The 57328-nt window shown below is 64.4% G+C and carries 49 protein-coding genes, 1 other RNA gene and 1 pseudogene (2 of these 51 cut by a window edge); 31 read left to right on the forward strand and 20 right to left on the reverse strand.

Annotated elements, in window-relative coordinates; all coding sequences use genetic code 11:
* Nucleotides 1–447: the final stretch of an alpha-hydroxy acid oxidase gene (locus tag J2D77_RS04975; protein ID WP_207845203.1), read on the forward strand. 696 nt of this gene lie to the left of the window's left edge; 447 of the gene's 1143 nt are visible here — the last part of the coding sequence; the start codon falls outside the window, past its left edge; it ends in the stop codon at nt 445–447.
* Between the two features lie 150 nt (nt 448–597).
* On the opposite strand, the gene J2D77_RS04980 is transcribed toward J2D77_RS04975, so the two are convergent.
* The 4 genes from J2D77_RS04980 to J2D77_RS04995 are packed head-to-tail and all read right to left on the reverse strand — an operon-like array spanning nt 598 to nt 4847.
* Nucleotides 598–1554, reverse strand: a complete 957-nt coding sequence (locus J2D77_RS04980; protein WP_207845204.1) for an isopenicillin N synthase family dioxygenase — start codon at nt 1552–1554, stop codon at nt 598–600.
* Between the two features lie 27 nt (nt 1555–1581).
* Nucleotides 1582–2160, reverse strand: coding sequence for a HutD/Ves family protein (locus J2D77_RS04985; RefSeq protein ID WP_207845205.1), 579 nt, complete (start codon nt 2158–2160; stop codon nt 1582–1584).
* A complete protein-coding gene (locus tag J2D77_RS04990) occupies nt 2157–3590 on the reverse strand; it encodes an FAD-binding oxidoreductase (protein WP_207845646.1) in 1434 nt (477 codons plus the stop codon). The genes J2D77_RS04985 and J2D77_RS04990 overlap by 4 nt, the downstream gene beginning before the upstream one ends.
* A gap of 54 nt (nt 3591–3644) precedes the next feature.
* Entirely contained in the window at nt 3645–4847 is a 1203-nt protein-coding gene (locus J2D77_RS04995) for an aminotransferase class I/II-fold pyridoxal phosphate-dependent enzyme (RefSeq protein WP_207845206.1), read from the reverse strand.
* Nucleotides 4848–5070: 223 nt separating this feature from the next.
* On the opposite strand from J2D77_RS04995, the gene J2D77_RS05000 reads away from it, so the two are divergent.
* The 7 genes from J2D77_RS05000 (at nt 5071) to argE (ending at nt 13625) form a co-directional block, all read left to right on the forward strand.
* On the forward strand, nt 5071–5886 hold the full coding sequence (locus J2D77_RS05000; RefSeq protein ID WP_207845207.1) for a phytanoyl-CoA dioxygenase family protein: 816 nt from the start codon (nt 5071–5073) through the stop codon (nt 5884–5886).
* Nucleotides 5887–5918: 32 nt separating this feature from the next.
* On the forward strand, nt 5919–6752 hold the full coding sequence (locus tag J2D77_RS05005; RefSeq protein ID WP_207845208.1) for a substrate-binding periplasmic protein: 834 nt from the start codon (nt 5919–5921) through the stop codon (nt 6750–6752).
* Nucleotides 6753–6761: 9 nt separating this feature from the next.
* Nucleotides 6762–7472 carry an amino acid ABC transporter permease gene (locus J2D77_RS05010; RefSeq protein ID WP_207845209.1) on the forward strand — a complete coding sequence of 237 codons (711 nt, stop codon included), beginning with the start codon at nt 6762–6764 and terminating at the stop codon, nt 7470–7472.
* Nucleotides 7469–8263, forward strand: a complete 795-nt coding sequence (locus tag J2D77_RS05015) for an amino acid ABC transporter ATP-binding protein (RefSeq protein ID WP_207845210.1) — start codon at nt 7469–7471, stop codon at nt 8261–8263. The genes J2D77_RS05010 and J2D77_RS05015 overlap by 4 nt, the downstream gene beginning before the upstream one ends.
* 33 nt (nt 8264–8296) lie before the next feature.
* Nucleotides 8297–9691 (forward strand): purine-cytosine permease family protein, encoded by a 1395-nt coding sequence (locus J2D77_RS05020; RefSeq protein ID WP_207845211.1) that lies wholly within the window; start codon nt 8297–8299, stop codon nt 9689–9691.
* Nucleotides 9692–9861: 170 nt separating this feature from the next.
* The gene (locus J2D77_RS05025) at nt 9862–12369 is read left to right on the forward strand and encodes a TonB-dependent receptor (RefSeq protein ID WP_207845212.1); all 2508 of its coding nucleotides are present in this window, start codon (nt 9862–9864) and stop codon (nt 12367–12369) included.
* Nucleotides 12370–12464: 95 nt separating this feature from the next.
* Nucleotides 12465–13625, forward strand: a complete 1161-nt coding sequence (gene argE, locus J2D77_RS05030; protein ID WP_207845213.1) for an acetylornithine deacetylase — start codon at nt 12465–12467, stop codon at nt 13623–13625.
* 232 nt (nt 13626–13857) lie between these two features.
* Here argE and J2D77_RS05035 read toward each other — a convergent pair whose 3' ends face one another.
* The 4 genes from J2D77_RS05035 to J2D77_RS05050 all read right to left on the reverse strand — a co-directional run bounded on the left by J2D77_RS05035 (nt 13858) and on the right by J2D77_RS05050 (nt 18683).
* Nucleotides 13858–15249 (reverse strand): NAD-dependent succinate-semialdehyde dehydrogenase, encoded by a 1392-nt coding sequence (locus tag J2D77_RS05035; protein ID WP_207845214.1) that lies wholly within the window; start codon nt 15247–15249, stop codon nt 13858–13860.
* A gap of 512 nt (nt 15250–15761) precedes the next feature.
* On the reverse strand, nt 15762–17177 hold the full coding sequence (locus J2D77_RS05040; RefSeq protein WP_207845215.1) for an NAD(P)(+) transhydrogenase (Re/Si-specific) subunit beta: 1416 nt from the start codon (nt 17175–17177) through the stop codon (nt 15762–15764).
* A 1-nt stretch (nt 17178) separates the two neighbouring features.
* Nucleotides 17179–17535 carry an NAD(P) transhydrogenase subunit alpha gene (locus J2D77_RS05045; protein WP_207845647.1) on the reverse strand — a complete coding sequence of 119 codons (357 nt, stop codon included), beginning with the start codon at nt 17533–17535 and terminating at the stop codon, nt 17179–17181.
* Nucleotides 17535–18683 carry an NAD(P) transhydrogenase subunit alpha gene (locus J2D77_RS05050; RefSeq protein ID WP_207845216.1) on the reverse strand — a complete coding sequence of 383 codons (1149 nt, stop codon included), beginning with the start codon at nt 18681–18683 and terminating at the stop codon, nt 17535–17537. Before J2D77_RS05050 ends, J2D77_RS05045 begins: the two co-directional genes overlap by 1 nt.
* Before the next feature lie 500 nt (nt 18684–19183).
* Here J2D77_RS05050 and J2D77_RS05055 point away from each other — a divergent pair, with 500 nt between their 5' ends.
* From J2D77_RS05055 to J2D77_RS05085, 7 genes are all read left to right on the forward strand, one after another.
* Complete coding sequence (locus J2D77_RS05055; RefSeq protein ID WP_207845217.1) at nt 19184–20206, forward strand: aspartate-semialdehyde dehydrogenase; 1023 nt, start codon at nt 19184–19186, stop codon at nt 20204–20206.
* Between the two features lie 138 nt (nt 20207–20344).
* On the forward strand, nt 20345–20818 hold the full coding sequence (sdhC, locus tag J2D77_RS05060; protein ID WP_207845218.1) for a succinate dehydrogenase, cytochrome b556 subunit: 474 nt from the start codon (nt 20345–20347) through the stop codon (nt 20816–20818).
* A 1-nt stretch (nt 20819) separates the two neighbouring features.
* The gene (gene sdhD / locus J2D77_RS05065) at nt 20820–21233 is read left to right on the forward strand and encodes a succinate dehydrogenase, hydrophobic membrane anchor protein (protein ID WP_207845219.1); all 414 of its coding nucleotides are present in this window, start codon (nt 20820–20822) and stop codon (nt 21231–21233) included.
* Nucleotides 21234–21346: 113 nt separating this feature from the next.
* On the forward strand, nt 21347–23158 hold the full coding sequence (sdhA, locus tag J2D77_RS05070; protein WP_207845220.1) for a succinate dehydrogenase flavoprotein subunit: 1812 nt from the start codon (nt 21347–21349) through the stop codon (nt 23156–23158).
* A gap of 24 nt (nt 23159–23182) precedes the next feature.
* Entirely contained in the window at nt 23183–23965 is a 783-nt protein-coding gene (locus J2D77_RS05075) for a succinate dehydrogenase iron-sulfur subunit (protein WP_207845221.1), read from the forward strand.
* A gap of 192 nt (nt 23966–24157) precedes the next feature.
* Nucleotides 24158–24820 (forward strand): protein-tyrosine phosphatase family protein, encoded by a 663-nt coding sequence (locus J2D77_RS05080; RefSeq protein ID WP_207845222.1) that lies wholly within the window; start codon nt 24158–24160, stop codon nt 24818–24820.
* Between the two features lie 35 nt (nt 24821–24855).
* Nucleotides 24856–25782, forward strand: a complete 927-nt coding sequence (locus J2D77_RS05085) for a DMT family transporter (RefSeq protein ID WP_207845223.1) — start codon at nt 24856–24858, stop codon at nt 25780–25782.
* A 310-nt stretch (nt 25783–26092) separates the two neighbouring features.
* Here J2D77_RS05085 and J2D77_RS05090 read toward each other — a convergent pair whose 3' ends face one another.
* The 3 genes from J2D77_RS05090 to J2D77_RS05100 are packed head-to-tail and all read right to left on the reverse strand — an operon-like array spanning nt 26093 to nt 30419.
* A complete protein-coding gene (locus J2D77_RS05090) occupies nt 26093–27319 on the reverse strand; it encodes a phosphoglycerate kinase (protein WP_207845224.1) in 1227 nt (408 codons plus the stop codon).
* Entirely contained in the window at nt 27319–28341 is a 1023-nt protein-coding gene (gap, locus tag J2D77_RS05095) for a type I glyceraldehyde-3-phosphate dehydrogenase (RefSeq protein ID WP_207845225.1), read from the reverse strand. The genes J2D77_RS05090 and gap overlap by 1 nt, the downstream gene beginning before the upstream one ends.
* Before the next feature lie 26 nt (nt 28342–28367).
* Nucleotides 28368–30419, reverse strand: a complete 2052-nt coding sequence (locus J2D77_RS05100; RefSeq protein ID WP_230975526.1) for a transketolase-like TK C-terminal-containing protein — start codon at nt 30417–30419, stop codon at nt 28368–28370.
* A gap of 276 nt (nt 30420–30695) precedes the next feature.
* Here J2D77_RS05100 and J2D77_RS05105 point away from each other — a divergent pair, with 276 nt between their 5' ends.
* Entirely contained in the window at nt 30696–31184 is a 489-nt protein-coding gene (locus tag J2D77_RS05105; RefSeq protein WP_230975527.1) for a hypothetical protein, read from the forward strand.
* 119 nt (nt 31185–31303) lie between these two features.
* On the forward strand, nt 31304–32566 hold the full coding sequence (hemA, locus tag J2D77_RS05110) for a 5-aminolevulinate synthase (protein WP_207845226.1): 1263 nt from the start codon (nt 31304–31306) through the stop codon (nt 32564–32566).
* 113 nt (nt 32567–32679) lie between these two features.
* On the opposite strand, the pseudogene J2D77_RS05115 reads toward hemA, so the two are convergent.
* Nucleotides 32680–33532, reverse strand: a pseudogene (locus J2D77_RS05115) (DsbA family protein).
* A gap of 146 nt (nt 33533–33678) precedes the next feature.
* On the opposite strand from J2D77_RS05115, the gene J2D77_RS05120 reads away from it, so the two are divergent.
* Nucleotides 33679–35163, forward strand: a complete 1485-nt coding sequence (locus J2D77_RS05120) for a gamma-glutamyltransferase (protein WP_407927081.1) — start codon at nt 33679–33681, stop codon at nt 35161–35163.
* Nucleotides 35164–35482: 319 nt separating this feature from the next.
* Entirely contained in the window at nt 35483–36517 is a 1035-nt protein-coding gene (recA, locus tag J2D77_RS05125) for a recombinase RecA (protein WP_207845228.1), read from the forward strand.
* Here recA and J2D77_RS05130 read toward each other — a convergent pair.
* On the reverse strand, nt 36490–36993 hold the full coding sequence (locus tag J2D77_RS05130) for a GNAT family N-acetyltransferase (protein WP_230975528.1): 504 nt from the start codon (nt 36991–36993) through the stop codon (nt 36490–36492). The two genes, recA and J2D77_RS05130, sit on opposite strands and share 28 nt — an antisense overlap.
* 95 nt (nt 36994–37088) lie before the next feature.
* Between J2D77_RS05130 and J2D77_RS05135 the strand changes: the two genes are divergently transcribed.
* Genes J2D77_RS05135 through mdoH form a run of 3 tightly spaced genes read left to right on the forward strand, consistent with a single transcriptional unit; the run spans nt 37089 to nt 41285 of the window.
* On the forward strand, nt 37089–37541 hold the full coding sequence (locus J2D77_RS05135) for a winged helix-turn-helix domain-containing protein (protein WP_207845230.1): 453 nt from the start codon (nt 37089–37091) through the stop codon (nt 37539–37541).
* A 58-nt stretch (nt 37542–37599) separates the two neighbouring features.
* Nucleotides 37600–39144 (forward strand): glucan biosynthesis protein, encoded by a 1545-nt coding sequence (locus J2D77_RS05140; protein WP_207845231.1) that lies wholly within the window; start codon nt 37600–37602, stop codon nt 39142–39144.
* The gene (mdoH, locus tag J2D77_RS05145; protein WP_207845232.1) at nt 39120–41285 is read left to right on the forward strand and encodes a glucans biosynthesis glucosyltransferase MdoH; all 2166 of its coding nucleotides are present in this window, start codon (nt 39120–39122) and stop codon (nt 41283–41285) included. The genes J2D77_RS05140 and mdoH overlap by 25 nt, the downstream gene beginning before the upstream one ends.
* Before the next feature lie 21 nt (nt 41286–41306).
* Here the strand turns inward: mdoH and nagA are convergent, their stop codons facing one another.
* The 3 genes from nagA to J2D77_RS05160 all read right to left on the reverse strand — a co-directional run bounded on the left by nagA (nt 41307) and on the right by J2D77_RS05160 (nt 44393).
* Entirely contained in the window at nt 41307–42410 is a 1104-nt protein-coding gene (gene nagA, locus J2D77_RS05150; protein ID WP_207845233.1) for an N-acetylglucosamine-6-phosphate deacetylase, read from the reverse strand.
* A gap of 15 nt (nt 42411–42425) precedes the next feature.
* Complete coding sequence (locus tag J2D77_RS05155; protein ID WP_207845234.1) at nt 42426–43832, reverse strand: MFS transporter; 1407 nt, start codon at nt 43830–43832, stop codon at nt 42426–42428.
* Between the two features lie 108 nt (nt 43833–43940).
* The gene (locus tag J2D77_RS05160; protein WP_207845235.1) at nt 43941–44393 is read right to left on the reverse strand and encodes a hypothetical protein; all 453 of its coding nucleotides are present in this window, start codon (nt 44391–44393) and stop codon (nt 43941–43943) included.
* Nucleotides 44394–44527: 134 nt separating this feature from the next.
* On the opposite strand from J2D77_RS05160, the gene ffs reads away from it, so the two are divergent.
* From ffs to folB, 6 genes are all read left to right on the forward strand, one after another.
* Nucleotides 44528–44626, forward strand: an RNA gene (gene ffs, locus J2D77_RS05165) — signal recognition particle sRNA small type.
* 83 nt (nt 44627–44709) lie between these two features.
* The gene (locus tag J2D77_RS05170; protein ID WP_207845236.1) at nt 44710–47145 is read left to right on the forward strand and encodes a DNA polymerase III subunit gamma/tau; all 2436 of its coding nucleotides are present in this window, start codon (nt 44710–44712) and stop codon (nt 47143–47145) included.
* Between the two features lie 92 nt (nt 47146–47237).
* Nucleotides 47238–47561: a YbaB/EbfC family nucleoid-associated protein gene (locus J2D77_RS05175; RefSeq protein ID WP_207845237.1), complete on the forward strand. Its 324-nt coding sequence runs from the start codon at nt 47238–47240 to the stop codon at nt 47559–47561.
* Nucleotides 47562–47598: 37 nt separating this feature from the next.
* A complete protein-coding gene (recR, locus tag J2D77_RS05180; RefSeq protein WP_207845238.1) occupies nt 47599–48204 on the forward strand; it encodes a recombination mediator RecR in 606 nt (201 codons plus the stop codon).
* A 145-nt stretch (nt 48205–48349) separates the two neighbouring features.
* Complete coding sequence (locus tag J2D77_RS05185) at nt 48350–49150, forward strand: SDR family oxidoreductase (RefSeq protein ID WP_207845239.1); 801 nt, start codon at nt 48350–48352, stop codon at nt 49148–49150.
* A gap of 4 nt (nt 49151–49154) precedes the next feature.
* Nucleotides 49155–49556, forward strand: coding sequence for a dihydroneopterin aldolase (gene folB / locus J2D77_RS05190; RefSeq protein WP_207845240.1), 402 nt, complete (start codon nt 49155–49157; stop codon nt 49554–49556).
* Between the two features lie 274 nt (nt 49557–49830).
* Here the strand turns inward: folB and J2D77_RS05195 are convergent, their stop codons facing one another.
* Entirely contained in the window at nt 49831–51048 is a 1218-nt protein-coding gene (locus J2D77_RS05195) for a lipase family protein (RefSeq protein ID WP_207845241.1), read from the reverse strand.
* Between the two features lie 223 nt (nt 51049–51271).
* A complete protein-coding gene (locus tag J2D77_RS05200) occupies nt 51272–51601 on the reverse strand; it encodes a TIGR02300 family protein (protein WP_207845242.1) in 330 nt (109 codons plus the stop codon).
* 189 nt (nt 51602–51790) lie between these two features.
* Between J2D77_RS05200 and aroA the strand changes: the two genes are divergently transcribed.
* From aroA to rpsA, 3 genes are all read left to right on the forward strand, one after another.
* Nucleotides 51791–53191 (forward strand): 3-phosphoshikimate 1-carboxyvinyltransferase, encoded by a 1401-nt coding sequence (gene aroA / locus J2D77_RS05205; protein WP_207845243.1) that lies wholly within the window; start codon nt 51791–51793, stop codon nt 53189–53191.
* Entirely contained in the window at nt 53188–53865 is a 678-nt protein-coding gene (locus J2D77_RS05210) for a (d)CMP kinase (protein ID WP_207845244.1), read from the forward strand. Before aroA ends, J2D77_RS05210 begins: the two co-directional genes overlap by 4 nt.
* Before the next feature lie 396 nt (nt 53866–54261).
* Entirely contained in the window at nt 54262–55980 is a 1719-nt protein-coding gene (gene rpsA / locus J2D77_RS05215) for a 30S ribosomal protein S1 (RefSeq protein ID WP_207845245.1), read from the forward strand.
* 207 nt (nt 55981–56187) lie between these two features.
* Here the strand turns inward: rpsA and rdgB are convergent, their stop codons facing one another.
* Both rdgB and rph read right to left on the reverse strand, forming a co-directional pair.
* Nucleotides 56188–56790 carry an RdgB/HAM1 family non-canonical purine NTP pyrophosphatase gene (rdgB, locus tag J2D77_RS05220; RefSeq protein WP_207845246.1) on the reverse strand — a complete coding sequence of 201 codons (603 nt, stop codon included), beginning with the start codon at nt 56788–56790 and terminating at the stop codon, nt 56188–56190.
* Between the two features lies 1 nt (nt 56791).
* Nucleotides 56792–57328, reverse strand: partial view of a ribonuclease PH gene (gene rph, locus J2D77_RS05225; protein ID WP_207845247.1) — the 3' portion only. The gene runs 306 nt beyond the window's last position; the window shows 537 of its 843 coding nt (coding positions 307–843); the start codon falls outside the window, past its right edge — the gene reads right to left on this strand; the stop codon is at nt 56792–56794.

Here is a 57328-nt window from a genome sequence, read left to right on the forward strand (position 1 = left end):
TGGGATGACCTGGCCTGGCTGCGCGCGACCTGGGGCGGCACGCTTGTCGTCAAGGGGATCATGCACCCCGATGATGCCATCCGTGCCGCCGAAATCGGGGCCGATGGGCTGATTATCTCCAACCATGGCGGCCGGCAGATGGACCCCGCCCCGGCCACGCTGGATGTCCTGCCCGCAATCGCCCAGGCCGTGGGCGGGCGCGTCGATATCATGCTCGACAGTGGCATCCGCCGCGGGGGGGATGTGGTTGCAGCCCTTGCTTTGGGGGCCCGTGCGGTCTCCATCGGGCGGCCCTGGGCCTGGGGGCTTGCCGCCGGCGGGGCACGCGGCGTGGGTCTTGTGCTCGATACGCTGGCGCGTGAAATAAGCGATGTCATGGCGCTGGCGGGCCTGCCCGATATTGCGGCCGTGCGGGCCGCGGGCCGCAACGCCCTGTGGCGATTCTGATCCGGGCGGTTCTGACCCGCCCGGGACCGGCAGACAAAAGTTTTTGGTGAAGCTTTTTTCAAAAAGCTTCAGGGGATGTCACCTTTTTGAAAAAAGGCGACACCCAAAAACTTTTATTCCTCTCTATCAAAGCCCTGTTTTGAAGCGGCCTCAGCTTGCCTCGGCCTTGGGTTTTTGCGATTCCCGTATGCGGCCGATGATATAGTCACCGGCCGAGACGGGTTCGAAAAATGCCTTTGTCCCTTCGGGAAGGTTCAGGTCGCGCGGGTCGACGATCGCGTCGTAGTCCGGGTCGTAGAATGTCGCGATCGACAGGCGTTCCTTGCCCGAACGGTTCGTGACCCGATGCATGTTGGAATGATAGCGGTTGTTCGACCACCGGCACAGAAGATCGCCGATATTGATGACAAGCGTGCCCGGTATGGGCGGTGCGGGAATCCAGTTGCCATCCGCGCCCTGTACGTCCAGCCCGCCAACGCCATCCTGCCAGAGCAGCGTAATGCACCCGTAATCGGTATGGGGGGCAACACCGAACTGGTCGTGCTCGCGTTCGGGCGGGTGGGGCGGGTACCAGATGGCCTGCGTGCGCTGGAGCGGGCGGTCGTATTTCCCCACGAAAAAATCAGGCGCAATGCCCAGCGAACACGCGACCGAGCGCAGCAGCGCCTGCCCGCAAACCCCCACGGCGTTGAAATAATCCATCATCGCCGTCCGGAAGGCGGGACGGCCCGCGGGCCACTGGTTGGGGCCACGCAGCGGCTGCCCGGCAAGAACGGCCGGATCGTCGGGCGGAAGTTCCAGCCCGATCTGGAAAAATTCCTTATAATCGGGGTTATCGGCCCCATACATGATCGTGCGGTTGAGCGCGTTGAATCCGCGCACGGCCTCCTTTGGCTTGCAGGCCAGTTTTTCTTCCATGGGGGCGTGGAAGAAATCCATCGCTTCGTGGCGGACGCGTTCGATCAGTTCGTCGGGAATGCCGTGGTTGCGGACATAGCAAAAGCCGGATGTGGTGAAGGCGTGGCCGATCTGCGCACCCGCCGTGGCATAGTCGCCCTGCAATGCAAGGCCGAGATCGATGATGGGGAGATAGGCGGTCTCGCTCATGATATACCTTGTCTCTGAATAGGGTTCTCAGGATAGGGAGGGAAGAAGAACGGCCACGAGGCGGCCTGCATGACCCGCCCGCCGCATGGCGCGCAGTGGCTGTCTGCCTGTCGGCCCCATGGCGATCATGCCCGGTGTCAGCGCCTGCTCGTATCCTTCAAGCCGCCATGTGCCGTGCACGGGCAGGAGAAAAGCCATGTGCCCGCCAGGCATGTCGGCCGACTGGGCATGGCAGTGCATTTCAGCCCCAAAGGTGGGGGCGGCCATGAGATTGAAGGCCTGCACGGGCGTGCCATGGCAACCGGCGAAAACGGCATCCTCCCCCGAAAAATGCACGATATCGCCAGAATTCTGCAAAACCTGCGGGCCCGTGGCCAGCCCGGTCAGCGTCAGCCTGCCATCGCACGCCAGGGCCAGGCTGCGTGCAAAGCCCGGAAAGAACGAGAAAGCGCAGTCCTGCGTGATGGAGGCCAGGCTGATGCGCCATACGGCCCCCGCGACCCCGTACCGATCCGCCGGGCTGATGGCGATTTCACGCGTCTTGCCCGCCCCGTTGCGCCAGGCCGAAACGGGAAAACTGTCCAGTGCGGCAAAGGTCATGCTCATGCGGGCTGGCAGGCCTTGGGGTGGGCGGCAACGGCGGGCAGCAGCTTACCGGGGTTGAGAATGCCATTGGGGTCCAGCGCATGCTTGATGGCGCGCATGACATCCAGGGCTACAGCATCGTGTTCGTCGGGCATGAACTCCATCTTGGCCAGCCCCACCCCGTGTTCACCGCTGGCCGAGCCGCCGAGCGAGAGCGCGCGGGCGATAATCCTGCGGTCCAGCGCGTGGGCTTTGGCAAGCCAGTCCTCCCCTTCGGGGACAAGCATGACCGTATGGAAGTTGCCATCGCCGATATGCCCGACAATGGGGGCGGTAATGCCCGAATCCTCGATGTCCTTCTTGGCCCCCAGGATCATGTCCGTCAGGGCGGAAATGGGAACGATGGCATCGGTGGAAATGCCTGTATAACCGGGCCGGTACGCAAGGCACGCCCAGTAGACGGCATGCCGCGCCTTCCACAGTTCGGCACGTTCCTGTTCACGCGTGCTCCAGGTGAAGGCGGAGCCGTGGTTTTCGGCCACGATATCCTCGACAAGGGCCACCTGCTCGCGCACGGCTTCCGGCCCGCCTGCGAATTCGAAGAACATGGTGGGGACGGGGCGGAACCCCTCAAGCTTGGAAAAGCGGATGCACGCATCCATCTGCACGTCATCGAGCAGTTCCATGCGTCCGATGGGCACGCCCATCTGCATGACCTGCACGGCGGTGTTGACGCAATCGGCCAGCGTGTCGAACTGGCAGACGGCGGCGGCCAGGGTCTCGGGCACGCCATGCAGGCGGACCTGCACTTCCGTGATGATGCCCAGCGTGCCTTCCGATCCGATCATCAGGTGCGTGAGGTCATACCCCATGGCCGACTTGCGCACCCGCCGACCCACCTGCATGACACGCCCATCGGCCAGAACCACCGTCAGCCCCAGCACGTTTTCACGAATGGTGCCGTAGCGTACCGCCCCCGTGCCCGATGCGCGCGTGGCGCACATGCCGCCGATCGTGGCCTCACCCCCCGGATCGACGGGGAAGAACAGCCCTTCGTCGCGCAGGTAGGCGTTCAGGGCCTGGCGGGTCACGCCTGCCTGCACGCGGCAGTCCATGTCCCCGGCATTGACCTCCAGCACCTTGTCCATGCGCGACAGGTCTATCGAAATGCCGCCTTCAATGGCGTTGACCTGCCCTTCAAGCGAGGTACCGGCACCAAACGGCACAACGGGGGCGCGCCAAGCGTTGCACACGCGCAGGATCTGCGAAACCTCCTGCGTGCTTTGCGCGAAAATGACCGCGTGGGGAAAATGCCGGGCGTGATAGCCCTCCCCATGCGCGTGCTGTTCGCACACGGACGGGTTGCGCGACAGGCGCTCGGCAAAATGCGGGGCCAGTTCGGCAATGGCGGCGTCGATGCGTTGCGGTACGGTCAGGGTCTGGCTTGTCATGTCGGATGTTCGCGTATCTGCTGTTGTCATGTCCGGGATGGACCCGGTTCTGGTTTATGCCTCGACGGGAGCCCGTGTGCCAGTCGGCCCTGCGCCCGTCAGCCCGGTGCCAGTCGGCTGCGCGGATGCGGGGTGTGCGGCCAGGATCGCGCTCAGGGCTGCGACAAAGCGCGCATTGTCCTCGGGCAGGCCGATGCTGACCCGCGTCCAGTGCGTGTAGCCCCGTTCCTTCCAGGGTTTGACGATAATGCCCTGGTGCAGAAGGGCTTCGGCCAGATCGCCCGACGATATTTCAGTCTCGAAGAACAGGAAGTTGCCGTAGGAGGGAGCGACTTTCAGCCCCAGCCGGACAAGTTCGGCGCGCAGGCTCTCACGCGCCTGGTTGGTTTTTTCAATGCTCCGGCGCATTTCTTCCAGGCCGTCGAGCGCACCCAGGGCTGCAAGCTGGGCGGCAATATTGGTGTTGAACGGATCGCGCACCCGGCCCAGCGTCTGGGCAATGGCGTCGTCGGAGGTAATGGCGTAACCGATCCTGAGCCCGGCCAGACCATACGCCTTGGAGAAGGTGCGCAGCACGATCCACGGGCGCGCCTGTTCCCGCAGGATGGCCTGTGCATTGGGGTAGGCGGGGTCCGTTTCGGCGTATTCGCGGTAGGCTTCATCCACCACGATCAGGCAGTCGGCAGGGCAGGCGGCAACAAGGGCGCGCAAATCGTCCGCCCCCATCATGCAGCCCACCGGATTGGACGGGTTGGCGAAGACCAGCAGCTTGACGGGCTGGGCCACGGCCGCGCGCAGGGCTTGCAGATCGAATTCGCATTCCGCCGTGACCGGCACCGCGTCCACCACGCCACCCATCATCTCGGCGGTCAGGATATGCAGCCCGAAGGAGGGCAGGACGGTCACGACCCGATCGCCCGCGCTGACATAGGCTTCCGGTATCATGCGAATGATCTGTTCCGAACCGTTGCCCAGCACGATGCGGGAGGGGGATTCGCCCACATGCCGGGCCAATGCATCCTTGAGCGCCTGGTCGGCCTCGGGGTAGAGTGCCACCTTGTGGCCAAGCCCGGCCAGCGCCGCATGAACGGGCGAGGGCGCGCCGTAGGGGTTTTCGTTGCTGCCCAGCTTGCTGATGGCGGATACGCCGTAACGGGCCTGAACGGCCTGGGTGCTGAGCCCCGCATTATAGGGCGGCAGATGCGCCACTTCCGGCCGGCAGGCGGGTGCGCAAGAACTGGCGGGTTTGGCGGACATGACCGGTTTCTCCTGTTCAATCTTGTACATACAAGCACATTGGAATTTGTTGGTCGAGCGGAATTATTCCCATCTTTCCGTCTGGGGAAAAGAGCGCAATGTTTGTATGGGGCCTCGGGATTATCAGGAAAAATATCCCCGATCATTTCGAAATGAGATTGACCGATCTTGTACAGACAACATAGAGTTCCCTCAGTTTCAGCCGCATAGGAATCACTGGGCTATGACGCAGATGGTATCGGCCATTCCCGGGTTCGAACAAGTCGAGTCTTTCCAGCGTGACGGCGCTGTCGTGCTGCGTGGCGCGTTCGCCCCCTGGGTTGAAATCCTGCGCGCGGGCATCGACCGCCTGATGGCTGACCCCAGCCCGCTCGAACGGTCCTACCAGCCCGAAGGCTCGGCCCCGTTTTTCCAGGATCTGTGCAACTGGCAGCGTATTCCCGAATTCCGCGACTTCGTGGAACGCTCCGGCGTGGGGGGGATTGCAGCAGCCCTCATGCGCGCGCGGGAGGTCAGGTTTTTCCATGACCACGTGCTGGTCAAGGAACCGGGCTCCTCCGTTGTCACACCCTGGCACCAGGACCGGCCCTATTATTGCGCGCGCGGGCCGCAGACCGTCAGCTTCTGGATCCCGCTCGACCCCGTGCCCGCGTCCTGCGCGCTGGAATGCGTGGCGGGTTCGCATAAATGGGGCATGGATCACAAGCCAATGCGCTTCGATGGCACCCCCCTTTACGCCGATGACGACAGCACCCCCATGCCCGATATCGACGCCAACCGCGATGCGTACCGTATCCTGGGCTGGGACATGGCCCCGGGCGATGCGGTGGCCTTTGATTTCGGAACCGTTCATGGGGCCGCGGCCACCGTGGGGGCGATCAACCGGCGGCGGGTGTTCTCCGCCCGGCTGGTGGGGGAAGGTGCAACCTTTGCCGACCGTAACGGCAAGGGGTCGCCGCCGCTGGCACATCTGACCCTGCACGACGGAGACCCGCTGGTGGGTGAGGATTTTCCCGTTCTGTATTCCGTTTCGGCGTGAGGGCGCGCCACCTTTTCTGGGGGCTTGCGGCCATGGCGCTGGCATGCGCGCCTGCGGCCCATGCCGGCTGCCTGGACGATATCCGGGCCGCCGGGGTCATGCGGGTGGGCAACGGGCTGCTGGGCGCGCATCCCTCCCTGTGGCAGGACAGGGACGGGGTCTATCACGGGATCGACGCGGATGTGCTGAGCGAGCTGACCCGGCGCATGGGCCTGCCCCGTTCGGAGTTCATCATTACCGAATGGGCCACCATGGTGCCGGGGCTCAAGGCCGGGCGGTGGGATATCATCCTGTCCGACACCAACATCACGCAGGAACGGCACGTGCTGGGGCATGTGCTGTTCTCCACACCGTATTTCATGCTCTACGACTATATCATCGTCCCGCAGGATTCCCCCATCCACACCCTGGCCGACATGAAGGGCAAGGTGATCGGCTCCGTTTCGGGCACGAACGATTCCGCCACCGCCCACAGGCTTGTCGAACAGGGAATTGGCGCGTCCGTGGCTGATTACGATACGTTCGGCGACCCTTTCATTGCCCTGCGCAACGGGCAGATCGACGCCATTGTGGTGGACCAGGGCACGCTTCAGGCACAGCGGCCGCATTTTCAGGGATTGCGCACGATCGGCGATCCGGTGTTCTACACGCCCAAGCCGCAATGGGCCAAGGCGGAAGCCGCCGCGTCCTACCGGCTGGGGAGCGAAGGGGTTGTCGTGCGCGAAGCCTGTCCGGACCTGCTGGCGGCGATCAATACCGCACTGGCGGGCATGCGGGCGGACGGGACGCTGCGCGCCATTCTCAAACGCTACGATGTGTGGGAACCCCAGCAGGACCACCTGATCAAGGGCCCGGGACAGGATTGAGCGCGGCGCATGTATAATTTCTTTTTCCATGAAGTGCCCGAGCATCTTCCCTTTCTGCTCCAGGGCGCGCTGGTCACGATCGAGCTGTCCCTTATCTCCATGGCGCTGGGCATGGTGCTGGGGTTCTGCGTGGCCGTGGGGCGCATGGCCGCCAGCCGCCTGGTGCGCTGGCCGCTCGATGCGGTGGTCGAGGTCGTGCGTGACACGCCGCTGATCGTGCAGTTGCTGCTGATCTATTTCGCCCTGCCCGAAATCGGGATCGTGCTCAATGCGTTCTGGGCGGGTATCGCGGGGCTTACGCTCAACCTTGCCGCCTATCTGTCCGAAGTGTTTCGCGCAGCCATACTGGCGGTGGATAGCGGGCAGCGGCAGGCGGCGGTTTCGCTTGGCATGTCGCGTATTGCGGTCTATCGCCGGGTGATCATCCCGCAGGCGGCCCTTGCGTCCCTGCCCACGCTGGGCGGGTATTTCATCGCCCTGCTCAAGGACTGTTCCCTCGTATCGTTCATTTCGGTCAACGAACTGCTGCGCCACGCGACCATCGTCATTTCGGATACGTTCGACAGCATGAACACCTATATCATGGTGGCCATCATCTATTTCATCATGAGCTTTGCCAGCGCGCGCGTCATTCGCTACATCGAACTGCGGCTGACCCCGTCGGATCGTCGCCAGACCATCAGCGTGCCGCTGACCATGGACAAGGAAGGTGCGCGATGACCGGCCAGAGCGGTGAACACAGGGCCGAATCCGCGCCTATCCTGACAATTCGCGGGTTGCACAAGGTTTTTCGGGGGAACCCTATCCTTAAAGGCGTGGACCTTTCCCTGCGTGAAGGTGAGATCGCCTGCCTGATCGGCTCAAGTGGTGCGGGCAAGTCCACCATCCTGCGCTGCATCAACTTTCTCGAACGCCCCGATGCGGGGGAAATCACGGTGTTCGGCACGCCGCTGTGCTGGCAGGCGGGCGAATGCGTGCAGATCGCGCCCGAGCGCACCGTGCAGGCGGCCCGGGCCCGCATGCCCATGGTGTTCCAGCATTTCAACCTGTTCTCGCACCGCACGGTGATGGAAAACGTGATGGAAGGGCAGGTCGTGGTTCTGCGCCGCAGCAAGGCCGAGGCCCGTGCGCGTGCCCGCGACTGCCTGGCCCGCGTGGGCCTGCTGGACCGTTCGGATTTCTACCCCCGCCAGCTTTCGGGCGGGCAGCAGCAGCGTGTGGCCATTGCCCGCGCCCTTGCCATGTCGCCCAGCCTGATCCTGTTCGACGAACCGACCAGCGCGCTGGACCCCGAACTGGTGCAGGGCGTGCAGAGCGTGATCCGCGATCTGTCGGCCGAAGGCATGTCGATGCTGATCGTCACCCACGAAATGCGCTTCGTGCGCTCCATTGCGCAAACGGTCCATTTCTGCGAAGGCGGCCGGATTGCGGAGAGCGCTCCGGTCAGTGAAATTTTTGGTTCGGACGCGCATGAGCGAATCCGCGCGTTCATGGAGGTCACTCATGGTTGAGCCCCGTCTTTTCCCGTGTGGAACATTTGGGTCATGACAGTGCAGGCAGGTACGACGGAGCACGGCCCCGACTTTCTTCCCGATTCTGCGGTCGAATTCCAGACGATCTATCCCGTGGCGGAATCCGAACGGCACGGCCGGGCGCGGGACCTGTTCGCCCTGTGGTTCGGCGCGAATATGACCATGCTGACCGTGACCACGGGTGGCGTCATGCGCGGCACGTTCCATCTTTCCCCCATGGCCGCCCTGCTGGCCGCCGTGGTGGGGAACCTGGTCGGCGGGCTTTTCATGGCGTTGCATGCGGCCCAGGGGCCCCATCTTGGCATTCCGCAGATGGTGCAGTCCCGCGCGCAGTTCGGCATGCTGGGGGCGGCCCCCATGACAGCGCTGATCGTGATCATGTTCCTGGGGTTTTCCGCGTCCAATCTCGTCTTGGGGGCCCAGGGACTGGCCAGCATGGACAGCCATCTCGGCGGGGTGCCGGGTATGGTTGTCGTGGCCCTTCTCTCGCTTGTGCCGGCTGTTCTGGGCTACCGGGCCATACATGCCGCAACCCGCGTGGCCTCGCTGTTCTGCGGGTCGGCGGTGCTGATCTGCCTTGTCGTGGCCCTGCGCCATGTCCCGCTGGATACCGGCTGGTGGCTGGGCGACGGGCATGACACGCTGCCGGGTTTTCTGGGGGCGATGTCGCTGGCCGCCTTGTGGCAGATCGCCTACGCGCCCTATGTGTCGGATTATTCGCGCTATCTGCCCAGCAGTCGCGCGGGCGAACGCCTGGCGTTCCATGCCACCTACTGGGGCTGCGCGCTGGGGTCGTTCGTGGCCATGCTGGTAGGCATTGTCACCGGTGCTAATGTCACCTCCGTGCTGCACCACGAACTGGGGGGCTTTGCCGCACCGATCCTGGCTGTCCTGGCCCTTGGTATCATCATCGCCAATGCCATGAACCTGTATTGCGGTGCGTTGTCGTCCATTACCGTGTTCCAGACCGTGGCCCCGGGCCGGCATTTCGGCCCTTCATGGCGGATCGGGCTGACCATAGGGTTGCTGGTCCTGGCCCTGGTCGAAGCCATTGCCATGGCGGGGCAGTTCGATGCGGCCTATACGGGTTTTCTCGAACTGCTCATGGCCATCATGGTGCCGTGGTCGGCAATCAACCTGGTGGACTATTACGTCTTGCGCCACGGCGCGTATGACCTGCCGTCTTTCTTCGCGCGCGATGGCGGGGTTTACGGGCGGTTCAACATACGTGCCCTGTTGTCCTACGCATTCGGCCTGCTCGCACAGATTCCCTTTCTCGCCAATGAGCTTTATGAAGGCCCCGTGGCAAAGGCGTTTGGCGGGGCCGATCTGTCCTGGGTTTTCGGGCTGGCCCTGACGGCTGTTGTCTACTGGCTGGCGATGCGTCGGGGCAACACGGTCATTTAATTGCATATCCGACATGAATTGTTGTTGACTATACTCGTATAGACAACATAGGCTTTTCCATAAGCAACAAGGGCCAGCGCGGCGTCTGCCGGATATGTGTCGGGCAAGCAGGATCCGGCGCGCCCCGGTTCGTCCTTGATATTGAAACGTGGTGTGTACAGGTGAATAAAATGCGAAGCATCTCGTTATCGAAACTCTGTCTGTTTTCGACCACGCTCGTCTCCCTCGGGGCTGGTGCGGCTTTTGCGCAGGACGCATCTGCCGGGGGTAAAAAAGCCGCCCTCAAGGCGCATCAGGCCGCGCACTCCACAGCGCAGGCCAGTGCCCATGCCGCAGCGCCCGCGGCCACCGCACCGTCGGCCAAGGTTGCGGCCACGGGCAAGCCCGCCACTGGCAAAGCGGCCGCGTCCAAGGAACCGGCCTATTACCTCAGCTCCACGTCTGAAACCTATGACGTCAAGGCCCATCATATCACGCGCGGAGCATTGGTAACGGTCAGCCAGAAGCTGCTGTCCCAGGCACCCCCGGGCACAAACCCGCTGAAGACGCTGGGCCAGTTGCCCGGCGTGATGTTCCAGGCCGCGGACGGGCAGGGTATTGATATCTGGTCCCAGCAGTTCTTCATGCATGGTTTCCAGCAGTCGGAAGTCGGCTTTACGCTCGACGGCATGCCCATGGGCGAACAGTCCTTGCGAAATTACAATGGCCTGAACGCCATTTTGGCAATTTCGTCCGAAAACGTGGCGCGGATCGATGTTTCGCAGTCCGCTGGGGCTGAATCGGTGGCGGCCACCAACAATCTGGGTGGCTCGCTGGCCTATGTCTCGCGCGATCCATCGCACAAGCTGGGCGGCACGGTCAGCCAGGGTTTTGGCAGCTACGGCAATTATCACACCTTTATCCGTTTCGAGAGCGGCGACCTGAACAGGACCGGCACGCGCTTTTATACCTCTTATATGCGCCAGGACGGCCAGATCTGGAAAGGTACGGGCGATCAGTTCATCCAGCAGGTCAACGCCAAGCTGGTGCAGCCCCTGGGTGAGGAAAGCACCCTTTCGGCCTTTTTCGACTGGGCGGACGAACACCAGTTCTCCACACCCGATGCTTCGCCCGAGGTTATTAAAAAAGCGGGTTATAACGTCACCAACTATTACAACGGCAAGCAGAGCGGCCTTCAGGCGGCGATCAATGCGGCCAACAACATCTTCCCGTCGTCCTTCGCGGGCCTGGCCGACCCGGAAGATTCCGCCTATTACGATGCGACGCTCAACAGCTCGGATTATTTCGGTGGGGTCAAGGCGCATCTCAAGCTCAATGACCACGTGACGTGGGACACCACGGCCTATGGGCACGGTGAAACCAACCAGTCCACCTGGACCACGCCGTATTTTCCCTCCCCCAACGGTTCGCCGTTGTCGGAACTGCGCAAGGCGCCGGGGATCCGCCGGTTCGGCATTATCTCGCAGGCGCAATATGCCACCCGCACCAACGAACTCAGCGGGGGTGTTTGGTACGAAAACAACAGCTACCAGTCCCCCGAATATGATTTCGAGATGCCCAATATCGTGAACGGGCAATTGACCTCGGCCCTGCCCAATCCGCTGAACTACTGGAAAAACCCGTTCGCCAAGATCTTCAACCAGGATTACAACACCAACACCTTTACTGCCTTCGTGCAGGATACGTACCATCCGGTCAAAAACCTTGCCCTGCATTTCGGCTTCAAGTCCGTGCTCAGCACCACGCGTGTGGGCAATGGCTATGCCAATCCGGACTATTACGGCGCGGGCACGGAGCTTGCCAGCGGCGTGGGCCTGACAACCGCAAAGCCGTTCCTGCCGCATATCAGCGCGGATTGGAATTTCCTGAAACATCATGAACTGTTCTTTGATATTTCAGAGAACGTGCACACCTATGCCGAATGCGGGTTCAAGACCTGTGCATCTCCGTTCGCGGTCACGCAGGCGGCGTTCGACGCCGGGCGTTCGTCCTTCCGCCCCGAAACGGACTGGACCTACGCCGTCGGGTATCGGTATTCCTCGCAGCGGGTAGGGCTGTCGCTTTACGGCTACCGCACCAACTTCAACAACCGGTTGCAGCAGATCACCTCCGGCTCCTCCGTCAATCCCATTTCCACCGTGGCCAATGTGGGCGGTGTCACCATGAACGGCGTGGATGCCGGGCTGACCGTCATGCTGCTGCCGCGCCTGACCTTTACCAACAGCTTCAGCTACAACCACGCGACCTATGACAACAACCTGGTCGAAGCGGGCGTTTCCTACCACACCAAGGGCGTGCAGATCATCAACTACCCGCGCTTCATGTACAAGACGCGCCTGTCCTATGTGTATCAGGGGCTGACAGCCTATGCCGATGCCAGCTTCACCAGCCACCGTAATTTCAGCTATGTGGGCGACGTGAAGGTTCCGGCCTACTGGATGTCCGATCTGGGCCTGCAGTACAATTTCAGCCGGATCCCGGCGGTGGAACGCGGGCTGAACCGTGTCAAGGATCTGACCCTGTCTTTCAGCGTCACGAACTTGCAGAACACCCATTATATTTCGACCATGGGTGAAAACGGCAACCCGGTCAGCATTTCGCAGGGGGCCCTGGCCTATCAGTCCTTCCTGATCGGCGCCCCGCGGATGTTCTTCGGATCGATCAGCGCGAATTTCTAAGGGTTCTGATATAGGCAAGCAGGGCCGGGGCGCGCTATCGTGGCGGGCCCCGGCCCTTTTTCATTCCCATGCCGATACAGGAGCGCGTCCATCCCATGTCGTTACTGCCCAGCCAGAATGCCCTTGATTGGATCAGCCGGCTGATCGCCTATCCCAGCGTGTCCTCTGCTTCCAATCTCGACCTGATCGGGGATGTGGCCGAGCATTTCACAGGTCTGGGCATGGAAGTGGCGCTGACCCAGAATGATGAGGGGACAAAGGCCAACCTGTTCGCCACCCTGCCGGGGCGTTCGGGTGCGTATCTGAACGGGCTGGTGCTTTCGGGTCATTCCGATGTCGTGCCCGTGCTCGGGCAGGACTGGGCATCCGACCCGTTCGAAGCAACGCTCAAGGACGGCAGGCTGTATGGGCGCGGGGCCTGCGACATGAAGGGTTTTCTGGGCGTGGCCACCGCCCTGGCCGAGGATTTCGCGCGCAAACAGCCCCAGGATCCGGTGCATTTTGCCTTTTCGTTCGACGAGGAACCGGGCTGCCTGGGCGCCCCCCTCATGATTCGCGACCTGGTGGCGCGGGGCTACCATCCGCGCGCGTGCATCGTGGGCGAACCGACGGACATGGCCCCCGTCACGGCCCATAAGGCATCGCGCGTGTTCGAATGCATGGTGGTGGGCAAGTCCAGCCATTCCTCCCGCCCGCAGGACGGGGTGAACGCCATCAACTATGCCGCGCGGATTATTGAATTCCTGCGCGTGCTGGCCGAATCCTTCCGCGCCGAGGAAGGGCAGGACATGGCGTTCGACCCGCCGTACAGCACGGTCTCGGTCGGTACGATCGAGGGGGGGATTTCATCAAACACCGTTGCCCCTTCATGCTTTTTCACGTTTGAATTCCGCGCCCTGCCTAACCATAGTGCCGACGCCATAGAAGGCGCGATCCGCACGCATATCGAGACCGAAATTCTCCCGCTCATGCGTGCCCAGGACCCCCAGGCCGGGGTAACGCTGCGCCGCCGCGCCAATGTGCCCGCCCTGGCCAGCCGCACGTGTGAGGCGCTGGACGTGGTCAAGGCCAAGCTGGATAGCCAGACCTGCTCATGCGTATCCTACGGGACGGAAGCGGGCATGTTTCAGGGTGTGGGGATCGACACGCTGGTCTGTGGCCCGGGCTCGATCGTGCAGGCCCACAAGCCGGACGAATATGTCACGCTGGAACAGCTTGCCCGGTGCGAACGCTTCCTGCGCGCCATCGTGACCTGAAAAACCGTACAGCATGCCCTAAACAGAAAAAAGTTTTTGGTAAAGCTTTTTTCAAAAAGCTTCAAAAACCATCACCTTTTTAAAAAAGGCGACATCCAAGAACTTCTATTCTCATCGACTGAGGAGTGTTTTGAAACCGCCCGCCTGGAGCGGGACTGCCCAACGCGACAGATCCCCCACAGGCATGGGGGCGGCCCGAAAAGGACTGCCCCCATCCGTGGGTGGAAAAAGCTTAGAACGGGTCGTCCAGCCCCACGATGTCGATCAGCTTCGTGTTGACAAATTCCTTCAGCCCCAGCCCCAGCAGTTCGCGCCCGAAGCCCGAGCGCTTGACGCCGCCAAAGGGTAGGTCGGCCTTCACCATGGTGGGGTGGTTGATATACACCATGCCGGTATCGATCTGGCGGGCCAGTTCCGCGCCGCGTTCCTCATCGGCGGTGAAAATGGAGCCACCCAGCCCGTAGGGCGAGTCGTTGGCGATTTCAATCGCATGTTCGGCATCGCGCGCGCGGAACAGCATGGTCACGGGGCCGAAGAATTCCCACAGCCGGGCGGGGTTGTTCTCGTCCAGTTCGCTCAGCAACACCGGGCGGAAGAAACAGCCCTTGTTGGGCATTTCCAGCGGAATTTCTTCAGCCTTCGCGCCATGCGCCACGGCATCGGCCACCTGCTGCTTCAGCCCCTCGACCGCCCCGCGTGAGGACAGGGGGGCCAGCGTGGTGTTGGGGTCCATCGGGTCGCCCATGCGCAGGGCCGCAACACCCTTGCGGTAGCGTTCGACAAAACTGTCGTAAATGCCGTCTTCCACGATCATGCGCTTCGCACTCACGCAGACCTGCCCGGCATTCCAGTGGCGGCCGAAGACGGCCCATTTCACGCTTTTTTCCAGATCGGCATCGGCCAGCACGACCATGGCATCGGACCCGCCAAGCTCCATGGTGCATTTCTTCAACGCAAGCCCCGCTTCGGACGCCACCTTGGCCCCCGCACCTTCCGATCCGGTCAGGGCCACGCCGCGCACACGCGGGTCGGCTATCACGGTGTTGAGCTGTTCATGCGTGGGATACAGGTTCTGGAACCCGCCTTCGGGCAGGCCGGCATCGCGCATCAGCTTGTCCATCAGGGCGGCTGACTGCGGCACGTTGGAGGCGTGCTTGAGAATGACGGTGTTCCCCGCCGCAAGCTGCGGCGCGATAATGCGGGCCACCTGATAATAGGGGAAATTCCACGGCTCGATCGCCAGGATAATGCCCTGCGGTTCGAACACGATCTTGGCACGCCCTTCCTTGAGCGAGGCCACGGGCAGGATCTCGGCGGCCAGGAGCCGCTCGGCGTTCAGGGCGTAATATTCGAAAATGGCGGCGGACAGTTCGGTTTCGGCCTGCGCTTCGGCAAAGAGCTTGCCCATTTCCACGGTCAGGAGTTTTGCGTACTCATCCAGATTGGCGCGCAGGATATCGGCGGCGTTCTGCAGGATGCGCGTGCGCTGGGCAATGGGGGTGTTCTTCCATGTCTGGAAGGCGGCATGCCCCTTGGCCAGGGCGGTTTCGATGTCGGCAGGGGTGGTGTTGGGGAAAACCTTGAGCTGTTCCTCGGTAAACGGATTGATGGTCGCGTATGCCATGCTTATCGTTCCTTCTGGTTCGTGGCCCAATCTGTCTCTGGCCCAGTGTGTCAGGCTCTGTGCTTACGGACAATGCGGCCCCGGGCATGGCCGCCCTTCGGCCGATCGAGCCGGGGCCAGGCTGTTGCTGACCGGAGCTTGCGCATGGGCCGGCGGGTGAACTGCCCCATGCGCAAGCCCCGGCCTGCCGAAAATCCGATGGTGTGTTCAAGCCCGGACAACAAGCCCTGACAGGCCCGAGCAGGTGGCGCCCTGCGGCCCGGGCAAAGGCCGCCATAAGTGGGGGCAGACCATGCCCGGGTCGCGGGCTGGTGCGGTGGCAGGGTTTTCATCCCCACCGGGACTTTATAAAACCACCGGCCGGGATACGGGAACCCCCTGCCAGCCCCGGCTGCCCAGTTGTGATGTCTTCAGGGCCGCCACCGTTCATTGAGGCAAAAAGGCCGCGAACTGTGGAAAGGTTCCCCCTGCTCGCGCCTTTGTTACCGGCAGGGGGCAGGCTGGGGCGTGGGTCAGGTGCTGCCCAGCGCCTTGACGGCCTCAACCATTTTGGACAGCACGGCCTGCGCATCCCCAAAGACCATGGTGCAGTTCTTCTGGAAGAAGAGCGGATTCTCGACGCCGGAATAGCCGGTGCCGGACCCGCGCTTGATGACGAAGACCTGATGCGCCTTGTAGGCGTTCAGAATGGGCATGCCGTAAATGGGCGACGCCTTGTCGGTCAGCGCTTCGGGGTTCACCACATCGTTCGCGCCGATGATCAGGGCGGCATCGGTGGTGGCGAAGCTGTCGTTGATGTCCTCCATGTCGTAGATCATGTCGTACGGCACGCCCGCTTCGGCCAGGAGCACGTTCATGTGCCCGGGCATGCGCCCGGCAACCGGGTGGATGGCGAACTTCACGTCCACCCCGGCGGCGACCAGGATCTTGACGAACTCGTACAGCTTCTGCTGTGCCTGGGCCACGGCCAGCCCGTAACCCGGCACGATGATGACACTGGCGCCATACCGCATGGTGGTTGCGGCATCGGCCGGGTCGGCGGCGGTCATTTCCCCTTCCGGGCCTTTGCTGCTGCCCCCTGTTTCGCCGAAATTGCTGAACAGCACATTGGTCAGCGAACGGTTCATGGCCTTGGCCATCAGCGCTGTCAGCAGAGTGCCGGACGAACCCACCACCATGCCCGCGATCATCAGTGCCGGGTCGTTCATGATATAGCCTTCAAGCCCGACCGCCAGCCCCGTAAAGGCGTTGTAGAGCGAGATCAGCACCGGCATGTCCGCCCCGCCAATGGGCAGGGTCATGCACACACCCAGCAGCAGGGCCGCGCCAAAGAACAGGTCGCGCGGCAGTTCGGCTGATGGGGTTGCGTAGCGCATGACCGTCAGCACGGCCAGCACCACGGTGGCAGCGAACAGGGCGGCGTTGAAGGCGCGCTGCCCGCTAAAGCGGAAGGGTTTTCGTATCCGCCCGTCCAGCTTGGCCCATGCGATGAGAGAACCGCTGAGCGAGATACAGCCGATCAGCGCGCCGATGACCGTCACACTCAGCGGCAGCAGGGGAATATCGTGGTTGCCCAGCAGTTCCACGGCGGCCAGGGCGGCGGCCGAACCACCCCCCATGCCGTTGAAGATGGCGACCATCTGGGGCATGCTGGTCATCTGCACGGTGCGCCCGCGCCAACCCGCCCACAGGCTGCCCAGCAGCAGGGCTACAACGCCCAGCCCGACATTGACCAGCAGGTTGGGCCGCGCTTCGGGCGTGATGTTGAACAGGTTGAGGAACGTGGCGGCGACCACGAACAGCATGCCGTAGCCGGCAGCGACAATCCCCGCCACCGCCGTCACGGGCGAGGACATGGCCTTGAGGCCGTAAATAAACAGGCCGGAGGCGACAAGCCCGCTCAGCCCAACGCAATATTCGACAAACATCTTACGGCTGGCCCTGTTTTTCTTGTCCGGGTTTTTCTTGTTCCGGTCTTGCCGGTTCGGCTTTCTGGCTGGGGCGGAACATGGCCAGCATGCGGTCTGTCACCACATAGCCGCCCATGACGTTGCCAGCCCCCAGGAACACACCCACAAAGCCGATGGCCTGTTCGGCGATACTGGTGGCATTGAACAGCGCGTTGAGTGCGCCGATCACGATAATGCCGTGAATGAAGTTCGAGCCTGACATCAGCGGCGTATGCAGGATGGAGGGCACGCGGCTGATCACGACATAGCCCGTGAAGGCGGCCAGCATGAAAATATACAGGGCAATGACAAAGGTCATGGATGTCACGCTCGCCATCATGCGTTCTCCGCCGGGCTGCCTTCGACCAACAGCCTTGCGGCGTCGTTCGTAATGGCCCCGTCATGGGTCAGGGTGGTGCCGGTTATGACGGCATCGGTAAAATCAGGGGCGAGCGTGCCGTCATGCACGACCTGTTCGAGCAGGGCGTAAATGTTCTTGGCGTAAAGCTCGCTCGCCTGCGCCGCCAGGCAGGAGGGCAGGTTGGTGGGGCCGACCAGTGTCACCGGGCCAATCTTCACCACCTCACCCGCCTGCGCGCCTTCGCAGTTGCCCCCGCTGGGTGCGCCCATGTCCACCACGACAGAGCCTTCCTTCATGGCGGCAAGCTGGGCGGCATCGATCAGGCGCGGGGCGCGGCGGCCGGGTATTGCCGCGGTGGTGATGATCATGTCCGCCTGGGCGATATGCTGGCTCAGCACCGCGCGGACCTTGGCTTTTTCCTCATCCGTCAGTTCGCGGGCGTAGCCGCCGGCGCCCGTGGCATCCACACCGGTATCGACGAACTTGGCCCCGACCGAGGCCGCCTGTTCGCGCGTTTCGGGGCGTACGTCATACCCTTCGCAGATCGCGCCCAGCCGGTGGGCCGTGGCCAAAGCCTGCAAGCCCGCAACCCCAAGCCCCATGACCAGCACCCGGGCCGCGCGGAGCGAGCCCACGGCGGTTGTCATCATCGGCAGGATCTTCTGCATGTGCACGCTGCCCAGCAGGGGCGCGTAATAACCCGCAAGGGCCGCCTGGCTGGACAGCGCGTCCATGGCCTGCGCCCGGCTGATGCGCGGGATCATTTCCATGGCGAAGGTGGTGATCCGCCCGTCGCGCAGGGCTTTGACAAGCTCGGGCTGGTTCTGCGCGTAAATGAAGGATACCAGCAGGCTGCCCGGCTTCATGGCCCTGATTGTCTCTATGGCGGGTGGCTGCACGGACAGGACGATATCCGCCCCGCCCACCAGGGCCGGAATGTCCGCAACCAGGCTTATCCCTGCCTTGGCGTAGGTATTGTCGGGGTAGGTGGCCGCGGTTCCGGCACCTTGCTGGGCGACAAGGCTTGCCCCCAGCTTGGCCAGGCGCTGGGCCACGGCGGGGATCATGGAAACCCGTTTTTCATCGGGCTGGGTTTCCTTGAGGATGGCGATTGTAAGGCTCACTTTGGGTTCTGATCCGCTCTGGCGGTAAAACAGCACAGGAAACACGCGCTGGAAGGGGGCCTGAGCCTGAACGCCCCCCGGCCGCGCGCGTTTCATGATCACACCGCGTGCTGTTTTTTTTGCTGTTTTTGCCGCGCTGATTGTGTTGAAACCATGATTGTTACAACAAGCACCGGAAGCGGCTCAATATTTTTTTTGTTTTCGTATAGAACCTAGTTGCGTTGCCTATGAATGGGGCACACATCGGAGGGTGGCAGTGCGGGTTCGCGGGTGCCGGACCGGGGTGCCGCCCCAGAGTCCTCCGGCAGGGCGGGTGCGCCGTCGCGACCGAGTCCCCCCAGCATCGGGCACGAGTCGGGGGGCGGGGTGGCTTGGCTGTGCCCCGCCGGGCGCATGGTGCGGGGCAATTCCCTTTGCGGGGGGAATCGTCTAGGGTCTGCGGCCAAATCATCCGGCCTCGTCGCGGGCCGGTATCATCACGAGATCGGAAAAGGTGGATCATGGGTTATCGGGTTGCTGTCGTGGGTGCCACGGGCGCAGTGGGGAGGGAAATCCTCAAGACATTGGCCGAACGGGAATTCCCGGTGGACGATATCGTGGCGCTCGCCTCCCCCCGTTCGGCGGGGCGCGAGGTGTCGTTCGGCAACCGGGTCCTGAAGGTGCAGAACCTGGAAACCTTCGATTTCAAGGGCTGGGATATCGGCCTGTTTTCCCCCGGTGCGTCCGTGTCCGCCAAGTATGCGCCCATCGCCGCCAAGGCGGGCTGCATCGTGATCGACAATACGTCCCACTTCCGCATGGACCCCGATGTGCCGCTGGTGGTGCCCGAGGTGAACCCGCTGGCACTCAAGGGGGCCAAGCGCGGCATTATTGCCAATCCGAATTGTTCCACCATCCAGATGGTGGTCGCCCTCAAGCCGTTGCACGACCTGTTCACGCTCAAGCGCGTGGTGGTGGCCACCTATCAGGCGGTATCGGGTGCGGGCAAGGACGGCATGGACGAACTGTTTGCACAGACGCGCGGCAGTTTCGTGAACGATCCGCCCAAGATCGAGCAGTTCCAGAAGCAGATCGCCTTCAACTGCATTCCCCAGATCGACCGCTTCATGGATGACGGCGCCACCAAGGAAGAGTGGAAGATGCGAGTCGAGACCAGGAAGATTCTCGACCCCGAGGTGGAAGTGCAGGCCACCTGCGTGCGCGTGCCCGTGTTTGTCGGCCATTCCGAGGCGATTGTCGCGGAATTTGCCGAACCCGTGGACCTCGAACGGGCGCGCACCGCCCTGCGCGAGGCCGAAGGGGTGATCCTGCTCGACCAGCGCGAGGATGGCGGCTACGTGACTCCGATCGAATGCGTGGGCGAGGACGCAAGCTACGTTTCACGCCTTCGTGTCGATCCGAGCGTACCCCACGGCCTCGCATTCTGGTGTGTGTCCGATAACCTGCGGAAAGGGGCCGCTTTGAACGCGGTGCAGATTGCCGAGACCATGATCGCGCTGGACCTTATTCCCGCACACGCCTGAGTGAGAATCCCCCCCCTCTCGGTGTCGTGTTGACCCGCTGAATTGACCGCCGGAAGGGGCGGGGCGTAGGACAAAACGATGCAAACCCGCCGGGCGTGGTTCCGGCGGGGTGACAGAAGACGGGGTACGAGGCTCACAATGCAGGATATCCGCAAGGCCCTCTATGTAGGGAGCCGAAGTGACGGCACGTTGATCGAGCGGCCCATGTCGCCGCATCTGCAGGTCTACCGTTACCGACTTTCCATGGTTCTTTCGATTTCGAACCGTATCACGGGTGTGATCGCCACCGCCGGGGCCGCCCTTGGCGTGTTCTGGCTGGGGGCCGCCGCCAAGGGGCCCAAGGCCTTCGCCACGGCGCGCAAGGTTACGGGCAACCCGCTGGGCCAGCTTGTGCTGGTCGGCTGGCTGGCATCGGTCATCTACCACACCGTGGGCGGGGTTCGCCATCTCATCTGGGATTGCGGCCACCGCTACGACAAGGAAGAGCTGAACAAGGACGGCCCGGTCGCCGTTGGTGTGGCGGTCGGGGCCAGCACGGTGCTGGCGTCGGCACTGCTATGCGTGGCCGCGTGCCGCCGGTCCCGTCGGGCCAAAGCAGGGAAGGCAGTCTGAGATGAATGCGTCTGTTCCTCATATCGAGACCATGCGTTCCCAGCTTGGGCGCGCGCGCGGGCTGGGTGCGGGTCATTCCGGCGTCGGCCACTGGTGGGCCGAACGCACGTCGGCGGCGACCCTCCTGCCCCTTTCCACCTGGTTCGTCGTGCAGATGTTCCGCCTTGGCGGCGCCGACCATGCCGAGGTGGTCAAATGGGGCGGCAAGCCTCTCAACGCCACCATGATGGCGGCACTGATCATTACCACGTTCTACCACGCCCAGGTCGGGTTGCAGGTCATCGTGGATGATTACGTGCATGGCAAGGCCCATGTGCCTGCCCGCCTTCTGGTCAAGATCGGCACTTCGCTCCTGGGGCTCCTGGGCGTGTTCGCCGTGATCAAGCTGGTGGCAAGCAGCAGCTCGGCGAAATAACCGGGCCTTCACCACCGAACCGAGAATGATGTGCCGCTGTCGGGCAGGCCGGATACGCGGCGGCATGAACCTGAACGACTGACAGGCCGAACGCACATGGGAGCGCCGTCACGATGAATGCCAATTCCTCTCCTTCAAGGGGAGCTTACAGGATTGTTGACCACGCATATGACGTGGTGGTTGTAGGTGCGGGCGGGTCAGGCCTGCGCGCGACACTGGGCATGGGGGCCGCAGGGCTGAGCACTGCGTGCGTCACCAAGGTTTTCCCCACCCGTAGCCACACCGTGGCGGCCCAAGGTGGCATCGGTGCCTCCCTGGGCAACATGGCCGAGGATAACTGGCGCTGGCATATGTACGACACCGTCAAGGGGTCGGACTGGCTGGGTGACCAGGACGCCATCGAATTCATGGTCCGCGAGGCGGTGCCCGCGGTGCAGGAACTCGAACATTTCGGCGTTCCGTTCTCCCGCACGGAAGAGGGCAAGATCTACCAGCGCCCCTTCGGCGGCCATATGAGCGATTTCGGCAAGGCCCCGGTGCCGCGTGCCTGCGCCGCCGCCGACCGCACGGGCCATGCCATCCTGCACACGCTGTACCAGCAGTGCCTGAAGCATAATGTCGAATTCTTTGTCGAATACTTCGCCATCGACCTGATCATGGATGACGAAGGGGCGTGTCGTGGCGTCATGGCCTGGTGCCAGGATGACGGCACCATTCACCGCTTCAACGCCAAGATGGTCGTGCTGGCCACGGGCGGTTACGGCCGCGCCTACCAGTCCTGCACATCCGCGCATACCTGCACGGGTGACGGCAACGGCATGGTCATGCGCGCGGGCCTGCCCACGCAGGATATGGAATTCGTGCAGTTCCACCCCACCGGCATCTATCCGGCAGGCTGCCTGCTGACCGAAGGCTGCCGTGGCGAAGGTGGTTACCTGACCAATTCCGAAGGCGAACGCTTCATGGAGCGTTATGCCCCCACCGCGAAAGACCTCGCCTCGCGCGATGTCGTGTCGCGCGCCATGACCATCGAAATCAAGGAAGGCCGTGGCTGTGGTCCCAAGAAGGACCACATCATGATGCATCTGGAACATCTGGGTTCCGATCTGCTGCATGAACGCCTGCCGGGCATTCTTGAAACATCGCGCATCTTCGCGGGTGTGGATGTGACCAAGGAACCGGTGCCGGTGCTGCCGACCGTGCATTACAACATGGGCGGCATTCCCACCAATATACACGGCGAAGTGGTCCGCCCCACGGCGGAAAACCCCGATGCCGTCGTGCCCGGGCTGATGGCCGTGGGTGAAGCGGCCTGCGTGTCCGTGCATGGTGCGAACCGCCTGGGCACCAATTCCCTGCTCGACCTGATCGTGTTCGGTCGTGCGGCCTCGCGCCGGGCGGCGGAAGTCGTCAAGAAGGCCGATTTCGTCCGTCCGCTGCCAGCCGGCGCGGGTGAATTCGCGCTCGATCGCCTGGACAAGCTGCGTTACGCCAAGGGCGGCACCAAGGTTTCGGCCATGCGTGAACGCCTCCAGCGCGACATGCAGACCCACGCAGCCGTGTTCCGCACGGAAGAAAGCCTGCAGGAAGGTGTCGACAAGATCCGTGAGATCTGGGGCGGGGTCGGCGACATTTCCGTTTCCGATACGTCACTGATCTGGAACAGCGATCTGATGGAAGCGCTGGAGTTTGAAAACCTCCTGGCCAACGCCACGGCCACGCTGGAAAGCGGTCTGGCCCGGCACGAAAGCCGTGGTGCCCATGCGCGGGACGACTTCCCCGATCGTGATGACAAGGAATGGCTCAAGCATTCCGTATCCTGGCTGGATGACAAGGGCGGCGTGAAGCTGACCTACCGTCCGGTGCACATGAGGACCCTGACCGATGAGGTCGAGGTCTTCCCGCCCAAAAAGCGCGTTTACTGATCTGCCGGGCAAAGGGAGGCGAACATGGTCGAACTCAGACTGCCACGTAACAGCACTATCGGGATAGGCAAGACCTTTCCCGCGCCGGCCGGTGCAAAGAACGTCAAGACATTCCGGATCTACCGCTGGTCCCCGGATGACGGCAAAAACCCGGTCATCGACATCTACGAACTGGACCTCGATACATTCGGGCCCATGGTTCTTGACGCGATTATCCACATCAAGAACGAGGTGGACCCCACGCTGACCTTCCGGCGGTCCTGCCGCGAGGGGATCTGCGGGTCCTGCGCCATGAATATCGATGGCGAGAACACGCTTGCGTGCCTCAAGCCGATCAAGAGCATCGAAGGCGACGTGCGGATCTATCCGCTGCCGCACATGCCCATCGTCAAGGACCTGGTTTCCAACCTTGACGGGGCCTATGCACAGCTCCGCGCCATCCAGCCCTGGATGAAGTCCGACAGTGCGCCCCCGCCCGATGGCGAACGCCGCCAGAGCATCGAGGAACGCGCCAAGCTGGACGGCATGTGGGAATGCATTCTGTGCTTCTGCTGCACCACGTCCTGCCCGTCCTACTGGTGGAACGGCGACCGCTACCTGGGCCCGGCCGTGCTGCTGGCCGCCTATCGGTGGATTGCCGACAGCCGCGACGAGCACACGGGCGAACGCCTGGACGAACTGGAAGATACGTTCAAGCTCTATGCGTGCCGCACCATCATGAACTGCACGCAGACCTGCCCCAAGGGCCTGAACCCGGCCAAGGCCATCGGCCGGATCAAGGAACTGCAGATCGAGCGCAAGCTCTAGACCACGCGGCCGTTCTTTCGGCTTCGTGTTACAAAAGCCCGGCATGGCGCAGGTCATGCCGGGCTTTTTGTGCCTGTCAGCCCCAAGGGGCCATGGGCTGGCGCATGCCCTTGCGGGTGACGGGCATTGACGCGCCCTGCGGGAAATGAAACATGTCGGGACTTGTTTCCATGAAAGACATGAGGGCTTTGCGTGTTTGACGGCCATCTTTCTTCTTTTTCGGGCCGTACAAGGGCGTGGGCGGACAGTCTCTTTGTCGACCATGCGGTCTTTCGCCTGGTGTGGACCAATTTCCATGCCGTGATTCCGGGCAAGGTCTACCGGTGCAACCACCCCACCCCGGCCCGGTTGCGCCAGGCCACACGGGTGCTGGGCCTGCGCACGCTGGTCAACCTGCGCGGACACAGGCAGTGCGGGTCCGACGCGCTGTCACGCCAGGCGGCGCAGGATGTCGGGCTGATCCATCTGGACATGGCGTTCGAAAGCCGGGGTGCGCCGCATCGCGACCGGATCCTGCGGTTTGCCAAGCTGTACCAGAATATGGTGTTTCCCATGCTCATGCACTGCAAGTCGGGTGCGGACAGGGCAGGGCTGGCGTCTGGCCTTGTGATCCTGCTCGAAGGGGGCACCGCCCGGCAGGCGCTGAAGGAACTGTCCTGGCGGTTCGGGCATTTCAGCCGTTCGCGCACGGGTATTCTCGACGCGTTTTTCCTGCGCTACCAGGCCCAGGCAGAAGGCCGCCTGCCGTTTCTGGACTGGGTGGCCAATGAATATGACGAAGCCCAGCTTAAAAAGGATTTCGTGGCGGGTGCCCTGTCCTCGTTCCTGAACGATCGGGTCCTGCTGCGGGAATAAACGCATCGCGCGTCGTTGGGGAAAAGGGCAGGACCATGGAGCAGGAGCAGACAGCCAGCGCGCCCCACCGGCCGGTGCCCGTCATTGCCGTGTGTGTTGCGCTTCTGGCGTGGTCCCTGGCTTACCCGCTGGTCAGGCTGGTTCTGCCTTATCTTTCCCCCGTGCCCCTGGCCGCTTTGCGCTACGGGATTGCGGCTGTTTTTATCCTGGCCTGGCTTGCCAGCACACGCCCCGTCTTGCCGCGCCGGGCGGATATGCCACGTTTTGCGCTCTGTGGCGTGATCGGCATTGCCGTGTACAATATTCTTTTCAACAGTGGCGAACAGACGATTTCGGCCGGTGCAACCAGCCTGCTGCTGAATATCTCCCCCTTTCTTTCGGCCCTGATCGCGGTTGTCGTGCTGGGGGAAAAACTCTCCCCGCTGGGGTGGCTTGGCTCGGCTGTCAGTTTTTCAGGCGTTGTCATAATCGGCAGTGGGCAGCCCGGCGGGTTCAGTTTTGGCGCGGGGGCAACGTATGTGCTGGCGGCGGCCCTGTGTTCGGCCACGTTCTACCTGCTGCAAAAGCCGCTTATCGCGCGGTATGGCGCCCTGACCACAACCGCATGGAACCTGCTGCTGGGCGCCATAGCCCTGCTGCCGTGGCTGCCCCAGGCCGTGTTCCAGTTGCAGGGGCACGGGGCATGGCCGTGGTTCCTGATGCTGCTGCTGGGGCTGTTTCCCGCCGTTGTGGCGTATGCCGCCTGGGCCAAGGTGGTGGGGGAGATCGGTGTCGCCCATTCGGCGGGGTTTCTGTACCTGCTTTCACCCACCACGCTTGTGGTGTCATTCCTGATGGTGGGTGAAATACCCAGCCTGCGGACAGTGCTGGGTGGTGCGGTAGTGCTGGCCGGTGTGGCGATGATGCAGCTTTACGGCCGTCCGCGCCCGGTTGCGATAACCCTGCCCCAGGCTGAGCCGTAAAAGTCCCATCGGAACAGTTTTAAAAACTGCCCGACCACAAACATCGACAAATAATAAAAGTTTTTGGTGAAGCTTTTTTCAAAAAGCTTCAGAAAACATCCCCTTTAAAAAAAGGCGACACCCAAAACTTCCATGAAACCGCTAATTCCGCATGACTGCAGAGGGTGCCGCACGGACTGGCATGGTTCGGGCAGAAGTCCGCAACACCCAGCACTGCATGCCGGGGCCTTCAGTCACCGCACCGGCCAATGCCCCGCCGCATGAAAGCCGCCCCGGGGTGCGGCCCCAAACACGGCGGGGAAAGCCCGCGTCAGATCGGCAGCGTGCGTTCGAGCGTGGTGCTGATGGCGGTCAGGCCGGGCAGAACCTTGCCTTCAAGCCATTCCAGGAACGCCCCGCCTGCGGTGGAGACATAGGTCATTTCATGCAGGACACCGGCATGGCGAAGTGCGGACACCGTATCGCCCCCGCCCGCCACGGTCTTGAGCGCGCCCTTGGCGGTCAGCCGTCCGGCTTCCTGTGCCACGGCGTTCGTGCCCTCGTCGAAGGGGGGGAGTTCGAACACACCCAGCGGGCCGTTCCACACCAGCGTCTTCAGCGAGGTCAGCTTGCCGTTGAGCAGCTTGACGGTATCCGGCCCGACATCAAGCGCCATCCACCCATCGGGAATGGCCGTGACCGGCACGATCTGCGTGGGGGCACCGGCCATGAAGTCGGAGGCAACCACCACGTCCACCGGCAGCACCAGGTCGCAGTTGCGGGCCTTGGCCTGATCCATGATCCTGCGCGCGGTGTCGAACATTTCCTCTTCCTTGAGGGACTTGCCGACATTCAACCCCTGGGCTGCAAGGAACGTATTGGCCATGGCCCCGCCAATGGCCAGCATGTCCACTTTTTCCAGCATGTTTTCAAGCAGTTGCAGCTTGGTTGAAATCTTGGCCCCGCCAATGATCGCACCGACCGGGCGTTCGGGGTTTTCCAGGGCCGTGTACAGGGCCTCAAGCTCCGCTTCCATCAACCGCCCCCCGAAGGAGGGCAGATGCGTGGCAACGCCAGCGGTGGAGGCATGGGCACGGTGCGCGGCAGAAAACGCATCGTTCACATAGACATCGCCCAGGCGTGCAAGGGCTGCTGCCATGTCGGGGTCGTTCTTTTCCTCCCCCGGCTGGAAACGGGTGTTTTCCAGCAAAAGTACTTCGCCGTCCTTGAGCGAGCGGGTAGCGGCCTCCACCTCATCGCCCACGCAGTCATGCACGAAGCTGACCGGGCGGCCCAGCGCCGTGGCCAGCGCCGTGGCAATGGGCTGGAGCGAAAGATCGGGCACCACCTTGCCCTTGGGGCGGTCGAAATGGCTGAGCAGGATCACCCGCCCCCCCTTGTCCGCCAGTTCGCGGATGGTGGGGACAATACGCTCGATCCGGGTCTGGTCGCTGACCTGCCCGTTCTGCACGGGCACGTTCAGGTCGACACGCACCAGAACGCGCTTGCCCCGGGGGTCAAGGCTGTCGAGTGTGGCGAAGGGAAGGGTCGTGGCCATTACAGGGCTCCAAACAGGGCGGCCGTGTCGGACATACGGTTCGAGAAGCCCCATTCATTATCATACCACGAACACACACGCACCAGTTTCCCGCCATCGACCAGCGCCGTCTGCGTGGCATCGAAGGAGGAGGAGGCAATGGCGTGGTTGAAGTCCGAGCTGACCAGCGGTTCGTCGCAATAGGCCAGGGCGTGGTGCATCGTGCCCGCGTCAACCACCGCCTTGATGGCGTTGTTGACCTCTTCCACGCTGGTGGGGGCCTTGCGCGGCACGAAGTCGAGCGAGACGACCGAGACATTGGCCGTGGGCACGCGAATGGCGGTGCCGTCCAGCTTGCCCTTGAGCTGGGGCAGCACCAGGCCCACCGCGCGGGCGGCCCCGGTCGAGGTCGGGATCATGTTCAGCCCGGCCGCACGCGCGCGGCGCAGGTCCTTGTGCAGCGTGTCCACCGTGCGCTGGTCGCCGGTGTAGGAATGGATGGTGACCATGTAGCCACGCTCGATGCCGAATGCATCTTCCATGACCTTGGCGACAGGGGCCAGGCAGTTGGTGGTGCATGACGCGTTTGAAATCACGGTCATGTCCTTGGTCAGGACGGACTGGTTGACACCGAACACGATGGTGGCGTCCACATCGGTCGCGGGGGCCGAGACAATGACCTTGCGCGCACCCGCCGCCAGAAGCTGGGCGGCCTTTTCGCGGCAGGTGAACAGGCCGGTGCATTCCATGGCCACGTCAACGCCTTCGAACGGCACGCGGGACGGATCGCGTTCGGCCGAAACCGTAATCGGCGCCCAGGTCCGGCCATGGGCGGTAATGATCAGCTTGTTGCCATCCACCTGCACATCGCCCGCCAGACGGCCATGCACGCTATCGTATTTGAGCAAATGGGCGTTGTCTTCCACGCTGCCAAGGTCATTGATGGCCACCGGCACCACGTCCGTGCGCCCGCTTTCGATAATGCCGCGCAGAACCAGACGGCCGATACGGCCAAAGCCATTGATCGCGATTTTGACTGCCATTGGGGTAATTCTCCGTTTTTGTCTTTTTATTTGTTACGGGTTCCGGTCCTTGACCGGGGCAGGGTCGGCGTTGGGGCAGGGGACTCCTTGGCGGGGGTGGATAACGCCAGGCGCTCCAGGACTTTGGCGCAGACAGCCTCGGCCGTAATGCCAAAGCGTTCATACACCGCGTTCGCGGGAGCGGATATGCCAAAATCGTCCATGCCGATGAAAATCCCGTTTTGTCCGAGCCAGCGTTCCCAGCCGAAACTGTTGGCCGCTTCAATGCCGACACGCAAACCCGTATCGCCCAGAACAGCCATGCGATAGGCGGGTGTCTGGCGCGAAAACGCCTCCCAGCAGGGGATGGAGGCCACGGCCACGCGCAGGCCGTGGGCTGCCAGCAGGGCCTGCGCGTGCCGGGCAATGCCGACTTCGGGGCCGGTGGCCATCAGGGTGACATCGCGCGTACCCTCGCCGCACAAAAGGTAGCCGCCATGGGCCGCCGTGCCGAAACGCCCGGCCAGCACGGCAGGTGGCCGGGGAGCCGTGCCCGAGGGCGGGCCGGCAAAACCCCCGCTGCCCGGCGGCGGGGCTGGCGGGGGCTCAGGCGTTTCATGCGGGGAGAGCACGAGCAGGGCCGGGCCTTCCACCCAGTCCAGGGCCGCCTGCCAGCAGGCAAAGGTTTCCTCGGCACAGGCGGGACGGAACACGGCGAGGTGGGGCATGGCGCGCAGGCTGGCCAGTTGTTCCACCGGCTGCCAGCCCGCGCCGCCATCGCTCAGGGCCAGGCCGTCATCGGTCAGCAGGTACAGCACCTTGCGGCGCATGAGGGCGGCCATGCGCAACGCCGAGCGCATGCGGTCGATGGTGATCATGCCCGCCACCCCGCAGGGCAGGATACCGCCATGCAGCGCCATGCCGTTGAGCATGCCCGCCATGCCGTGTTCCTGAAGGCCGCATGGCCAGGGGGCTGCGGCATGGGTGGCTGATGGCGCGTGCGGGGTAGCGTGCCACGCCCCCGAGCCGGAGGCCGCGGCCAGCACGCCCAGTTCGTGCCGCACGGCCCCCAGGGCCCGCAGCCCAGCAAGTGCCGCCTGCTGGGACGATCGGGCAGGCAGGGCGTGCAGCGCCTGGCGCCACAGGCGCAGCCAGTCCTCGGTCAACAGGGGTGGGGGGATGGAGGCGAATTCCCGCTCGAACGTATCGCGCCCGCGGTGCCGGGACAGGCGGCGCAGCCATGACCGCCGCAGGGACGCGCCCCGCCGGGCCGTCGGGCTCCACGGGCCGATCTGTTCTTCCTCCGCCACGGTGGCGGGGGCCATATAATCGGCCGGGGTACCGATGGGGGAGGGCATGCAGGCGATCAGGGTCGGCTTCCGGGCCCGGGTGCTGGCTGTCAGGGCGGCATTGACCGCAGGCAGGCTGTGCGCGTTCACCCAGCGTACGCTCCAGCCCGAGGCGGAAAAACGCGCCAGCGAATCCGAAAATTCCGCAGGGTCGGTATGGGAGCCGGGGCTGACGAGTACCGTCAGCCTGTTCAGCCCGAACCGTCCGGCAAGCTGGGCGGCTTCAAGGGCGACCCCGGTCAGCAGGTCGGTATCGCGCGCCATGACCCACACCCGGTGGTTGACCAGCGACCGGCCATGCCTGCGGGCCAGGATCTGTTCGGCCAGGGCCATGCCCGCCGCCGCCGCAACCCCCTGCCCGGCGGGGCCGGGGGCGACCTCCACCGCCGGGTGGGTGCCGTATTCGGGCATGGCCTGCGTGTCCGCCCCGATCGCCCCTGTCAGGCGCAGCATGGCATGCAGCAGCGGCTGCAAGGCAAGGGACGGCACGACAAAGCGGTCGCGGTCCGGCCAGTCGGGGGCTGTGGGGTCATGGCGCAGCACGCGGCACCACAGCATGGTGACAGGCAGGCACAATGTCGCAAGTTCGGGCAGGTAAGCGCTGCCCTGCTGGCTTGCGGCAAGGCTCTGGCGTGCGGCCCTGTCCAGCCGCAGGGTCAGGGCATCCTGCGGGTTCATCTGCGGGCTTGTGCGATCCTGCGCGACTGTGGTGCTGGGCGGGACTGGATCTGGTGCCAAGAACGCGGCCATGGGCTGGGTGTCGATCCTTGCATCGCCTGCGCGTGCAATGGGGGAAGATGCTGCCGATATTAAGCAGAGCGCACACCCCACGGGCAAGGGGCGCGGGCGCAAACCGGCAGGCCGGGGTGGTGCAGGCGGGGCAGGGGCTGGGCTTATTCCGCCTGGCGCATGCGCGTGGGGCTTGCGTCCGCCGCCTTGTGGCGCGAAAGAAGAAAAAACCTCTGGCCCTTTTCCCATGGCATAAGGGCGCGAATGCCGCAGACGAAAACGGAGAATCGCCCGCCCATGCTGTCTGTCTTTTCTGTCGCGCGACAACGGGCGGTGCTGCGGCGTGGTCTGGGCCTTGGTCTTTCCTGTATGCTGGCCGCTGGCCTGGCGGGCTGCAAGCTGGTGGACCAGAAAACCTTTAACCCCAGTGCGGGCGTGCGGCCCAAGCCCTATGTGCCGCCGCCCCCGCCAGCCCCACCGCCGATCCCCCCGCTGATTACGCTGGTCGCGGGCACGCCAGAGGCCGAATGGCGCGAACCTGTTGACAAGATTGTCCACGTGGCTCTCACTCGCAAGCCTGATATTCTGTTCGTGGTGCGCTGCCTGGTGCCAAGACAGGCGGACCCGCAGGCCGAGCAGGCGGCCCTGACCGCCCTGGTGGAAGGCGACGGCAGGGCCGTGATGGGAGAAATCGTCCAGGCGGGCGCGTCTGATGCACAGGTGGAGATGTCGGCCATGCCGGATTCGTCCGTGACGAAGCCCGTCGTGCAGGTGTATGTGCGATAAGGCCGCATGCAGCACCTGAAAGACCGGACGGACCCGACCGGCCTGGACCATGCGGTTTTGAATGACCGGGCAACCGCTCTGCCCTGCCGTTCGCGATAAGGAGCGAGGAGACACCGAGCGTGGGAGCGATCAAGAACGCCCGACACCCTTTTTACGACCATTGCGATGAGGCCCTCGACCGCATCCGGCACGAAGGGCGTTACCGGAACTTCACACCGCTGGCGCGCCACGCCGAGCGTTTTCCCGTTTATGGGGAAGAACGGCCCGACATGCCCGATGGGCGTGATGTCGTCGTGTGGTCCACCAACGATTATCTGGGCATGGGCGTTGTGCCCGAAGTGCAGGAAGCCGCCATTGCCGCCGTGCGCGACCATGGGGCAGGTGCGGGTGGCACGCGCAACATCGCGGGCACCAGCCCGCTGCATAACGAGCTTGAGGCCGAAATGGCGTCCCTGCATGGCAAGGAAGCCGGGCTTTTATTCGTGTCGGGCTATGTGTCGAACCAGGCCAGCCTGCAAACCATCCTGACCTCCATGCCCGGCTGGATCTGTTTTTCCGACAGGCTCAACCATGCCTCCATGATCGCGGGCATCAAGGGTGCCCGCGCGTCGCAGACGGTCATTTTCGAACATAACGACCTTGAAGATCTCGAACGCAAGCTGGCCGCGGCCCCGGCGGACGCACCCAAGCTGATCGCGTTCGAAAGCGTGTATTCCATGGATGGCGATATGTCCGATATCGGCGCCATCTGTGCGCTGGCGCGCAAATACGGTGCACTCACCTACCTGGACGAAGTGCATGCCGTGGGCCTGTACGGGGCCGAGGGCGGTGGTGTGTCCCAGCGTGACGGTGTGGCCGATCAGGTCGATATCATCGAAGGCACGCTGGCCAAGGGGTTCGGCGTGCATGGCGGCTATATTACCGCAGCCGCCGGGATCATCGATTTCCTGCGCTCCACGGCCTCGGGCTTTATCTTCACCACCGCCCTGCCGCCCTGTGTGGTGGGCGCCGCGTTGCAGAGCGTGCGCATGGTACGGGCCGAGAACTGGCGGCGCGAAGCCCTGTTCGAACGGGTCAACACCTTCCGCCAGCGCCTGCGCGCCGCCGGGGTGCCGTTCACCATGACCCCCAGCCATATCGTGCCCATTCCGGTGGGGGACGCGGAATGCTGCAAGCGCATCAGCCGCCGTCTGCTCAACGAATTCGGGCAGTATGCAACGCCTATCAACTATCCCACCGTGCCCGAAGGTACCGAGCGGCTGCGGCTTACCCCCGGCCCCTTCCACACGGATGAGATGATGGACGACATGGTGCGCGCCCTCGCCACCCTGCTGCGGGCCGAAGGGCTCATGCCCGAACAGCGCACCGGGCAGGCCGCCTGATCGGCCTACCCGGCGACTGGGTCGGGGGCGCTGGTTCTGCACGGATATCATCGGCCCTGCCGGCTTCGTTCGGGGCGGCAGGGCGGTGCAGTGGGTTGTTTTGAAACGGTCTTTTAGTGGGCCTGTTTCAGGCGACCCACTGCGGCCTTGAGTTCATCGAGCGAGACCGCACCGGGGATGATTTCCTTCCCCCCGATCAGGAAGGTGGGCGTGCCGTCCAGTTCGATGGAGCGGGCCAGCGCGACGTTCTTGGCCAGCGCGGTCGCGACCGGGGCACTTTTCATGTCGCGTTCCAGCCTGTCCACATCCAGCCCGGTCTGTGCCGCCACGCGGCGGATACGCTCGGCCCCGGGGGCGCTGTTATCGGTCATCAGCGCTTTCTGGAACGACAGATAGGCGTTCTGCTGCCCCGCCGCCATGATGGCCTGCGCGTCCAGCGTGCTGTTCGGCCCCAGGATGGGAATGATTTTTTCCACCAGCCGCAGGTCGGGTTCGGCCGCGATCAGCGCGTCCAGATCGCCCAGCATCTTGCGGCAGTACGGGCAGCGGGGGTCGTAGAATTCCACCACCCGCAGCGTGCCGTGCGGATTGCCCAGAACGACATCGGTCGTGCTGTCCCCGAACAGCGGGGCGTTGCGGCGCACCACATCCAGTGCCGAGGCCGCCCTCTGTTCGGAGGCCTTGCTTTGCAGTGCCGCGACCGCATCCGAGAGAATCGACGGGTCGGTTTTCAGTGCATCGCGCACGATGCTGACGATTTCAGCCCTCTGGGCAGGGGTAAAGCTGCTGCTGTCCGCACGGGCGGCGGATGGCGCGCCCGCGGCAAGCAGGGCGGCCAGCGTGCCTGCGGCAGCCAGGCGCGAAAGAAGGGAGGGTGATTGGGTCATGGTGTCCTAAGTCCGTAAAACGGGATGGTACGGCACGGCGGTGGGGGCTGCAAGTGCGCTGGCCGGGCACGGCCTGCATGCCTGCGCCCGGTGCCCGGCTGTGGCATGCGCACGCATGTCTGTTGCTGCCTGCTACAAAGCAGGTTAATCGAACTAGAGCATAAGGATGCGTCCGCCCGCCGGAAGACACGCCGGATCGCGGGCCAGTAGTGGAGACATCAAGGCGTGGCTGCCCAGTTCAAGCAAAACGGTTTTGTCCGGTTCAAGTCTGTCCGGTTCAGCGCGTCCCTGTCCAGTCTGTCCCCCTTTGGTCGCGCACGCACGCTGGCGTTGGGCCTGGCGCTGGCGGGGACATTGACGGCCTGCGGCAGCACGCACACGATCCAGCCGGTCACAACCGGCTATGTGGGCAGTGTCGCAGCCGACGAACCGAGTGCGGCCCTTGTCGCGCGCGATATCCTGGCCAAGGGCGGCAACGCGGCGGATGCGGCCACGGCGCTGGGTTTTGCCCTTTCCGTCACATTGCCTTCGCGCGCCTCCCTGGGCAGCGGCGGGGCCTGCCTGGCCTGGCGGCCGGGCGACGCGGCGGGCCAGGCGTTCATCTTCCTGCCCAAGGCGGGCACGGCCGATGCCAAGGCCGACCGCCCGGCGGCAGTACCCATGCTCGCCCGCGGGCTGTTCCTCATGCATCTGGGCTATGGCAGCGTGGAGTTCGGGCAGCTTGTCGCCCCCGCCCGCAGTCTTGCCGCCCAGGGTGTTTCTGTCAGCGGCCTGCTGGCGACGGACCTGAATGCCGTCAAGGCCCCATTGCTGAGCGATGACGCCGTGCGCGCCGTGTTCGGCAACGATGATGACGGCGCGGCATTGGGTGCGAACGATATCCTGCTTCAGCCCCGCTTGGCGGGGGCGCTGGAACGCCTGCGCATTGCCGGTGTGGGGGATCTTTATAACGGCGCGCTCGGGCAGACATTCGTCGAGGGCGCGCAGGCGGCCGGTGGCGGGTTGAGCAAGGCGGACCTGCGCGCCGCCCTGGCGGCGACCCAGACCCCGCTGAGCGCCCGGGCCGATGGCGTGGATATCAGCTTCCTGCCGCCCCCGGCCGATGGCGGGCTTGGCATGGCCGTGGCCTATCTGGCCGGCGGCCGTGGCGCGCGGGCCGAACAGGTCGTGGCGGCATGGCGGGCCCGTCCGGCCGCCCAGCAGGGCGTTGCCCAGGCCCAGGCCGTGCTGGAAGGGGGCGCGGTGCCCACGGGTGGCGCACTTCCCCCGCTGCCCGCTTCCACCAGCTTCGTGGTGACCGACCGCATGGGTGAGACGGTAAGCTGTGCCCTGAGCATGAACAACCTGTTCGGCACGGGCCGTATCGCCGGGTCCACGGGTATTATCCTGGCGGCGTCTCCCACCCGCCTGCCGCAGCCTTTGCTGCCGGTGGCCATCGCCCATCAGGGTGGGCAGTTCCGGGCCGCCGCTGCGGCTTCGGGGCAGAATGTGGCGGCCGACACGGCAGCCATCGCCCTGCACGCAGCCATTTCGGGTGTGCGTCCGCAGGTTACGCAGGGGCTTGGTCGCGCCAATCTGGTGTCCTGCCCCCAGGGCCTGCCGGGTGCCGGTGCCTGCTTCGGCTGGACAGACCCGCGTGACTACGCGCAGCCCCAGCCGCCCGTGGTCGCACCGCCCGCACCCCTGCACCCGGCCAAACGGCGGAAGTGATCGGACCGCAATGACAGGGCCCCTAATGACAGGGTTCCATGCCCGGACCGTGCGCGTCTTGCCCCGGCATGGCCGGGGCCGGGCGCATGCGTTCAGGCGGCAGGTTGAGCCGGCTCCGGCGCGGGTCATGTAAAATGTTTGCTTTTTGTTCTATAAAAGAACAAAAAGAGATCGTATTCTTAACGCGCCCGGTCGGAGTCGCAGGCGGGCCGGTGTGCGTTGCGAGGCCCTGAGCATTATGGCAGGGGTTGAAGTCCGATGTCAGGCCCGCGGGCAGAATGCGCGCGGCGGCAGGCCCAAAGCAGAGGGATAGAGGAAAATGGACAAGGCAAAGGCGCTGGAAGGTGCTCTGGGGCAGATCGAACGGGCCTTTGGCAAAGGCTCCGTCATGCGGCTCGGGCAGCGCCCGAAGGAACAGGCTGATGTGATTTCCACCGGCTCGCTCGGGCTGGATATCGCCCTGGGCATCGGTGGCCTGCCCCGTGGCCGCGTGGTGGAAATCTACGGCCCCGAAAGCTCGGGCAAGACCACGCTTGCGCTGCATGCCATTGCCGAAGCGCAGAAGCGTGGCGGCACCTGCGCGTTTATCGACGCCGAACACGCGCTGGACCCCGGCTACGCCAAGAAGCTGGGCGTGGATATCGACAACCTGCTGATCAGCCAGCCCGACGCGGGCGAGCAGGCGCTTGAAATTGCCGATACCCTCGTGCGCTCGGGTGCGATCGACGTGCTGGTGGTGGACAGTGTGGCCGCCCTGGTGCCGCGTGCGGAGCTTGAGGGGGATATGGGCGACAGCCATGTCGGCCTGCATGCCCGGTTGATGAGCCAGGCGCTGCGCAAGCTGACGGGCACGGTGGCGCGTTCGAACACGCTGATCATCTTCCTCAACCAGATCCGCATGAAGATCGGGGTCATGTTCGGCAGCCCCGAAACCACTACGGGTGGCAATGCGCTCAAGTTCTATTCGTCCGTGCGCATGGATATCCGCCGTATCGGTTCCATCAAGGACAAGGACGAGGTCACGGGCAACCAGACGCGCGTGAAAGTGGTCAAGAACAAGATGGCCCCGCCTTTCCGCCAAGTGGAATTCGACATCATGTACGGCGAAGGCATCAGCAAGGTGGGCGAACTGATCGACCTTGGGGTCAAGGCCGGTGTGGTGGAAAAATCAGGGGCCTGGTTCTCCTACGACAGCCAGCGGATTGGCCAGGGGCGTGAGAACGCCAAGCAGTTCCTGCGCGATCACCCCGAAATGGCCGCCGATATCGAACGCCGCGTGCGTGAGGATGCCGGTGTGGTGGCCGAGGCCATGATGGTCGCCCCCGATCAGGGCGAGGCCGAGGACGACGCCTGATCCACACGGCGTGTCAGCAGGCGGGCATTGGCGTCATACAGCGCCAGCACTGCCTGTTCGTGCGCGCAGGCGGGTTCGCTCGCAAAGCCTTGGCTCAGCCAGAAAGGTAGCGCGGGGCCGATTGCGGTCAGGCTCAACAAGCCCAGCCCACGCTTGCGGGCCTGATTTTCGGCCAGGGCAATGGCGGTGCGGGCATGTCCGCCCCCACGCAGGGCGGGGGCCAGTGCCAGGTCGTGGATATACCACCGGTCCGGGGTGTCCGGCAGGTGCCCCAGCACTGTGTTGAGCGGGACTGAAACGGCCCCCTTCCACGCGTGGCTGAAAAGGTAGCCCGCCAGACGGCCCCGGCATTCCAGCACGAAGCATCCTTCCGGGCTCAGGGCCAGGCGTTCGGCAAAAACGGCGGCGTCTTCGGGGTAGTCAGGGTAGCAGGTGCCCGCCAGATGCAGGGCAGGGCCAAGATCGTCTGGCGTCATAACACGCCAGATGGTATCTGCGCTTGAAGTGTTCATGCGAGAACTGTTTTCTAGGGATTGTTTTCGTCAAGGAATTATTCGGGAAAAATGGTGGCATGACAGATGGGGTGACGGGGGAGAAAACGGAAGCCCCCCCAGGGCGCACACCGCCGGCGGGCACGCCAAAAGGGGGTGCGACCGGACGTGTGAGACTGACGTTGCGTGTGGATGTGGACGGCCGCGCAGCCCTTGGGCATGGCAAGATACGGCTTTTGGAACATCTTGCGCAAACGGGCTCCATTTCCGCGGCGGGCCGGGCCATGGGCATGTCCTACCGGCGCACCTGGCTGCTGGTCGACAGCCTGAACAAGCTTTTTGCCCAGCCTCTTGTCGTCACCAGGCCCGGCGGTGGCGGCGGAGCGGGGCTGACGGAAGCGGGGCAGCAGGTGATTGCACTGTACCGTGGCGTGGAACGGCAGACGGCGGAACTGGCGGCAGACAGCCTGGCCCGGATCGAGGCCCTGCTGGCCCCGCCCGAAGCCTGCCCAGAAAAAACCGTACCACAGTGACAAACTGCCAGACATGACTAAAATCCCGCCGGACAGGTTTCAAGGACTGGAGACAGGTGTGCCATTTAATGTGCTAAGACGTGGGGTCATGCAGGCGGGGGCGGGGGTTGCACTCGCATCCCTCGTGGGCGGAGTCGCAAAGCCCGCCCGGGCCGATGATATCAGCGGGGCTACCGGCACATTCGACGACAACACGGTCATCCAGATCGCGCGGCGGCTTGCCGGTGCGTCCTATCACGCGCCCGACCAGCACCTGCCCAGCGCGGTGGACAACCTCAATTTCGATCAATATCGCGGCATTGCCTACCGTCCCGAACGGGCCCTGTGGGCGGGTGACAGCCTGGCTTTCGATGTCGAGTTTTTCCCCCGCGGATTCCTCTACCGGCCCCGGATCGAGATTTACGAGGTCAAGGACGGGCAGGCGGCCCCCGTTCCCTATTCTCCCGACCTGTTCACCTATGCCGATCCCACGCTCAGAACATCGGACACGCTCGGATTCGCGGGGCTGAGGCTGCGTACGGCCATCAACACCCCCACCGTGATGGAGGAATTCTGCGTCTTTCTGGGTGCCTCCTATTTCCGCGCCGTGGGCAAGGGGCAGATCTACGGGCTTTCAGCCCGGGGGTTCGCCAATGGCACGGGCGACCCGAAGGGTGAGGAATTCGCGCTGTTCCGCGCCTTCTGGCTGGAAAAACCCCAGCCCGGGGTGCAGTCGGTCGTGGTCCATGCCCTGCTGGACAGCCCGTCGCTGACCGGGGCGTTCCGCTTTACCATCCGCCCGGGCGACACCACGGTTTTCGATGTGCAGAGCACGCTGTTCCCGCGCACGACCATAGAGCAGTCCGGTGTGGCTACCCAGACGGGCATGTTCTATTTCGACGCCAACGACCGCAACCATATCGATGACTGGCGGCCCGCCGCCCATGACAGCGAAGCGTTGCAGATGTGGACCGGTGCCGACCAGCAACTGTTCCGCCCCCTGCGCAACCCGCTGGACCTGCAGATGTCGGCGTTTTCCGATATCTCGCCGCGGGGCTTCGGGCTCATGCAGCGCCGCCGCGCCTTCCACGCGTTCGAGGACCTGGCGCTGCATTACGAAAAACGTCCCTCGCTCTGGATCGAACCCATAGGCGACTGGGGTGCGGGCTGGGTGGATCTGGTGGAAATTCCCACCCCGAACGAGGTCAACGACAATATCGTCGCGTTCTGGCGACCCAAGGAGCCCATGCGCGCGGGCCGGGAATACAGCTACACGTACCGCATGTACTGGGGCTGGGACGTACCCTTTCCCACACCGCTTGCGCGGATCGGGGCCACACGGGTGGGTGCCGCGACCGATAACAGCGATGCGCGGTTCTTCGCCATCGATTTTCTGGGCACCCCGTTCGATCACCTGCCCAAGGACACGCATTTCCACGTTACCCCCAAGGCGTCGGCCGGGTCGGTCCGCAATGTGGTGGTCGAACCCAACCCCGAAATCAACGGCTGGCGCACGACGTTCGAATTCGTGCCGGGTGACGCCAAGGTGGCCGATCTGAGCTGCGTACTGGAAACGGATAGCGGCCCGGTTTCAGAACAATGGCTGTACCGATGGACGCCGTAAGCCAGCAAGCGAAGGTGCCGTCTCCTTCCCACCCCGCCCTGCCGCCCGAAGCCCCGCTGGCCATGCCCGTGCAGGACCTGCACGCGGCCCCGGACATGCAGGGCCGTGCGCACACCCCGGCCACCTCCCCGCGTTCGATCGTCCTGCGCCGGCTGGCCGTGATCGGCTCCGCCCTGCTGCTGACGGCTTACGGCGCATGGCGCACCCACAAGGTGATGGATGCGGCCGGGATTTCCACCCTGGGCGTGATCATGCTGGTGCTGTTCATTGCCCTGTTCATGTGGATCGCGCTGGCCTTTACATCGGCCGTGGCGGGCTTTTGCTCGCTGGTGGCCCATGGCGGGCTGGGCCTGGGCATCAGCCGCACCGGGCCGCTGCCTGTGCTGTCCCGCCGTACCGCGCTGCTGCTGCCGACCTATAACGAACCCCCGCACCGCGTCATGGCGGGGCTGAAGGCCATTTACACCAGCCTGCTCGAAACCGGGCAGATCGCAGCCTTCGACCTGTTTATCCTTTCCGACACCACCAACCCCGATGTCTGGGTGGAGGAGGAAGCGGCTTTCCTCGCCCTGCGCGCGCAGACAGGGGGGTACGACCGCATTTTCTATCGCCGCCGGCATAACAATGTCGAACGCAAGGCGGGGAATGTGGGGGACTGGGTACGCCGTTTCGGTGGGGCGTACGACCATATGGTCACGCTGGACGCCGATTCCGTCATGTCCGGGGCGACACTGGTGCGCATGGCCGCCGCCATGGAACGCAACCCCGGCGTGGGGCTGATCCAGACCCTGCCGGTCATTGTGGGCGGCACCACCCTGTTCGCCCGCATGCAGCAGTTCGCGGGCCGGGTCTACGGCCCGATCATTGCCTTCGGCATTGCCTGGTGGCACGGGTCGGAAGGCAATTACTGGGGCCATAACGCCATTATCCGCACCCGCGCCTTCGCAAGCCAGGCCGGGTTGCCGCATGTGCCGGGCAAGCCGCCTTTTGGCGGGCATATCCTCAGCCATGATTTTGTCGAAGCCGCGCTGATGCGGCGCGGCGGCTGGGCCATCCACATGATACCCGCCCTGGACGGATCGTACGAGGAAAGCCCCCCTTCGCTGACCGACGTGGCCATTCGCGACCGGCGCTGGTGCCAGGGCAACCTCCAGCACGTGAAAGTGCTGCCCACCAAGGGCCTGCACTGGATCAGCCGCATGCATATGGTGATCGGCATCGGGGCCTATGTCACATCGCCCTTGTGGCTCGTGTTCCTGCTGACCGGCATTCTCATTTCGCTACAGGCCCATTTCCAGCGGCCCGAATATTTTGGCGATACAAGGCTGCTGTACCCGCACTGGCCGCATGTCGATCCCGTGCAGGCCAAATACGTGTTCATCGGCACGATGATCATCCTGCTGGCCCCCAAGCTCCTGGCCTATATCGCTCTTTTGTTCGATGGTGAAGCACGTCGGGGCTGCGGTGGCGCGCTGCGGGCGGGCCTGTCCATCCTGGCGGAAACGCTCATCGGCGGGCTGATCGCCCCCATTGCCATGCTGATCCAGACCTCGGGTGTCATTTCCATCCTGACCGGGCACGATTCGGGCTGGAACACCCAGCGCCGCGACGATGGCGGTATTCCGCTATGGGATATCATCCGCCAATACGGCCGGTTCACGGTGTTTGGCATCCTGCTTGGGGCCGGGGCGTGGGTTGTGTCCTCATCCCTGTTTTTCTGGATGACACCCGTGCTGCTGGGGCTGGTCTTTTCCATTCCGCTGGTGGCCTTTACCAGCAGCCGTTCGGTCGGGCTCGATTTCCGCAAGGCGGGGCTGCTGCTCGTGCCGGAGGAAACCCACCCGCCAGAAGTGCTGACCAAGGTTGCCCAGGCCCTCGAATGCGAGGAAAGTCCCTCCCTTCCGCATGATGCGCTGCGGGCCCTGCGGGCGGATACCGCCCTGTCCCAGGCGCATCTGGCCATGCTGCCGCCCGAACGGCGGCCGGGCGATCCCATCAATGCGGACCAGCTTGTGGGCCTGGTCAAGCTTGCCGAGGCCCCGAGCCTGGCGGAAGCAGACACCGCGCTCACCCCCAAGGAAAAAGCAGCCGTGCTGGCCACCCGCAAGGGTGTGGACACCATATTGCGCCTGCCCGACTGAACGGGCGGGCGCCTTTTCGTGTCAGGCTATGCGCGTGCCTGCCACCCAGACTTCACGCACATGCAGATCGGGCGATAGCACCACAAGGTCGGCCCGGCGGCCCGGCGCCAGCATCCCCCGGTCCGCCAGGCCTAGGTAGCGCGCCGGGTTGCGGGTGAGCAGGGCGGCGGCCTGCGGCAGGGAGGTGCCCGTGGCCACGGCGTTGCGCAGGGCGGTATCCAGTGTCAGTACGCTGCCCGCCAGGCTGCCATTGGGCAGGAGGGCCGTGCCGTCTTGCACCATCACATCCTGCCCCCCAAGCTGGCTGGGGCCGTCGGGCAGGCCAGCAGCCCGCATGGCGTCGGTCACGAAGACAAGCCTGTCGGGCATGACACGCTGGGCCAGCCTGTACGAGCCGGGATGGACGTGGTGCATGTCGAAAATCATCTCGCTATAGGCGTCGCTGCACATCAGGGCGGCAGCCGGGCCGGGCCTGCGGCTTTCAATGCCCGGCATGGCGTTGAACAGATGCGTGCCCCCCACAACCCCGCCTGCGGCACAGACACGGCAGATGGCCTGCTCGGCCTGTTCGTAACCTGCTGTGGTATGCCCAAGGCTGACCCGCACACCCGCGCGGGCGAACTGCTCCATGGCGGCGGGGGCATGGGCCAGTTCGGGGGCGAGGGTCACAATCCGTACGCAGCCGGGGGCCAGGGCCTGGGCCACGCGTTCGGGCGTGGGCTCCAATGTGAAGGGCGGCTGTGCCCCCAGCCGGTGCGGGCTGACAAACGGCCCTTCCAGATGCGCGCCTGCAATATCCGGGCCGTCAGGCACCCCCTGGCGCATGACTTCGGCAATGGCCGCCAGTGCCGCCAGCACATCGGGCCACGGGTTTGTAATGGTGGTGGGGAGCAATGTGGTAGTGCCATGCCGGGCATGAAAGCGGCTGAGCGTGTGAATGGCGTCAATGCCGTCCATCGTGTCCGCCCCGTCGCCCCCATGCACGTGGCAGTCGATGAAACCGGGCAGAATATAGCATTCCGGTGCACGGGGTTCGGGCGTTAGCGCATGCAGATGGTCGGTAAAGGAAAGCCGGCCGGGCAGGATCCGGTCTGGCAGGACAAGCTGGCCGGTCAGGTCGGTCATGCGCATAACCTCGTATCAGTCATGGTATTTTGAAAACAGCACCCCATAGGCCGCGATCAGCCCGTAGGAGAGGAACGTGATCGCCACGAAAGCGGACTGGAAACCCAGCACCGGTTCAAGGGCCACGAAAACCTGCGGCACAATGCCCCCGCCGCAATAGGCCATGACCAGCATGGCCGAAACCGCTGCCGCCGCCTGTTCCGCCCCGCCGAGCACGATGGGGAAAAGAGATGGAAAAATCATGGAATTTGCAAAACCCAGCAGGCTGACCGCCAGGATGGAGGCATAGCCCTGCGTGCAGAACGCCATAAGGCTGAACACCCCGCCCAGGGCGCAGGACAGCAGCAGATAACGCTCCTGCGTGATGAAGCGCGGAGAAAGGGCCAGCCCCGCAAGATAGCCCAGCAGCATGCATGACAGGGTCAGTGACGTAAAAAACCGTGTTTGGTCAAGCGATATTCCAAAGCCCTGCGCATAGGTACCTATGGCGTCCCCCGCCAGAACTTCCGTCCCCACGTAAAGGAACATGGCCAGCGCCCCTAGCACGGCCCGGATGGACAGGACCTGCTGCCAGGCAAGGCGGGGCCGGGACGGCTGAGGGGCGGCAGGCGCGTAGGGGGCTGGCGCGTCAGGGGCAGGTGAGGGGCGGGGCTGAATGCCGGGTGCGGTATCCGAGGGCGGGGTAGTGTGCGCGGGCTCCAGGGCGGTGGCATGGGGGTTTTCGGGCGTGGGGGTGGCCCCGCCGGGGTCTATGTCGGGCAGGCCCGATCGCACGACCCAGCATGCCGTAACGGCCAGCAATGCGGCCATGCCGATATAGGGCCAGTAAATGGCCGCCAGAACATGCTGGCGCAGGGTGGCGCGGGCCTGCGGGTCGCTTTGTGCCGCAAGTTCGCTGGCAAAGCCTGCGATATGGCGCATGGCAAGGCTTGCCAGTACAAGCGGGGCCAGAATACCGCCCAGCTTGTTGCATACGCCCATAATGGCGATCCGTTGCGCCCCGCGTGCGCGTGGCCCCAGAAAGCTGACATACGGATTGACCGAAACCTGCAACATGGCAAGCCCGGCCCCCAGCACCAGGAACCCCGCCAATGTCGTGGGGTAATGCCCCGCCCGCATGGCCTGCCCCGCAACGGCCATGCCTGCCGCCATGATCAGCAGCGCGCAGCCCAGCCCCCGGCGCAGCCCGGTGCGGGCAACGGCCAGGCTTGCGGGAATGGCGAACAGGAAATACGCGATGTAGAAAACCAGCGGGACAAGAAAACTGCTGACATCATCAAGGGAAAACGCAACCCGGACAAAGGTTATCAGCGGTCCGTTCAACCAGGTGACAAAGCCGATGATAAAGAACAGCACGGCTGTCAGCACCAGCGGCTTCCACCCGTAAGCACCGGCCGGGCAGGCCACAAGGCTGTGGGTCATCCCTGCCGCCCCGGTGGCCGTTGGCGCAGACGGGTGCCGGCGGGGCGGCGGCCGGGTGGCTGAAGGCAGGCTCACGCGCCCCCTCCGGCGCCCTTGTTGCGGGGGGCGTTACTGTTCGGCAGGTTCGGGCACGTTGTCGATCTGGGCGCAGGCCTGGGCCAGCCCGGGGGAGGGGGAAGGTTCGGCGCACAGGGCCCTTGCGTCGGGGGAGCAGTGTTCGAGGGAATTTTCAAAGTCCGACTCCAGCACGTCCTGGGCCACCGCAATATCCTGATCGTGGTAGCGTGCTTCTTCCTGGGTCAACTGGTCCTGGGTCTTGTGCAGGGCGCTCAGGGCGTTGACGCAGGCATCGCTTGCGGCATCGGGCTTGAAATGCAGGATGGCAAGCTGTCTTTCCAGCTTGCGGTTGGGCACCGTGTCACGCGGGGTGGGGGGGGCTTCGGGTTCATCGTCCTGTGCGGCGGCGGGGGAGACCAGGGCTCCGGCAACCGGCATGGAGACCAGCACCATAAGGCAGGCCAGGGCCGGAAGGCGGCTAAAACCGGATACGGAACCAAACACGGCGGGGCTCTCCTGTCTCTTGCGGCTGTGCGTGCCGGTTTTCTAGCCTGTGCAGGGCGGTTGGGTCAAAGAAACAAGCCGGGCGCGCAGTGCAGGCTTGGCATGATGGCGCGATTGATGCTAGGTGTGAACCCGGAAAGTCGGCAGTGGACGGATACCTTGCCAACCCCGGTCAGGTCCGGAAGGAAGCAGCCATGACAAGTTTTGTCCGGGTCATTGTCCGGCTTTCCACCGCATTGTCCGCCCCATGTGGCGGCACGGCCCCCCTGCAAGAGGGGATGGCGCGCAGGCACGCGCTTCTTTTTTCGGACCCGTCATGACCGACGATACAGACGCCCTGCGTCCCGAGGATGAGGGCCTTCCCAGTCCCGAACCCGAAGGCCCCGGCCTGTTCGGCGATGCGGAACCCACCCCGTCCGCACCCCCGCCGGCAGTATCGGCGGCTGCGCCTTCTGTGCAGGAGCCGGCAGGTTCCGCCATGCCCGACGGGCAGTCGGCCTCGCCCTACCGGGTGCTGGCGCGCAAATACCGCCCCACCACCTTCGATGACCTGATCGGCCAGGAGGCCATGGTCCGCACCCTGCGCAACGCCTTTGCGCTGGGGCGCGTCGCCCATGCCTTCATGCTGACGGGCGTGCGCGGGGTGGGCAAGACCACCACGGCGCGTATCATTGCCCGCGCCCTCAACTGCACTGGGCCGGATGGCAATGGCGGGCCCACGGCGGACCCGTGCGGCGTCTGCCCCAACTGCGTGGCCATCCTGGCCGACCGCCACCCCGACGTGCTGGAAATGGACGCGGCTTCGCGCACCGGCGTGGACGATGTGCGCGAGATTATCGAGGCCACGCGTTTCCGCCCCATGCAGGGGCGCATGAAGGTCTTTATCATCGACGAAGTGCATATGCTCTCGCGCAATGCCTTCAACGCGCTGCTCAAGACGCTGGAAGAACCGCCAGCGCAGGTCACGTTCATTTTCGCCACGACCGAATTGCGCAAGGTGCCGGTCACCGTCCTGTCGCGCTGCCAGCGCTTCGACCTGCGGCGCGTGCCCCAGGCCGATCTGGTGGGGCTGTTCGCGCGCATTGCGGACAAGGAGCATGTTCGCCTGTCGGACGATGCGCTGGCCCTGATCGCCCGCGCGGCGGACGGGTCCGTGCGCGACGGGTTGAGCCTGCTCGACCAGGCCATTGCCCAAGGCAGCAGCCAGGAAAATGCCGAAGGGATGATCGAGGCCTCGGTCGTGACCGACATGCTGGGTCTGGCCGACCGCGAGGTGGTGTTCGACCTGCTGGAAGCCGCCCTGACCGGCCAGCCCGAACAGGCGCTGGCCTTGATGGATGCCGCCCATGCGCGCGGGGCCGATGCCGGGCTGGTGCTGGGCGACATGCTCGAGCTTGTGCATACGCTCTCGCGCCTGCGGGCCGTGCCCTCGGCCGCGCAGGCGGCGGACATGCCAGAGGCCGAGCGGGTGCGCGGCACGCAGATGGCGGGCAGTTTTCCCGTGCCCGTGCTCATGCGCGCGTGGCAGATGCTGCTCAAGGGCATGCAGGAGCTTGAAACCGCGCCGGACCGCCGGGCCGCCGCCGACATGGTGCTGATCCGCCTGTGCTTTGTGGCCGACCTGCCCTCGCCCGAGGATCTGGTGCGCCGTCTTTCCACCGGGCAGGGGGGTGGTGCGTCCGGTTCGGCGCTGGCGGGGCCTGCGTCCCCTACGGCATCCCTCATGGCATCCCCCACTGCATCTCCCGCTGGGCAGGGGCGCAATGTTGCGGCTGCGGCCCAGGGGCACAATGGCCCGGCGGCAACGAGCCCGCAGCACGGAGAGGCGGCACAAGCCCCGTGGGGGCAGCCGGGTGGCGGGCGCGCCCATTTGCGCATGGTCGCGGGTTCGGCGGCATTGTCTCTGGCTCCCGCATCTCTTGCACCTGACGGGCAGGCCACCCCCGCCCCGGTAATCCACGCGCCGCCCGCCCAGCCCCTGCGCCCGGTCGAGCCGGGTTTGCAACCCCCCGACCATGCCGAAGGGCAGGGGGCCAGCCCGCTGCATGAGCCGCCGGGCAAGTCATCTGGCACTGCTTCTGGTAATTCCTCTGGCGACCCGGCTGGCGTCCAGTCCGGCACCCCCTCGGGCGAACCGGTCGCGAGCCCGGCCGCCGATGCGCCCCCCCCAATGCCCCGCACCTGGCGTGAGGCCGTGGCCCTGGTCAAGGACCAGCGCGAGGCGATCCTGCACGGGCAGTTGCGGCATGCGGCCCATCTGGTTTCCTTCGCGCCCGGTCGGATCGTGCTGCGCCTGGCCCCCGGTGTGCCGGCCGACGTGCCGCGCCAGTTGCGCCAGGTGCTTGAACGCGCGACGGGCATGGCGTGGCAGGTCAACGTGTCCGAAGCCCAGGGTGAGCCCACGCTGGATGCCCAAGGGGCGGAGGTCATTCAGTTCCGCCGGAAGGAGGCCGCGTCCCACCCGCTGGTGCGCGCCATTCTGGCGGCCTTTCCCGATGCCGAGCTGGGTGAGGTGCGCGACCACGATCTGGACGATTACGGCCTGCCGCCAGAGGAAATACCCCAGGCCCTGTCAGCGGGCTTCGCGGGGGTGCCCGAAGCTGCGTTCGATGATGCGTTCGGCACCGATTTCGGTCCGGATTATGGCCCCGATTTCGGGGCGGACATGCCTGATTTCGCGTTCGCCCCGCTTGACGCGGCCCTTCTGGACGCTGATGAACGACCCTACGATCCGGGCCAGTCGCCCAACTGAACGCAATGCCCGCCCGCACCGCGTGCCAGATACACATCTGGCGGGGAGTGCGGGCAGGATAACGATACGGTTTTGAAACCAGGGGAACGACCATGAAAAACCTTGCCTCGTTGATGAAGCAGGCCTCGCAGATGCAGGCCAAGATGGAAGCCATGCAAAGCACGCTCGAGGGGATGAGCATCGAAGGCGCCGCCGGTGCGGGCATGGTCAGCGTGGTGCTGAGCGGCAAGGGCGACATGCGCTCCATCAAGATCGATCCCAAGCTGGCCGACCCGTCGGATATGGAAATGCTCCAGGACCTGATTGTCGCGGCCTGTGCGGATGCGCGCAAGAAGCTGGACGCCACGGCGGCGGAGGAAATGCAGAAGGTCACCGGCGGGCTGAACCTTCCCCCGGGGCTGAAGCTGCCGTTCTAAGCGCGCGGTATTACGACAGGGCGGGGAAAGGCCGGGCATGGACGCAGGCGGCGGGCAGGAAATAGAGCAGCTCATACGCCTTTTGGGGCGTCTGCCGGGGTTCGGCCCGCGTTCGGCCCGGCGTGTGGCGCTGTACCTGCTCAAGGAACCGCAGACCCGCCTGGTCCCGCTGGCCCGCGCGCTTGAAAAAGCGGGTGATGCGATCAGGACCTGCTCGTCATGCGGGAATCTCGATACGCTGGACCCGTGCCATATCTGCCGCGATCCGCTGCGTGAACACGCGGTGGTATGCGTGGTGGAAACGGTGGGCGACCTGTGGGCGCTGGAACGCGCGGGCGTGCACAGGGGCGTGTACCAGGTCCTGGGCGGCACGCTGTCGCCCCTGTCCGGCACGGGGCCGGAGGATCTGAACGTGGCCCCGCTTTTTGCCAGGCTTGAGGCCGGGCAGGTGCGCGAGGTCATTCTGGCCCTGGGGGCCACGGTGGAGGGGGCGACGACCATGCACTGGCTCATGGACAGGCTGGTGGCCTATGGCGGCGTTACCGTCAGCCGGGTGGCGCAGGGCGTGCCCATGGGTGGCGCACTGGATGTGCTGGACGATGGCACCCTGGCAGCAGCCCTGGGTGCCCGCCGCCCGGCCTGAAGTTGCGTGTTTGAGACTGCCTGTTTGAGACTACCGGCCTGAGACCCTGCCTGAGATGACGGGCCTGCGATGACGGGCCGTAGAACTGTTTTTGCATGAGTGACGGTGGCCGGTCAGGCAGCCCCGTTTACGGAGACTGAGCGTAATGAGCACGGGCGAATTTCTGATCTCCGCCGCTATTCCGCGTCGGGCGTTGGTTACGGGCGGTGCCACGCGGCTGGGCCGGGCCCTGGTGCTGGCCCTGGCCAGGGCTGGTTTCGATGTGGCCATCCATTACCGCGACAGCGTTGCCGCGGCGGAAGAAACCTTGCAGGACGTGCGCGCGCATGGCCGCAGGGGCGGGCTGTTGCAGGCCGACCTTGCGCGGGAGGAGGAAGTGCAGCCCCTGATCGAACGCGCGACCCAGTTGCTGGGCGGGCCGGTAGGGGTGCTGGTGAACAATGCCTCCACCTTCGAGCGGGACGAATGGGATGACGCCACGCTGGAAAGCTGGATGCTGCATATGAAGCCCAATCTGCGTGCGCCTTTCGTGCTGACGCAGAACTTCGCCCGTGCCCTGCCGGTCGAAGCCGAAGGCATGGTGCTGAACATGCTCGATGAACGCGTATGGTCGCTGACCCCGCATTTCATCAGCTATACCGTCTCCAAAAGTGCGTTATGGACACTGACCCGCACCCTGGCCCTGGCTTTGGCACCGCGGCGGATCCGCGTGAACGGCATAGGCCCCGGCCCCGCCTTGCCCAGCCCCCGCCAGACCGAGGAACAGTTTGCCCGGCAATGCGCTTCCGTACCGTTGGGTCGGGGCACATCGGCGCAGGAAGTGGCCCAGGCCGCCCTTGCCCTGCTTGCGCTGCCCTCCGTAACCGGGCAGATGCTCGCACTCGATGGCGGGCAGCACCTGCAATGGTCTGCCCCAACACCTGCGGGCACCGCTGTGGAAGAATAAGAGAATGGCCGTTTTTGCTCCCTGGGCGGAAGAACCGCCCCTGCGTTGCCTGTTCCTGAAAAACATGGTGCTGGACGCCAATATAGGCGTGTTCCCCCATGAACAGGGCGTGACACAGCGTATTCGCGTGTCTGTCCATTACGGGGTGGAAGACCGCACGGATCTTGAAATCGGCGCGGACGATCTCAGCCGCACGGTTTCGTACGAGCATGTCGTGGTCCTTGTGCGCAAGATCGTGCATGAAGGGCATGTCAGGCTGGTCGAAACCCTGGCCGAACGGATTGCCGCAGGCGTGCTGGCCGATGCACGGGTGCGGGTCGTGCGCGTACGCATTGAAAAGCTGGATGTGTTCGAGGAAATCGAGGCAGTCGGCGTGGAAATAGAACGCAGGCCCGTCCGGACCTGAGGTCCAGCCGATTCATCGATAAAGAAGAGATAAAAGTTTTTGGTGAAGCTTTTTTCAAAAAGCTTCAGAAACTGTCACCTTTTTGAAAAAAGGCGACACCCAGAAACTTTTCTGAATTCGCCCGGTAGGTGCAGGCCGTTTTTGCAAACGATCTCTGCCCCCAACGCTTCGGCGTGCCGCCCCGGCAGGCCTGCCCCGGGCCGATCGACGGATCGGGACCGGCCCGAATGACCGGGGCCTTATGGCCCACGGGCCGGCAGTGCTGGGCGCAGCCTTATTGCGGCGTGGGCGCGCAGCTTGGGGTTACGGGTTCATTGGCCATGACCGCCGTGGTGAAGGCTTCTGAATCCTTCAGCGATGCCAGCACGGTCTGCGAATGGTCCAGCCCCTTGTACAGATGGGCCTGCACCGTGGTGCCGGCCTGGCAGGCATCCTTGACCAGCAGCAACTGGCCCTGCGGGGCCACGTCCACATCCGCCGTGCCCGTCCCCACGAAAAGCGGGGCATTCAGCTTGAGCGTGGGGTAGGCCATGGCTTGCAACACGGGGGCAAGGGCGTGGCCAAGCCCGGGCTGGAAGGCGTTGGCGCGTGTCAGCCCATCCGCCTTGACGACATCAAGCAGGCCGGTAAGGCACATTTGCGACGCGGCCCCGAAGGCGTGCATCGCCTTGGGGGTAAAGGCCTCGGTGGGGCTGAAGGCGGGGTTCAGCCCGGCTTCGGATGCACCCATCAGCAGCGCATAGGCCACGATCGGATCGGGCTCGTCCTTGACAGATCCCTTGCCGGACCCTTTGCCGACGGGCTTGCCGGGGTCGGCCAGCAGCGCCTGGGCGATCTGCGGTGTCATGTAGGGGATACCGGTCGCCACCGTGCCGCGAATATCCAGTGTCGGGGCATAGGTCTGTGCGTAAGCAGCAGCGGCAAAGGCAGCCCCCGCCCCCTGCGACTGGCCAACGATCAGCACTTTCCTGTCCAGTTCAGGCAGGGCTTTCTGGGCCGCACGCACGCTGTCGAGCACGCTATAGGCTTCCGCCCGGGCGTTCAGGTAGGGGTGAACGCCCTCGCCCCCCAGACCCTGGTAATCCGTGGCCACGATCGCAAAACCCCGTTTCAGCCACGCACCCAGATAGGTGGCGTTGCGGGAAGAAGGCGGGTTGCGTGAGGGCGCGCAGGCCTGGGCAATGCCCACCGTGCCATGCGCCCAGGCCACGACCGGCCAGCCGCCTGCGGGGGCCGGGCCCGCGGGGTAGATGACCTCCCCCGTCACGGGCACAAGCCCGGTCCCGGTCACGCCGTTGGTGGACAGGTAGGAAATGCTCAGCGCCTTGCCCGCACCGGGAATGCTGTAGGCGGGGTCCAGCGGGGCGCTCTGGATCAGCGTGCCGGGCACGCTGGTGGCGTCCAGCCCTGTCTGGTCGGGCAGCGGGGCATCCTCGCACGCGGCGAGGGAGAGCAGGGCTACGGCACTCAGGATAGGGGGAAGGCATTTCATGATCGCGCGAGACTCCGGCCGACAGAACAGAAAAGGAAGGACACCACCATTTCCCGTCGCACTCCAGCCCTGTTTTTCAGCCCGAGGCCAGATGGCGGCGGCGCGGGGGAAAAGCAGGGCGTGCCCGGGCGTGCCGGCAGCATGATGCGGGCACAAAAAAACCCGCCGGGTGGCGGGCTTTCCTGTCGCGTCTCGTTATCTGTCACCTATGCGAAGGCGATGCTCAGGATTCGTGATCTTCCGAATCGGTATTCACGTCGATATCCGAGCTGATGTCGTCGTCATCGTCATCCAGGTCGGTGGCGTCTTCGAGCACGTCATCATCGTCATCATCGTCCGAGGTGTCGAGATCGATATCCTCTTCATTGGTCTTGACGGGTGCTGCCGGCACGGGGGTTGCGGCATAGCTGTCCATGCTCCGGCGCAGGCGCGGTACCAGGGCAGGCTGTTCCGTGCCGCATTTGGGGCACACAGCGGGAGAACGATGCAGGTCGTAAAAGCGGGCACCGCAGGAGACGCAGACGCGTTTGGTGCCGAGATCGGGCTGGGACATCTTGCTACCTGTCGATCCTGAACAGACATTGTAGGGGCAACGCCCCCGGACACGGACGATTCCAAAGGCTGCGCACATACGCGGGAATCGACCAGACTATAAGGCGACGCCAAATGCCACTGTGTTCGCGCTCCTGTCAAACCCGAGTTTGGGTCTGGCGTGTATTTTCTCCGCCACGCGGTGGGTTTTATGCGCCCCGGCGGATTGACTTGCACCGCCCAACGCCGGAATGAGAGGGGCATGACACACGCTCCCTCTTCCAGCGCACGCCCGTTGCGGGTCGTTCGTGCGACAGCGCCGCTTACCGGTACATTGCGCGTGCCGGGCGATAAATCCATCAGCCATCGCGCCCTCATGTTCGCCTCCCTCGCACGGGGGGAGACCCGTATTTCCGGCCTGCTGGAAGGGGAGGACGTGCTGTGCACGGCTGCGGCCATGCGCGCCCTGGGGGCCGATGCCGTGCGCGAGGGCGCAGGGTGCTGGCGGGTCAGCGGTCCGGGTATCGGCCAGTTGCGCGAACCCGACACCGTGCTGGACATGGGCAATTCCGGTACGGCGGCCCGTCTTCTGTCCGGTATCCTGGCCAGCCATGGCATGACATCGGTCATGACGGGGGATGCCAGCCTGCGCCGCCGACCCATGAAACGCGTCATGGACCCGCTGGCCCAGACCGGGGCCACGTTCCTTGCCCGTGAAGGCGGGCGCCTGCCCATGGCCATTCGCGGCCTGGCCGACCCCCATCCGCTGGATTACCGCCTGCCCGTGGCCTCCGCCCAGGTCAAGTCCGCCGTGCTGCTGGCCGGGTTGAATGCGGCGGGCCAGACCCGGGTGGAAGAACCCGTGGCCACGCGCGACCATACCGAAAACATGCTCCGCCATTTCGGGGCCACGGTCACGGTAACATCCACGCCGCAGGGCGGGCGCGTGATCGTGCTGGAAGGCCGCCCCGACCTGGTGGCGCGCGATATCGTCGTGCCGGGTGACCCGTCCTCGGCCGCGTTCCCGATCGTGGCGGCATTGCTGGTTCCCGGGTCGGATATCGTGATCGAAGGCGTGGGGCTGAACCCGCTGCGCACGGGGCTGTTCACCACCCTGCGCGACATGGGTGCCCAGCTTGAAATCAGCGGCGAACGTGTTGAAGGGGGCGAGCCCGTGGGCGATCTGCATGTGCGGGCCTCTGCCCTGCATGGGGTTACGGTCCCGGCCGAACGCGCACCGTCCATGATCGACGAATACCCGATTCTGGCAGTGGCCGCGGCACAGGCTGCCGGCGTGTCGCGCTTTTGCGGCGTGGAGGAACTGCGCGTGAAGGAAAGCGACCGCCTGGCGGCAACCGTGGCCCTGCTGGAAGCCAACGGCGTGCAAACCCGCGTGGAAGGGGACGACCTGATGGTGTTCGGTACAGCCGGTGCCGTGCCCGGTGGCGGGCTGGTGCAGACCCATATGGACCACCGCCTGGCCATGAGCGCATCCGTACTGGGACTGGTCGCGCAAAAGCCGGTGGCAATCGACGATACCGCGTTTATCGACACAAGCTTTCCCGGCTATCTGGACCTTATGAACACGCTGGGCGCGGGGTTTTCGGCATGAGCCCGGCCCCGGGCACCACGCCCCTGCGGGGCGGGCCGGTTATCGCGGTGGACGGGCCTGCGGCGGCGGGCAAGGGCACGCTCGCACGCCGCCTGGCCGAAGCTTTGGGCCTGCCCTATCTGGATACCGGCCTGCTGTACCGTGCCGTGGGCCGCATTGCGCTGGATGCCGGGCGCGATCCGGCCCAGCCCGCGCAGGATATCGCCCACGCCCTGCTGGCCACCGACCTGCAACGTCCCGACCTGCGCCTGCCCGAGGTCGCGCAGGCGGCCAGCAAGGTCGCGGCCCAGCCCGCCGTGCGCGCGGCCCTGGTCGAAACCCAACGCCGTTTCGCCCTCGATCGGGGGGCCGTGCTGGACGGGCGCGATATCGGCACCGCCATTTTTCCCGATGCGGATGTCAAGCTGTTCATTACCGCATCCCCCGCCACCCGGGCCCTGCGGCGCTTTCTGCAAATGGGGGGGGACAGCACCGCCCCGGATTGCGCCGCCCGCCTGCGCGAGATGGAAGAAGCCCTGCGCGCGCGCGACATGGCGGATGCCAGCCGCGAAGTCGCCCCCATGCGGGCGGCGGCCGATGCGCATGTGATCGAAACCGACACCATGAACGCCCAGGCCGTCCTGGCCGAAGCCTTGCGGATCGCGCAGGCGCGACTCGCGACCATCCGCGCCTAGCCCCGCCACCTGATCCCCTGCCGTGGCGGCCCGGCCGGCGCGCCATGGGGCCATGGGGCGCGGTTTGCCGCTCTATCAGGTGTGATCGGGGGCGAAAAAAGCGCTCCTGCGGGGTGGAACGCGATTGGGGGCGGGTCTGGGGCGTTCTTTTGCGGCCTGCCTGTCGGTTTGAGTTGACAAACCGGGCGTGCAGGGTCTCTGTGCAGAGCAGAGAACGGCCCGTGCAACAGGCTGGCTCGCCTGAATGCCTCATTCAGGATCATATCGTCTGGCCCGGTAACGCGGTCGCGGGGGATGGCTCCTGCGGCAAGCCCGGGCAAGCCGTGCCGCATTGCGGGGCGCAGGAACGCCCGGCCTGGCGTATGGTTCAGGCTGGCGCAAGGTTAACTGTTACACATGGCTTCAGCCACTACCCAGACCGCGGACCATTTCCGTGGCGAAGATTTTGCTACCCTCCTTGACGAAACCCTGGGCCGCGATTCCGGCTTTGACGGGTCCGTCGTTCGTGGCCGTGTCGTCCGCCTGACGGATGACTACGCGATTGTCGATGTCGGGCTTAAGAGCGAAGGCCGCGTGGCCCTGCGCGAATTCGCACCGGCCGGCGCCAAGCCCGAAGTCCAGCCCGGCGACGTGGTGGAACTGTATGTCGAACGGTACGAAGACCGTGACGGCAGCATTGTCCTGTCCCGCGAGAAGGCCCGCCGCGAGGAAGCCTGGACCAGCCTGGAAAAGGCGTTCGAGGCCAACCAGCGCGTGAACGGCACCATCTATGGCCGCGTCAAGGGTGGCTTTACCGTTGACCTGGGGGGCGCCATGGCGTTCCTGCCCGGCAGCCAGGTGGACATCCGCCCCGTGCGCGACGTCGGCCCGCTGATGGGTATGCCCCAGCCTTTCCAGATCCTGAAAATGGACCGTGCGCGTGGCAACATCGTTGTCTCCCGTCGTGCCGTGCTGGAAGAAACGCGCGCCGAACAGCGCAGCGAACTGATCCAGGGCCTGACCGAAGGCATGATCCTTGACGGCGTGGTCAAGAACATTACCGATTACGGTGCGTTCGTGGACCTGGGCGGCGTCGATGGCCTGCTGCACGTGACCGACATCGCCTGGAAGCGCATCAACCACCCGTCCGAAGCGTTGCAGATCGGCCAGCCCGTGCGCGTGCAGGTGATCCGCTTCAACCCGGATACGCAGCGTATTTCCCTGGGCATGAAGCAGCTCGAGGCCGATCCGTGGGAGAACGTGGCGCTCAAGTATCCGCCGGGTGCCCGCTTCTCCGGCCGCGTGACCAACATCACCGATTACGGCGCGTTCGTCGAGCTGGAACCGGGTGTCGAAGGTCTGGTGCACGTTTCCGAAATGTCCTGGACGAAGAAGAACGTCCACCCCGGCAAGATCGTCGCGACTTCCCAGGAAGTGGACGTGATGGTTCTGGACGTGGACAGTGCCAAACGTCGTATCTCGCTCGGTCTCAAGCAGGTTCAGCGCAACCCGTGGGAGCAGTTCGCCGAAGAGCACAAGGTGGGTTCCACCGTCGAAGGCGAAATTCGCAACATCACGGAATTCGGCCTGTTCATCGGCCTGTCCGCGGATATCGACGGCATGGTTCACATGTCCGACCTGTCCTGGGACGAAGCTGGCGAAGAAGCCATGAAGCACTTCGAAAAGGGCCAGGTCGTCAAGGCCAAGGTTCTGGACGTGGATGTGGAGAAAGAGCGTATCTCGCTCGGCATCAAGCAGCTTCAGGAAGACCCGGCAGCCGACGCGCTGGCCAGCATCCAGAAGGGCAGCATCGTGACCTGCATTGTCACGGCCGTTCAGGCCAATGGCATTGAAGTGAAGGTGGACGACGTTCTGAGCGGCTTTATCCGCCGCGCCGAACTGGCCCGTGACAAGGCCGAGCAGCGCCCCGAGCGCTTCGCCGTTGGCGAACGCGTGGATGCGAAGGTTGTCTCCGTCGATCGCACCGCCCGCAAGGTCGCCCTGACCATCAAGGGCCGCGAAGTGGAAGAAGACAAGCAGGCCATCAACGAATACGGTTCCGCCGATAGCGGTGCCTCCCTCGGTGATATCCTGGGTGCGGCCATCCGCCGCCGCAACACCGACGGCGAAGGCTGAAAAACAGCACGGGCCGGGGTTTGTTCCCGGCCCATGCCCAGCCTTGGTTGTTAAAAAAATGGCGCCCCAGATGGGCGCCATTTTTTGTGGTTGGAAACATCCTCAAAACGATAAAAAGTTTTTGGTGAAGCTTTTTTCAAAAAGCTTCAGGAAACGCCGCCTTTATGAAAAAAGGCGGCACCCAAAGACTTTTATCTCTTATCTCTTTTATTTTTCGAGGCAGGCGGTGCGGAAGGCGGCAAAGGCGCGGGCCCGGTGGCTGACGGCGTTTTTCTCGGCCTCGCTCATTTCCGCAAAGCTGCGGGTTTCCCCTTCGGGCTGGAAAATGGGATCATAGCCATGTCCCTCCGTCCCACGGGGTGGGTAGACAATTTCGCCATTGATCCGGCCTTCAAAACTCTGCGTGGCTCCGTCCGGGGTGGCCAGGCACAGCACGCAGACAAACCAGGCATCACGCTCGTCCGGGCCGATCCCTTCCTCGATCCGGGCCATGGCCCCCGCAAAGTCCTTGTCCGGCCCGGCCCAGCGGGCGGAATAAATGCCCGGCGCACCCCCCAGGGCCGATACGCACAGCCCGGAATCGTCCGCAAGGGCGGGCAGGTTCGCAGCCTTTGCCGCTGCCAGTGCCTTGATGGCGGCATTGCCCGCGAAACTGGTGGCGGTTTCCTCGGGTTCGGGCAGGCCCAGTTCCCCGGCGGAAACAACGGTAATACCGAACGGGGCCATGAGGGTGGCGAATTCCGCCAGCTTGCCGGCATTATGGGTTGCCAGCACCAGGCGGCTGCCGCGCGCGAGTTTGCAGGGGGGCATGTCAGGGGGTCTCCGCTTTTGTAATCGCCGCCATCTGGGCTTCGAACAGGTCCGTGCAGCCCTTGCGGGCCAGGGTGAACAGGCTCTCGAACGCATCATGCGTAAAGGGCGCAGTTTCCGCCGTGCCCTGAATTTCCACAATGCGGTTATCGGCCGTCAGCACGAAATTGGTATCGGCCGCGGCGGCGCTGTCTTCGGCATAATCCAGGTCCAGCACGGCCCCGGCCTGGGTCAGCCCGCAGGATACGGCGGCAACCTGACCGCGCAGGGGCAGGCGGGGCAGCACCCGGTTGGCGACCAGCTTGCCCAGGGCCAGGCGCAGCGCCACCCATGAACCGGTAATGGCCGCGCACCGCGTGCCGCCATCGGCGTTCAGCACGTCGCAATCCAGCGTAATGCAGATCTCGCCCAAAGCGTTCAGGTCAGTCACGGCGCGGAGCGAGCGGCCGATCAGGCGCTGGATTTCCTGCGTGCGGCCCGACTGCTTGCCCTTTGCCGCCTCACGCGCGCCGCGCATATGGGTCGCACGCGGCAGCAT

The sequence above is a fragment of the Acetobacter garciniae genome (assembly GCF_017377735.1).
In the GTDB taxonomy this organism is placed as follows: Bacteria; Pseudomonadota; Alphaproteobacteria; order Acetobacterales; family Acetobacteraceae; genus Acetobacter; species Acetobacter garciniae.

Excerpts from the sequence above, each read along its gene's own strand:
- J2D77_RS04980 (WP_207845204.1), bottom strand. The coding sequence starts at position 1,554 with ATGAGCGAGACCGCCTATCTCCCCATCATCGATCTCGGCCTTGCATTG.
- J2D77_RS04985 (WP_207845205.1), bottom strand. The coding sequence starts at position 2,160 with ATGAGCATGACCTTTGCCGCACTGGACAGTTTTCCCGTTTCGGCCTGG.
- J2D77_RS04990 (WP_207845646.1), bottom strand. The coding sequence starts at position 3,590 with ATGACAAGCCAGACCCTGACCGTACCGCAACGCATCGACGCCGCCATT.
- J2D77_RS04995 (WP_207845206.1), bottom strand. The coding sequence starts at position 4,847 with ATGTCCGCCAAACCCGCCAGTTCTTGCGCACCCGCCTGCCGGCCGGAA.
- J2D77_RS05000 (WP_207845207.1), top strand. The coding sequence starts at position 5,071 with ATGACGCAGATGGTATCGGCCATTCCCGGGTTCGAACAAGTCGAGTCT.
- J2D77_RS05005 (WP_207845208.1), top strand. The coding sequence starts at position 5,919 with ATGGCGCTGGCATGCGCGCCTGCGGCCCATGCCGGCTGCCTGGACGAT.
- J2D77_RS05010 (WP_207845209.1), top strand. The coding sequence starts at position 6,762 with ATGTATAATTTCTTTTTCCATGAAGTGCCCGAGCATCTTCCCTTTCTG.
- J2D77_RS05015 (WP_207845210.1), top strand. The coding sequence starts at position 7,469 with ATGACCGGCCAGAGCGGTGAACACAGGGCCGAATCCGCGCCTATCCTG.
- J2D77_RS05020 (WP_207845211.1), top strand. The coding sequence starts at position 8,297 with ATGACAGTGCAGGCAGGTACGACGGAGCACGGCCCCGACTTTCTTCCC.
- J2D77_RS05025 (WP_207845212.1), top strand. The coding sequence starts at position 9,862 with ATGCGAAGCATCTCGTTATCGAAACTCTGTCTGTTTTCGACCACGCTC.
- argE (WP_207845213.1), top strand. The coding sequence starts at position 12,465 with ATGTCGTTACTGCCCAGCCAGAATGCCCTTGATTGGATCAGCCGGCTG.
- J2D77_RS05035 (WP_207845214.1), bottom strand. The coding sequence starts at position 15,249 with ATGGCATACGCGACCATCAATCCGTTTACCGAGGAACAGCTCAAGGTT.
- J2D77_RS05040 (WP_207845215.1), bottom strand. The coding sequence starts at position 17,177 with ATGTTTGTCGAATATTGCGTTGGGCTGAGCGGGCTTGTCGCCTCCGGC.
- J2D77_RS05045 (WP_207845647.1), bottom strand. The coding sequence starts at position 17,535 with ATGGCGAGCGTGACATCCATGACCTTTGTCATTGCCCTGTATATTTTC.
- J2D77_RS05055 (WP_207845217.1), top strand. The coding sequence starts at position 19,184 with ATGGGTTATCGGGTTGCTGTCGTGGGTGCCACGGGCGCAGTGGGGAGG.
- sdhC (WP_207845218.1), top strand. The coding sequence starts at position 20,345 with ATGCAGGATATCCGCAAGGCCCTCTATGTAGGGAGCCGAAGTGACGGC.
- sdhD (WP_207845219.1), top strand. The coding sequence starts at position 20,820 with ATGAATGCGTCTGTTCCTCATATCGAGACCATGCGTTCCCAGCTTGGG.
- sdhA (WP_207845220.1), top strand. The coding sequence starts at position 21,347 with ATGAATGCCAATTCCTCTCCTTCAAGGGGAGCTTACAGGATTGTTGAC.
- J2D77_RS05075 (WP_207845221.1), top strand. The coding sequence starts at position 23,183 with ATGGTCGAACTCAGACTGCCACGTAACAGCACTATCGGGATAGGCAAG.
- J2D77_RS05085 (WP_207845223.1), top strand. The coding sequence starts at position 24,856 with ATGGAGCAGGAGCAGACAGCCAGCGCGCCCCACCGGCCGGTGCCCGTC.
- J2D77_RS05090 (WP_207845224.1), bottom strand. The coding sequence starts at position 27,319 with ATGGCCACGACCCTTCCCTTCGCCACACTCGACAGCCTTGACCCCCGG.
- gap (WP_207845225.1), bottom strand. The coding sequence starts at position 28,341 with ATGGCAGTCAAAATCGCGATCAATGGCTTTGGCCGTATCGGCCGTCTG.
- J2D77_RS05100 (WP_230975526.1), bottom strand. The coding sequence starts at position 30,419 with ATGGCCGCGTTCTTGGCACCAGATCCAGTCCCGCCCAGCACCACAGTC.
- J2D77_RS05105 (WP_230975527.1), top strand. The coding sequence starts at position 30,696 with ATGCTGTCTGTCTTTTCTGTCGCGCGACAACGGGCGGTGCTGCGGCGT.
- recA (WP_207845228.1), top strand. The coding sequence starts at position 35,483 with ATGGACAAGGCAAAGGCGCTGGAAGGTGCTCTGGGGCAGATCGAACGG.
- J2D77_RS05130 (WP_230975528.1), bottom strand. The coding sequence starts at position 36,993 with ATGACGCCAGACGATCTTGGCCCTGCCCTGCATCTGGCGGGCACCTGC.
- J2D77_RS05135 (WP_207845230.1), top strand. The coding sequence starts at position 37,089 with ATGACAGATGGGGTGACGGGGGAGAAAACGGAAGCCCCCCCAGGGCGC.
- mdoH (WP_207845232.1), top strand. The coding sequence starts at position 39,120 with ATGGCTGTACCGATGGACGCCGTAAGCCAGCAAGCGAAGGTGCCGTCT.
- nagA (WP_207845233.1), bottom strand. The coding sequence starts at position 42,410 with ATGACCGACCTGACCGGCCAGCTTGTCCTGCCAGACCGGATCCTGCCC.
- J2D77_RS05155 (WP_207845234.1), bottom strand. The coding sequence starts at position 43,832 with ATGACCCACAGCCTTGTGGCCTGCCCGGCCGGTGCTTACGGGTGGAAG.
- J2D77_RS05170 (WP_207845236.1), top strand. The coding sequence starts at position 44,710 with ATGACCGACGATACAGACGCCCTGCGTCCCGAGGATGAGGGCCTTCCC.
- J2D77_RS05175 (WP_207845237.1), top strand. The coding sequence starts at position 47,238 with ATGAAAAACCTTGCCTCGTTGATGAAGCAGGCCTCGCAGATGCAGGCC.
- recR (WP_207845238.1), top strand. The coding sequence starts at position 47,599 with ATGGACGCAGGCGGCGGGCAGGAAATAGAGCAGCTCATACGCCTTTTG.
- J2D77_RS05185 (WP_207845239.1), top strand. The coding sequence starts at position 48,350 with ATGAGCACGGGCGAATTTCTGATCTCCGCCGCTATTCCGCGTCGGGCG.
- folB (WP_207845240.1), top strand. The coding sequence starts at position 49,155 with ATGGCCGTTTTTGCTCCCTGGGCGGAAGAACCGCCCCTGCGTTGCCTG.
- J2D77_RS05195 (WP_207845241.1), bottom strand. The coding sequence starts at position 51,048 with ATGAAATGCCTTCCCCCTATCCTGAGTGCCGTAGCCCTGCTCTCCCTC.
- J2D77_RS05200 (WP_207845242.1), bottom strand. The coding sequence starts at position 51,601 with ATGTCCCAGCCCGATCTCGGCACCAAACGCGTCTGCGTCTCCTGCGGT.
- aroA (WP_207845243.1), top strand. The coding sequence starts at position 51,791 with ATGCGCCCCGGCGGATTGACTTGCACCGCCCAACGCCGGAATGAGAGG.
- J2D77_RS05210 (WP_207845244.1), top strand. The coding sequence starts at position 53,188 with ATGAGCCCGGCCCCGGGCACCACGCCCCTGCGGGGCGGGCCGGTTATC.
- rpsA (WP_207845245.1), top strand. The coding sequence starts at position 54,262 with ATGGCTTCAGCCACTACCCAGACCGCGGACCATTTCCGTGGCGAAGAT.
- rdgB (WP_207845246.1), bottom strand. The coding sequence starts at position 56,790 with ATGCCCCCCTGCAAACTCGCGCGCGGCAGCCGCCTGGTGCTGGCAACC.